General features: G+C 72.8%; 52 protein-coding genes (1 of these 52 cut by a window edge). 24 read left to right on the top strand and 28 right to left on the bottom strand.

All coding sequences use genetic code 11. The features are described from left to right. Positions 1-228: the 3' end of a CDP-alcohol phosphatidyltransferase family protein gene (locus ACGF4C_RS17085; protein ID WP_393567023.1), read on the top strand. It extends 567 nt beyond the left edge of the window; 228 of the gene's 795 nt are visible here — the last part of the coding sequence; its start codon lies beyond the left edge, outside the window; the stop codon is at positions 226-228. Here the strand turns inward: ACGF4C_RS17085 and ACGF4C_RS17080 are convergent. Beyond that, entirely contained in the window at positions 164-430 is a 267-nt protein-coding gene (locus ACGF4C_RS17080) for a hypothetical protein (RefSeq protein WP_393567021.1), read from the bottom strand. The two genes, ACGF4C_RS17085 and ACGF4C_RS17080, sit on opposite strands and share 65 nt — an antisense overlap. Positions 431-848: 418 nt before the next feature. Here ACGF4C_RS17080 and ACGF4C_RS17075 point away from each other — a divergent pair, with 418 nt between their 5' ends. Beyond that, entirely contained in the window at positions 849-1,223 is a 375-nt protein-coding gene (locus ACGF4C_RS17075) for a VOC family protein (RefSeq protein ID WP_393567019.1), read from the top strand. 48 nt (positions 1,224-1,271) lie between these two features. On the opposite strand, the gene ACGF4C_RS17070 is transcribed toward ACGF4C_RS17075, so the two are convergent. After that, positions 1,272-3,578, bottom strand: coding sequence for an ATP-binding cassette domain-containing protein (locus tag ACGF4C_RS17070; protein WP_393567243.1), 2,307 nt, complete (start codon positions 3,576-3,578; stop codon positions 1,272-1,274). Positions 3,579-3,660: 82 nt separating this feature from the next. On the opposite strand from ACGF4C_RS17070, the gene ACGF4C_RS17065 reads away from it, so the two are divergent. The 3 genes from ACGF4C_RS17065 to ACGF4C_RS17055 all read left to right on the top strand — a co-directional run bounded on the left by ACGF4C_RS17065 (position 3,661) and on the right by ACGF4C_RS17055 (position 7,074). Continuing rightward, positions 3,661-4,461: a TetR/AcrR family transcriptional regulator gene (locus ACGF4C_RS17065; RefSeq protein WP_393567018.1), complete on the top strand. Its 801-nt coding sequence runs from the start codon at positions 3,661-3,663 to the stop codon at positions 4,459-4,461. 458 nt (positions 4,462-4,919) lie between these two features. After that, a complete protein-coding gene (locus tag ACGF4C_RS17060) occupies positions 4,920-5,981 on the top strand; it encodes a nitrous oxide reductase family maturation protein NosD (RefSeq protein ID WP_393567017.1) in 1,062 nt (353 codons plus the stop codon). A 64-nt stretch (positions 5,982-6,045) separates the two neighbouring features. Further along, on the top strand, positions 6,046-7,074 hold the full coding sequence (locus ACGF4C_RS17055) for a methyltransferase (RefSeq protein ID WP_393567015.1): 1,029 nt from the start codon (positions 6,046-6,048) through the stop codon (positions 7,072-7,074). A gap of 290 nt (positions 7,075-7,364) precedes the next feature. Here the strand turns inward: ACGF4C_RS17055 and ACGF4C_RS17050 are convergent, their stop codons facing one another. The 7 genes from ACGF4C_RS17050 to ACGF4C_RS17020 all read right to left on the bottom strand — a co-directional run bounded on the left by ACGF4C_RS17050 (position 7,365) and on the right by ACGF4C_RS17020 (position 12,664). Beyond that, on the bottom strand, positions 7,365-7,697 hold the full coding sequence (locus ACGF4C_RS17050; RefSeq protein ID WP_393567014.1) for a TcmI family type II polyketide cyclase: 333 nt from the start codon (positions 7,695-7,697) through the stop codon (positions 7,365-7,367). A gap of 56 nt (positions 7,698-7,753) precedes the next feature. Continuing rightward, positions 7,754-8,227 carry an SRPBCC family protein gene (locus ACGF4C_RS17045; protein WP_362142860.1) on the bottom strand — a complete coding sequence of 158 codons (474 nt, stop codon included), beginning with the start codon at positions 8,225-8,227 and terminating at the stop codon, positions 7,754-7,756. 1 nt (position 8,228) lies between these two features. Then, positions 8,229-8,516 (bottom strand): acyl carrier protein, encoded by a 288-nt coding sequence (locus ACGF4C_RS17040; protein ID WP_393567012.1) that lies wholly within the window; start codon positions 8,514-8,516, stop codon positions 8,229-8,231. Positions 8,517-8,531: 15 nt separating this feature from the next. Continuing rightward, positions 8,532-9,782 carry a ketosynthase chain-length factor gene (locus ACGF4C_RS17035; protein ID WP_393567010.1) on the bottom strand — a complete coding sequence of 417 codons (1,251 nt, stop codon included), beginning with the start codon at positions 9,780-9,782 and terminating at the stop codon, positions 8,532-8,534. Then, on the bottom strand, positions 9,779-11,047 hold the full coding sequence (locus tag ACGF4C_RS17030; protein WP_393567008.1) for a beta-ketoacyl-[acyl-carrier-protein] synthase family protein: 1,269 nt from the start codon (positions 11,045-11,047) through the stop codon (positions 9,779-9,781). Before ACGF4C_RS17030 ends, ACGF4C_RS17035 begins: the two co-directional genes overlap by 4 nt. Then, positions 11,044-11,478, bottom strand: a complete 435-nt coding sequence (locus ACGF4C_RS17025) for a cupin domain-containing protein (protein ID WP_030083353.1) — start codon at positions 11,476-11,478, stop codon at positions 11,044-11,046. The genes ACGF4C_RS17030 and ACGF4C_RS17025 overlap by 4 nt, the downstream gene beginning before the upstream one ends. Before the next feature lie 67 nt (positions 11,479-11,545). After that, positions 11,546-12,664 (bottom strand): TcmI family type II polyketide cyclase, encoded by a 1,119-nt coding sequence (locus ACGF4C_RS17020; RefSeq protein WP_393567006.1) that lies wholly within the window; start codon positions 12,662-12,664, stop codon positions 11,546-11,548. Positions 12,665-12,916: 252 nt separating this feature from the next. Between ACGF4C_RS17020 and ACGF4C_RS17015 the strand changes: the two genes are divergently transcribed. Continuing rightward, positions 12,917-14,551 (top strand): FAD-dependent oxidoreductase, encoded by a 1,635-nt coding sequence (locus tag ACGF4C_RS17015; protein ID WP_393567004.1) that lies wholly within the window; start codon positions 12,917-12,919, stop codon positions 14,549-14,551. A 468-nt stretch (positions 14,552-15,019) separates the two neighbouring features. Next, complete coding sequence (locus tag ACGF4C_RS17010; protein ID WP_393567241.1) at positions 15,020-15,508, top strand: glutathione peroxidase; 489 nt, start codon at positions 15,020-15,022, stop codon at positions 15,506-15,508. Positions 15,509-15,522: 14 nt separating this feature from the next. Here the strand turns inward: ACGF4C_RS17010 and ACGF4C_RS17005 are convergent, their stop codons facing one another. After that, positions 15,523-15,927 (bottom strand): STAS domain-containing protein, encoded by a 405-nt coding sequence (locus ACGF4C_RS17005; RefSeq protein ID WP_362142848.1) that lies wholly within the window; start codon positions 15,925-15,927, stop codon positions 15,523-15,525. Between the two features lie 251 nt (positions 15,928-16,178). Beyond that, positions 16,179-16,685, bottom strand: a complete 507-nt coding sequence (locus ACGF4C_RS17000) for a DinB family protein (RefSeq protein WP_393567002.1) — start codon at positions 16,683-16,685, stop codon at positions 16,179-16,181. A 190-nt stretch (positions 16,686-16,875) separates the two neighbouring features. Between ACGF4C_RS17000 and ACGF4C_RS16995 the strand changes: the two genes are divergently transcribed. From ACGF4C_RS16995 to lnt, 3 genes are all read left to right on the top strand, one after another. Beyond that, positions 16,876-18,837, top strand: coding sequence for an ABC transporter ATP-binding protein (locus ACGF4C_RS16995; protein WP_393567000.1), 1,962 nt, complete (start codon positions 16,876-16,878; stop codon positions 18,835-18,837). A gap of 63 nt (positions 18,838-18,900) precedes the next feature. After that, entirely contained in the window at positions 18,901-19,383 is a 483-nt protein-coding gene (locus ACGF4C_RS16990; RefSeq protein ID WP_201802602.1) for a nuclear transport factor 2 family protein, read from the top strand. 170 nt (positions 19,384-19,553) lie between these two features. Beyond that, positions 19,554-21,161: an apolipoprotein N-acyltransferase gene (lnt, locus tag ACGF4C_RS16985; RefSeq protein WP_393566998.1), complete on the top strand. Its 1,608-nt coding sequence runs from the start codon at positions 19,554-19,556 to the stop codon at positions 21,159-21,161. Here the strand turns inward: lnt and ACGF4C_RS16980 are convergent. Together ACGF4C_RS16980 and ACGF4C_RS16975 are read right to left on the bottom strand one after the other, a co-directional pair. After that, the gene (locus ACGF4C_RS16980) at positions 21,130-22,038 is read right to left on the bottom strand and encodes a Gfo/Idh/MocA family protein (protein WP_393566996.1); all 909 of its coding nucleotides are present in this window, start codon (positions 22,036-22,038) and stop codon (positions 21,130-21,132) included. The genes lnt and ACGF4C_RS16980 overlap by 32 nt on opposite strands. Further along, the gene (locus tag ACGF4C_RS16975) at positions 22,035-23,378 is read right to left on the bottom strand and encodes an FAD-dependent monooxygenase (RefSeq protein ID WP_393566995.1); all 1,344 of its coding nucleotides are present in this window, start codon (positions 23,376-23,378) and stop codon (positions 22,035-22,037) included. The genes ACGF4C_RS16980 and ACGF4C_RS16975 overlap by 4 nt, the downstream gene beginning before the upstream one ends. 194 nt (positions 23,379-23,572) lie before the next feature. Here ACGF4C_RS16975 and ACGF4C_RS16970 point away from each other — a divergent pair, with 194 nt between their 5' ends. Continuing rightward, the gene (locus tag ACGF4C_RS16970; RefSeq protein ID WP_393566994.1) at positions 23,573-24,253 is read left to right on the top strand and encodes a TetR/AcrR family transcriptional regulator; all 681 of its coding nucleotides are present in this window, start codon (positions 23,573-23,575) and stop codon (positions 24,251-24,253) included. A 143-nt stretch (positions 24,254-24,396) separates the two neighbouring features. On the opposite strand, the gene ACGF4C_RS16965 is transcribed toward ACGF4C_RS16970, so the two are convergent. The 6 genes from ACGF4C_RS16965 to ACGF4C_RS16940 all read right to left on the bottom strand — a co-directional run bounded on the left by ACGF4C_RS16965 (position 24,397) and on the right by ACGF4C_RS16940 (position 30,351). Next, entirely contained in the window at positions 24,397-24,930 is a 534-nt protein-coding gene (locus ACGF4C_RS16965; RefSeq protein ID WP_393567239.1) for a hypothetical protein, read from the bottom strand. Between the two features lie 319 nt (positions 24,931-25,249). After that, a complete protein-coding gene (locus ACGF4C_RS16960) occupies positions 25,250-25,918 on the bottom strand; it encodes a uracil-DNA glycosylase (RefSeq protein WP_393567237.1) in 669 nt (222 codons plus the stop codon). Between the two features lie 1,348 nt (positions 25,919-27,266). Continuing rightward, positions 27,267-28,037, bottom strand: a complete 771-nt coding sequence (locus ACGF4C_RS16955) for an SDR family oxidoreductase (protein WP_030416391.1) — start codon at positions 28,035-28,037, stop codon at positions 27,267-27,269. A gap of 28 nt (positions 28,038-28,065) precedes the next feature. Continuing rightward, positions 28,066-28,827, bottom strand: coding sequence for a 3-oxoacyl-ACP reductase FabG (fabG, locus tag ACGF4C_RS16950; RefSeq protein WP_362142830.1), 762 nt, complete (start codon positions 28,825-28,827; stop codon positions 28,066-28,068). Positions 28,828-29,134: 307 nt separating this feature from the next. Further along, on the bottom strand, positions 29,135-29,566 hold the full coding sequence (locus tag ACGF4C_RS16945) for a DUF3037 domain-containing protein (protein WP_051799168.1): 432 nt from the start codon (positions 29,564-29,566) through the stop codon (positions 29,135-29,137). Continuing rightward, entirely contained in the window at positions 29,527-30,351 is an 825-nt protein-coding gene (locus ACGF4C_RS16940) for a HipA family kinase (RefSeq protein ID WP_393566991.1), read from the bottom strand. The genes ACGF4C_RS16945 and ACGF4C_RS16940 overlap by 40 nt, the downstream gene beginning before the upstream one ends. 383 nt (positions 30,352-30,734) lie before the next feature. Here ACGF4C_RS16940 and ACGF4C_RS16935 point away from each other — a divergent pair, with 383 nt between their 5' ends. Further along, positions 30,735-32,756, top strand: coding sequence for a prolyl oligopeptidase family serine peptidase (locus ACGF4C_RS16935; RefSeq protein ID WP_393567235.1), 2,022 nt, complete (start codon positions 30,735-30,737; stop codon positions 32,754-32,756). 116 nt (positions 32,757-32,872) lie between these two features. Beyond that, positions 32,873-33,421, top strand: coding sequence for a Rieske (2Fe-2S) protein (locus ACGF4C_RS16930; protein ID WP_393566990.1), 549 nt, complete (start codon positions 32,873-32,875; stop codon positions 33,419-33,421). A 101-nt stretch (positions 33,422-33,522) separates the two neighbouring features. Here ACGF4C_RS16930 and ACGF4C_RS16925 read toward each other — a convergent pair whose 3' ends face one another. Beyond that, entirely contained in the window at positions 33,523-34,170 is a 648-nt protein-coding gene (locus ACGF4C_RS16925) for a cysteine hydrolase (protein WP_393566989.1), read from the bottom strand. 202 nt (positions 34,171-34,372) lie between these two features. Between ACGF4C_RS16925 and ACGF4C_RS16920 the strand changes: the two genes are divergently transcribed. The 3 genes from ACGF4C_RS16920 (at position 34,373) to ACGF4C_RS16910 (ending at position 37,962) form a co-directional block, all read left to right on the top strand. Next, positions 34,373-34,837 (top strand): pyridoxamine 5'-phosphate oxidase family protein, encoded by a 465-nt coding sequence (locus ACGF4C_RS16920; RefSeq protein ID WP_393566987.1) that lies wholly within the window; start codon positions 34,373-34,375, stop codon positions 34,835-34,837. Positions 34,838-35,015: 178 nt separating this feature from the next. Then, entirely contained in the window at positions 35,016-36,473 is a 1,458-nt protein-coding gene (locus tag ACGF4C_RS16915; protein ID WP_393566985.1) for an acyl-CoA synthetase, read from the top strand. Positions 36,474-36,552: 79 nt separating this feature from the next. Next, complete coding sequence (locus ACGF4C_RS16910) at positions 36,553-37,962, top strand: carboxyl transferase domain-containing protein (RefSeq protein ID WP_393566983.1); 1,410 nt, start codon at positions 36,553-36,555, stop codon at positions 37,960-37,962. Positions 37,963-38,121: 159 nt separating this feature from the next. Here ACGF4C_RS16910 and ACGF4C_RS16905 read toward each other — a convergent pair whose 3' ends face one another. Then, the gene (locus tag ACGF4C_RS16905) at positions 38,122-39,030 is read right to left on the bottom strand and encodes a LysR family transcriptional regulator (protein ID WP_393566981.1); all 909 of its coding nucleotides are present in this window, start codon (positions 39,028-39,030) and stop codon (positions 38,122-38,124) included. Between the two features lie 74 nt (positions 39,031-39,104). Here ACGF4C_RS16905 and ACGF4C_RS16900 point away from each other — a divergent pair, with 74 nt between their 5' ends. Then, a complete protein-coding gene (locus tag ACGF4C_RS16900; protein ID WP_393566980.1) occupies positions 39,105-40,112 on the top strand; it encodes a DMT family transporter in 1,008 nt (335 codons plus the stop codon). Positions 40,113-40,639: 527 nt separating this feature from the next. Here the strand turns inward: ACGF4C_RS16900 and ACGF4C_RS16895 are convergent. Next, positions 40,640-41,971, bottom strand: coding sequence for an aminotransferase class I/II-fold pyridoxal phosphate-dependent enzyme (locus ACGF4C_RS16895; protein ID WP_393566978.1), 1,332 nt, complete (start codon positions 41,969-41,971; stop codon positions 40,640-40,642). Positions 41,972-42,006: 35 nt separating this feature from the next. Between ACGF4C_RS16895 and ACGF4C_RS16890 the strand changes: the two genes are divergently transcribed. Both ACGF4C_RS16890 and ACGF4C_RS16885 read left to right on the top strand, forming a co-directional pair. Next, positions 42,007-42,672, top strand: a complete 666-nt coding sequence (locus ACGF4C_RS16890) for a pyridoxamine 5'-phosphate oxidase family protein (RefSeq protein WP_393566977.1) — start codon at positions 42,007-42,009, stop codon at positions 42,670-42,672. Positions 42,673-42,681: 9 nt separating this feature from the next. Then, positions 42,682-43,344 (top strand): FMN-binding negative transcriptional regulator, encoded by a 663-nt coding sequence (locus tag ACGF4C_RS16885; RefSeq protein WP_393566976.1) that lies wholly within the window; start codon positions 42,682-42,684, stop codon positions 43,342-43,344. A gap of 113 nt (positions 43,345-43,457) precedes the next feature. Here the strand turns inward: ACGF4C_RS16885 and ACGF4C_RS16880 are convergent, their stop codons facing one another. After that, entirely contained in the window at positions 43,458-43,739 is a 282-nt protein-coding gene (locus ACGF4C_RS16880) for a hypothetical protein (RefSeq protein WP_393566974.1), read from the bottom strand. Positions 43,740-43,763: 24 nt separating this feature from the next. Here ACGF4C_RS16880 and ACGF4C_RS16875 point away from each other — a divergent pair, with 24 nt between their 5' ends. After that, positions 43,764-44,144: a hypothetical protein gene (locus ACGF4C_RS16875; protein ID WP_393566972.1), complete on the top strand. Its 381-nt coding sequence runs from the start codon at positions 43,764-43,766 to the stop codon at positions 44,142-44,144. Positions 44,145-44,533: 389 nt separating this feature from the next. Here the strand turns inward: ACGF4C_RS16875 and ACGF4C_RS16870 are convergent, their stop codons facing one another. Next, the gene (locus tag ACGF4C_RS16870) at positions 44,534-45,754 is read right to left on the bottom strand and encodes a DMT family transporter (protein WP_393566971.1); all 1,221 of its coding nucleotides are present in this window, start codon (positions 45,752-45,754) and stop codon (positions 44,534-44,536) included. Positions 45,755-45,803: 49 nt separating this feature from the next. Beyond that, positions 45,804-46,334 (bottom strand): Clp protease N-terminal domain-containing protein, encoded by a 531-nt coding sequence (locus tag ACGF4C_RS16865; RefSeq protein WP_393566970.1) that lies wholly within the window; start codon positions 46,332-46,334, stop codon positions 45,804-45,806. A 334-nt stretch (positions 46,335-46,668) separates the two neighbouring features. Here ACGF4C_RS16865 and ACGF4C_RS16860 point away from each other — a divergent pair, with 334 nt between their 5' ends. Beyond that, complete coding sequence (locus tag ACGF4C_RS16860) at positions 46,669-47,097, top strand: SRPBCC family protein (protein ID WP_393566968.1); 429 nt, start codon at positions 46,669-46,671, stop codon at positions 47,095-47,097. A 106-nt stretch (positions 47,098-47,203) separates the two neighbouring features. Here the strand turns inward: ACGF4C_RS16860 and ACGF4C_RS16855 are convergent, their stop codons facing one another. Then, positions 47,204-47,830: a PadR family transcriptional regulator gene (locus ACGF4C_RS16855; protein WP_393567233.1), complete on the bottom strand. Its 627-nt coding sequence runs from the start codon at positions 47,828-47,830 to the stop codon at positions 47,204-47,206. Between the two features lie 303 nt (positions 47,831-48,133). Between ACGF4C_RS16855 and ACGF4C_RS16850 the strand changes: the two genes are divergently transcribed. After that, positions 48,134-48,955: a PhzF family phenazine biosynthesis protein gene (locus ACGF4C_RS16850; protein WP_393566967.1), complete on the top strand. Its 822-nt coding sequence runs from the start codon at positions 48,134-48,136 to the stop codon at positions 48,953-48,955. A 762-nt stretch (positions 48,956-49,717) separates the two neighbouring features. On the opposite strand, the gene ACGF4C_RS16845 is transcribed toward ACGF4C_RS16850, so the two are convergent. Further along, the gene (locus ACGF4C_RS16845; RefSeq protein ID WP_393566966.1) at positions 49,718-50,560 is read right to left on the bottom strand and encodes a CPBP family intramembrane glutamic endopeptidase; all 843 of its coding nucleotides are present in this window, start codon (positions 50,558-50,560) and stop codon (positions 49,718-49,720) included. 173 nt (positions 50,561-50,733) lie between these two features. On the opposite strand from ACGF4C_RS16845, the gene ACGF4C_RS16840 reads away from it, so the two are divergent. Then, the gene (locus ACGF4C_RS16840; RefSeq protein WP_393566965.1) at positions 50,734-52,521 is read left to right on the top strand and encodes a substrate-binding and VWA domain-containing protein; all 1,788 of its coding nucleotides are present in this window, start codon (positions 50,734-50,736) and stop codon (positions 52,519-52,521) included. 43 nt (positions 52,522-52,564) lie between these two features. Here ACGF4C_RS16840 and ACGF4C_RS16835 read toward each other — a convergent pair whose 3' ends face one another. Further along, complete coding sequence (locus tag ACGF4C_RS16835; RefSeq protein ID WP_393566963.1) at positions 52,565-54,118, bottom strand: glutamate--cysteine ligase; 1,554 nt, start codon at positions 54,116-54,118, stop codon at positions 52,565-52,567. Between the two features lie 578 nt (positions 54,119-54,696). Between ACGF4C_RS16835 and ACGF4C_RS16830 the strand changes: the two genes are divergently transcribed. After that, entirely contained in the window at positions 54,697-55,287 is a 591-nt protein-coding gene (locus tag ACGF4C_RS16830; protein ID WP_393566961.1) for a hypothetical protein, read from the top strand. Positions 55,288-55,498: the final 211 nt, after the last annotated feature.

Here is a 55,498-nt window from a genome sequence, read left to right as displayed (position 1 = left end):
GCGGCGCTGCAGGGCGTCGTGCTGGTGGTGGCCGGTGCCGGGATCGTGCCGCGGGCGGTGGCCGGCGCCGCGGTGGCCGGGGCGCTGGCGCTGCTGGTGTGGTCGTTCGGACGGGACGTCAGGTGGCTGTGGCGGGTCCGGCCGGAGCACCGGGCGGACGCCGCTACGTGCCCGCGTGCCGTCCCAGGTACACGACCAGTGCGAGGAAGAGCAGCAGCAGGTTCGTGACGAGGACGGTGAGCAGGATCCGGCGCAACAGGCCGGTGTGCGGCGGCCGGTGGGTGATCAGCACGGCGCCGGGCAGCCGGGCCAGCTGGAGGCCCGGGCGGAGCGCGGTGGTGCTGGGGCGCAGGGCGCCGCAGCGCGGGGAGGCGTGGTGACGGGCGGTCGGCCCGGGGCAGCCGCGGCCGTGTCCGCGGGGTCGGTGCAACGGCCCCCGGGCCGGCGGGCGTCCGCGGCAGGGCCGGGCGGCACCCGGGCCGGGGGGCGCCGGTATGCAGGTGCGGGAGCGGACCGCCCGCCAGGGCGGCGGTCCCTTACGCCGTGCTGCGCCGGACATCCGCGCTCACCCGGTCCCGGTGGGGTGTGACCGGGCGCCGCTCATGTCCGCGCCCCTGCCCGGCCCGCACCGCGGGTCTGGTGTGCCCGTACCGACTCGGCGAAACCGCCCACGCATGGTCCTCCGCGTTCAGGCCGCACGGCCGTCGCGTCATCTGTTGAATTGCGGATTTCTGCAACTGTAGACGACGGGGGTGCCCGACCTGAATGGGTGGGCCGGACAAAGCGGGTGCACGCCCGCCCCGCGGCCCCGGTGGACAGGCCCGTGGCCTCCGCGGACACTGACGCGCATGACCTCACTGATACGGCACGTCACCGTCGACTGCACCGATGCCCACCGGCTGGCGACCTTCTGGGCCGAGGTGCTGGGCGGTTCGCTGGCCGAGGACGACGTCCCGGGGGATCCGGAGGCCACGGTCACCACCGCGGCGGGTGCGCTGCTGTTCCTCGCGGTGCCCGAGGCCAAGGCCGGGAAGAACCGGCTGCATCTGGATCTGCAGCCGCAGGACCGCGGGCGTGACGAGGAGGTCGAGCGGCTGCTGGCGCTCGGCGCGACCCTGGTCGCCGACCACCGCCGGCCCGACGGGACGGGGTGGGCGACGATGGCCGACATCGAGGGCAACGAGTTCTGCGTGGAGCGCAGCGCGGCGGAACGCGCGGGCTGAGCCGCGGAGCAACTCCCCTGCCCGCGTGGGGCGTGCGGATTCACGGTCTCACGCGGTGGCCCGGCCCAGGTAGGTCCGCAGGTGGCGGGCCGTCAGGGTGTCTGCGGTGGCGACGAGGTCGGCGGGGGTGCCCTCGAAGACGATGCGGCCGCCGTCGTGGCCGGCGCCGGGGCCGAGGTCGACGAGCCAGTCGGCGTGGGCCATGACGGCCTGGTGGTGTTCGATGACGATGACGGTGTTGCCGTCGTCGACCAGCCGGTCGAGCAGGCCCAGCAGCCGGTCCACATCGGCCGGGTGCAGTCCGCTGGTGGGTTCGTCGAGGACGTAGACGGCGCCCTTCTCGGCCATGTGGAGGGCGAGTTTGAGGCGCTGCCGTTCGCCGCCGGAGAGGGTGGTGAGCGGCTGGCCGAGGCCGAGGTAGGGCAGGCCCACGTCGGCGAGCCGGTCGAGGACGGTGCGGGCCTGGCCGGCGGGGAAGAACTCCCGGGCCTCGGCGACCGACATCGCGAGCACCTCGCTGATGTTCTTGCCGCGCAGGGTGTAGGTGAGCACCTCGGGCGTGAACCGCCGGCCCTCGCACTCCTCGCAGACGGAGGCCACGCCGGCCATCATCGCCAGGTCGGTGTAGACCAGTCCGATGCCCTTGCAGGTGGGGCAGGCGCCTTCGGAGTTGGCGCTGAACAGTCCGGGACCGACGCCGTTGGCCCGGGCGAAGGCGGTGCGCACCGGGCCGAGCAGTCCGGTGTAGGTGGCCGGGTTGGAGCGCCGGGAGCCGCGGATCGGGGACTGGTCGGCGGTGATGACGCCGTCCCGGCCGCTCAGTGAGCCGTGGACGAGTGAGCTCTTGCCCGAGCCGGCCACGCCGGTGACGACGGTGAGCACGCCGAGCGGCAGGTCGACGCCGACGTCCTTGAGGTTGTGGGTGGTCGCGCCGGTGATGGTGAGGTGGCCGGTGGGCCGCCGGACCTGCTCGCGCAGTCCGGCGCGGTGGTCGAGATGGCGGCCGGTGAGGGTGCCGGAGGCGCGCAGGCCGCGGACGTCGCCGGTGTAGCAGAGCCGTCCGCCGGCCGGTCCGGCGCCGGGGCCGAGGTCGACGACGTGGTCGGCGACGGCGATGGTCTCGGGTTTGTGCTCGACGACGAGGACGGTGTTGCCCTTGTCGCGCAGCCGCAGCAGCAGGTCGTTCATCCGCTGGATGTCGTGCGGGTGCAGGCCGACGGTGGGCTCGTCGAAGACGTAGGTGACGTCGGTCAGGCTGGAGCCGAGGTGGCGGACCATCTTCACCCGCTGGGCCTCGCCGCCGGAGAGGGTGCCGGATTCCCGGTCCAGGCTCAGATAGCCGAGGCCGATCTCGACGAGGGATTCCAGGGTGTGGCGGAGGGTGGCGACCAGCGGGGCCACCGACGGGTCGTCGATGCCGCGGACGAATTCCACCAGGTCGCTGATCTGGAGGGCGGAGCATTCGGCGATGTTGCGGCCGGCGATGCGGGAGGCGAGGGCCGCGGAATTGAGGCGGGCGCCGCCGCAGGCAGGGCAGGCGGCGAAGGTCACCGCACGGTCGACGAAGGCCCGGATGTGCGGTTGCAGGGATTCCCGGTCCTTGGCGAGATAGGTCCGCCGGACCCGAGTCAGCAGCCCTTCATAGGTGATGTTCGAGGTGCCGCGCTTGATTTTGGTGGCGGGCTTGTGCAGGAAGTCGTCCCACTGCTCGGGGGTGAAATCCGCGAGCTTCACATCGGGGTCGAAGAATCCGGAGTGCGCGAGGGTCTGCCAGTACCACGAGCCGACGGTGAATCCGGGTGCGCTGATCGCGCCCTCGTTGAGGGAGAGCGAGGTGTCCACGAGCTGGTCGAGGTCGATGGTGGAGACCCGGCCGAGCCCCTCGCATTCGGGGCACATGCCCTCGGCGCTGTTGAAGCTGAAGGCGGTGGAGGTGCCGGCGTGCGGGGTGCCCAGGCGGCTGTAGATGATCCGCAGCATGGTGTGGGCGTCGGTGGCGGTGCCGACCGTGGAGCGCGCGTTGGCGCCCATGCGTTCCTGGTCGACGACGATCGCCGCGCTCAGATTGCGCAGCGCGTCCACGTCGGGCCGGCTGCGCGCCGGCATGAAGGACTGGACGAAGGCCGTGTAGGTCTCGTTGATCAGCCGCTGGGACTCGGCCGCGACGGTGCCGAAGACCAGGGAGGACTTCCCGGATCCGGAGACTCCGGTGAAGACCGTGAGGCGGCGCTTGGGTATGTCCAGGGAGATGTCGGCGAGATTGTTCTCCCGGGCGCCGCGCACCTCGATCACATCATGGCTGTCCGCGGCGTACGCGGTCTCCTTTTCCGGCTTTCCGACCAGCTCGGCCCCCATGTCAGCCGCCACCCCTCCTGATAGCCTTACACCGTAAAGAGTTCGCCGGGCGACGTTACTTTATGGCGTAAGGAGACGGCAAGTGGTGGTTTTCGCCGGCCAGGGCGACCCCCGTCGGTCGATGGCCCTGCTGTGGCGCGACGAGCGCCCCGGCGGGGCGCGTACGCGGCAGTGGCCGGGCCCCAAACCGGCCCTGAGCGTCGAGGTGATCGTCCGGGCGGGCATCGCGGTCGCCGACGCGGAGGGCATGGCGGCCCTGTCCATGCGCGCGGTCGGCGAGCGGCTGGGCCGCACCGCCATGGCGCTGTACACCTACGTCCCGGGCAAGAGCGAGCTGGTGGACCTGATGTACGACCAGGTGCTGGCCGAGCTCCCGCACGACTACGACGCGGCGGCGGGCTGGCGGGCCGCGGTGACGTCCTGGGCCGAGGACACCTGGGAGTTCTACCTGCGCCACCCCTGGGTGCTCCAGGTCTCCCAGGCCCGCCCGGTGCTCGGCCCCCACGAGTACCGCGCCCTGGAGACGCTGCTGGCGCTGCTGTACGCCACCGGCCTGGACTCCGCGGTGCTGCGGCCGGTGGTCGGGACGCTGGTGCACGTCGTGCGCGGCGCCGCGCGGACCGTCGCCGAGTCCCGGGTGGCCGCGGCCTCGACCGGGGTGTCCGACGAGGACTGGTGGCCGGCGCGGTCCGGGATGCTGGACGAGGTGGTGCCCGACTTCGCCGCGCGCTTCCCGCTGCTGGTCCGGCTGGAGACCGAGGGCGCGACCCCGGCCACGGACGACGCGGTGCCGTATCTGGAACGCGAGGCGCGGGCGACCTTCGAGGGCGGGCTCGCGGTCGTCCTGGACGGGATCGAGGCGGCGGTCCGGCGCGCCCGCTGAGCCGGGACCGGCCGCACCGGCCGCGCCGCCGAGGGCCGTTGGGGTGATGAAGGGGGCGTTGGGCCCCTTGCCGGGTGTCGTCGGCCGGGCCCCGCGCGTTGGTCTGCCATGACCGTCTTCCGCGTCCGACCGTGGTTCCTGCCGGCCAGCCTCACGGCGTTCCTGACCGAGGTGTGGCCGGACGGGCCGGCTGACCCCCCGTCGGACGCCGGACCCGGGGACCGTTCGGACGCGGCGTCCGATACCCGGTCAGGTGAGTGCCGGCCGGTCGATCCGCCGGCCGGCGAAGGAGGCTGCGGCGAGCCCCCGGAGAACCCCGCTGACCGGCCCTGATGCGCGGCCGGACGGACGGCACGGCAGCGGACTTGACGGCGTGTCGGACACCGGCGGGCGCGCCCCCGGCCGTCATCGGGCCACCACGAATGGCGAGCGCGGTTGATCGCCCATAGCTTCGCCTCATGGCGCTACAACAGATGACACTCCTGGGCTGCGTCGCCGCGGTGATGGCCGGCGGACTGGGCGCGGCCCCTCCCTCCGATGGCCCGGGACGGCATGTGGTCCGCCCGGGCGAGTCGATCCAGCAGGCGGTGGACGCGGCCCGGCCGGGTGACACCGTCGTCCTCAGGCCCGGGATCTACCGCGAGAGCGTGCTGATCACCACGTCACGGCTGCGCCTCGTCGGGGCCGGCAAGAAGACGGTGATCCGCCCCTCGGCGAAGCGGGCGGCGAACCGCTGCGGCGAAGAGGGCAACGGCATCTGCGTGCTCGGCTCACCACACCGTCCGCTCCGGGACGTCAGCATCCACGCGTTGACCGTCACCGGCTTCAAGCAGAACGGCATCTGGGCCTCCGGCACCGACCGGATGACCGTGCACGGGGTGACCTCCCGGAAGAACGGGGTCTGGGGCATCGCGCAGGAGAAGTCCACCCGCGGCGTGATCCGCGACAACTTCGTCACCGACAACGGCGACTCCGGCATCTTCCTGGCGAACACCGTCAAGGAGGAGGGCGGCGCGACCGACACCCGCGGGACGTCGATCACCGAGAACCGGATGTCCCGCAACCGGATCGGTGTCACCATCCGCCGGGTCAGGAACCTGACGGTCGGCCACAACACCGTCACCGGGAACTGCGCCGGGGTCTTCATCGTCGGCGACGAGTCCCGCCCCCGGGCCGGCGCGCTGACCGTACGGGACAACGACGTCTCCCGGAACAACAAGCACTGCGCCGCCACCAAGCGGCTGCCGTTCCTCCAGGGCTCGGGCATCGTGCTCACCGGCACCGAGCGGGCGCTGGTGCGGCACAACCTGGTCCGCGACAACCGCGGCAAGTCACCGCTCTCCGGGGGCGTGGTGCTCTTCCACAGCTTCGTGGGCGCGCTCAACGAGCACAACACCGTCGTCGACAACATCGTGCTGCGCAACAAGCCGGTCGACCTGGCCGACCGGGACCCCAAGGGCCGGGGCAACCGGTTCATCCGCAACGTCTGCCGGACCTCGAAGCCGGCCGGGCTGTGCTGACGGCCCACCTGGCGCACCCGGTGCCACGGGTGCACTCACCTACCACGGGAGAATAGAGGCTCCAATGACCACCGTAAGTCCCTCGCCCCAGTCGGCCATGCGGCTGCGGGAGCTCGTCTTCGGAGCCGCGTGCGCGGCGGCGGTACGGGCGGCGGCGCGGCTCGGCGTCGCCGACGCGCTCGGCGACCGGCCGGCCTCCGCCGAGGAGCTCGCCGCCGAGGTGAAGGCCGAACCGCGGCCGCTGGAAAGGCTGTTGCGCGCCCTGTCCTGCTACGGGATCTTCGCCGAGACCGACGACGGGAAGTACGTCCACACCGACATGTCCCGGATGCTGCGCGAGGACACCCCGAACAGCCTGCGCTACATCTCCCTGTGGTGCACCGAGCCGTGGACCTGGGAGGCGTGGCCGCGGCTCGACGAGGCGGTGCGCTCCGGCCGCGACGTCTTCGACGACCTGTACGGCAAGAGCTTCTTCGAGTATCTGCACCAGGACGCCACCGAGTCCGCCCAGGTCTTCGACCGGGCCATGACCACCTCCAGCAAGCAGTCGGCCGAGGACGTCGCCCGGCTGCTGGACCTGTCGAAGGCGCAGTCGGTGGCGGACATCGGCGGCGGGCAGGGCCACGTCCTCGCCAGCCTGCTGGAGAAGCACCCCGCGCTGGAGGGCACCCTGCTCGACCTGCCCACGGTCGTGGCGCATCCGGACCCCCGGCTGCGCGCGGGCGGTCCGCTCGCGCCGCGGGTGAAGGTGGTGCCCGGCGACTGCCGGGAGGACATCCCGGTCCGGGCCGACGTCTACATCATCAAGAACATCCTGGAGTGGGACGACGACTCCACCCGCCGGACGCTGCACAACGTCAAGGCGGCGGCCCGGCCCGGCGCCCGGGTGGTGGTCATCGAGAACCTCGTCGACGACAGCCCGTCGATGAAGTTCACCACCGCCATGGACCTGCTGCTCCTGCTGAACGTGGGCGGCGCCAAGCACACCAAGGACAGCATGGTCCGCCGGCTCTCGGACGCCGGGCTCCAGGTGCACGACGTCCTCGTCGTCAACCCGTACCTGCACGCCTTCGAGTGCACCGTCCCGGCGTGAGCAACGGGCCGCGGTGAACCGCCCGGGAACGGCCGGCCGCCCGGCGGGGGGGGTGGTGCCCCCCCGGGGGGCCGGGCGGGTGCCCGGGGGAGGGCCGCGGGCGGGGGGGGGGCCCCGCCCCCCCCGCGCCGCCGCCTGGGTGCCCCCGCCCCCGGCGTGCCCACGGGGCCGCGGTCCCCCCCGGGGCACCGCCGGCCCCCCGGGGGGGGTGTGGGCCCCCCGCCGGGCGGCCGTGCCGGTTCCCGGGCTACGGCCGGAGTCCGGGGGATCGCCCCGGCCCGGCCTGCGCGTCAGCCGCTGCCGTCGCGCTCCCAGCGGTAGAACTGCTGGGCCATCGCGTCCTTGGGGCTCCGCCAGGTCTCGGGGTCGTAGGCGCTGACGAAGGCGGACAGCTTGTCGCTCACCGCACGGAACTCGGGGTGCTCGGTGACCTTGGCGATCTCCGGGCCGGGCGGCCGGTCGGATTCGATGAGGTGCAGGTACACCTCACCGAACTGGAACAGGGTCCGCCGCGAGACACCGACCAGGTGCGGCAGTTCCGTACGGTCGGACGCGCGGAAGACCTCCGCGATGTCCGGTGCCGAACCGGGTTTCATGCGGGCGACGATCAGAGCGTGATGCATCGGGAAGATCCCTTCGTTGCCGCCCGAGGGCGGTCCGGACGCGGCCCGGCGGGCCGTCAGCTGACGGCGGCGGACCGCAGCTCGCGGTCCCGCTGCTCGATCTTGTCCCGGATGAGCTCCATCTGGATCCGGGAGTTGCGGTTGATGAGCTCGGTCATGCCCTTGTCGTCGACCGGGGCGTCCGGCTTCATCGCGAAGTCCTGGGTCCAGTGCATCGAGGTGCCGCCCGGGATCTCGGAGTACTTCCAGTGGATGTCCATGTGCGCGAACGGGCCGGTCTCCACCCGGCGGGCACGGACGGTGCGGTGCGCGCGGTCGACGACCCGCTCGGAGACCCAGCTCCAGACGGTGCCGTTGTCGTCCGGGTGCATCGTCAGCCGGAAGGTGGTCTTGTCGCCCTCGCGGGACAGCACCTCGACCGCGGCGTACTCGCTGAACAGCTGCGGCCAGTTCTCGATGTCGTTGGTGATGTCCCAGACGAGGTCGAGGGGCGCGGCGATGGTGATGTCGTTCTCGGTGTGGCCGGGCATGTCAGGCTCCTGTCGTAGGCACTTTGTCGGCTTCGGAGGGAACTTTGCTGGGGGTGTTGACGAGGGCGAGGAAGTCGCGCGGCGTCTTGCAGCGCTCCGCGTCGGTCGGCATCGGCCGGCCGCGCCGGTTCTCCAGTTCGCCCACGATGCCCAGAAGGCCCAGCGAGTCGAGGCCGAACTCGGCGAAGGTCGAGTCGGCCCGGTTGGCCAGGTCCTTCGGGTCGACGGTCAGGCCGGCGGCGGACTTCATCAGCGCTGCCAGCTCGTCGAGGGTCAGTTGAGCAGTCATGTGCGGTTCTCCTTCTCACGAGGGGGACGGCGAGCCCTGCCGCAGCACCATTGCCGCGTTCGAGCCCATCAGTCCCCGGCTCAGCACCAGCGCCGTCCGCAGTTCGGCGGGGCGGGCCCGGCCGGTCACGACGTCAAGGTCGTGGCACACGTCGACGACGTTGGGGGTGGGCGGCACCACACCGTGTTCCATGGCGAGCACCGCGGCCACGATGTCCAGGACGGGGGCACCGCAGTACGCCCGCCCGGTACCGGTCTTGGGCGCGGTCACCGGGACCTGGGTGGCCTGCCGGCCCAGGGCGTCCGCGAGGGCCAGCGCCTCGGCCCGGTCGGCCGAGGGGACGCCCAGGGCGTCCGCGAACACCACGTCGATCTCGTCCGGGGCGCACCGCGCGTCCTCCAGCGCACCGCGGATGGCGTGGGCGAGTCCGGCCCGGGACTCCTCCCACCGGGAGGCGCCGGTGAAGGTCGCGGCGTGTCCGGACAGTTCGGCCCGGACGGGTGCGCCACGGCCCTCGGCCGCCGTCGCCTCCTCGACGACCAGCATCGCGCCGCCTTCGGCGGGCACGAATCCGCAGGCGCCGTCGGTGAACGGGCGGTAGGCGCGGACCGGGTCGTCGAGCGTGCTCAGATCGTCGTAGCCGAGCTGGCAGACGACCGAGTAGGGGGCCAGCGGTGCCTCGGCGGCGCCCACGACGACCGCGTCGGTGCCGCGCCGCACGGTGCGGCAGGCGTGCGCCAGGGCGTCCAGGCCGCCCGCCTCGTCGCTGGCCACGACTCCGCAGGGGCCCTTGAAGCCGCCGCGGATGGAGATCTGTCCGGTGCTGGCGGCGTAGAACCAGGCGATCGACTGGTAGGGGCCGACGTACTTGGAGCCCTGGCCCCACAGCCGTTGCAGCTCGCGCTGGCCGAACTCGCCGCCGCCGGACCCGGCGGCGGTGACGACGCCGACCGCGAACGGCGAGTCGGCGTAGTCGGCGCGGCAGAGGCGGGCGTCGTCCAGCGCGAGGTTGGCCGCCGCCATGGCGAAGTGGGTGAACCGGTCGGTCTGGACGAGGTAGCGCTCCTCGATCAGGTCCGCCGGGTCGAAGCCGCGTACCTCACCGGCGACCTTGAGCGGCAGGTGCTCGCAGCCCTCCCGGGTCACCCGGTCGAGGACGCTGATGCCTTCCTTGGTCGCCTTCCAGAAGGCGTCGGTGCTCACCCCGTTGGGGGCGATGACGCCCATGCCGGTGACGACGGAGCGTCGTTCCTTCGCGGAGCTCATGCCGACCTCCCGCCCTGTCGGGTCAGTACCACCGCTGACTGGAACCCGCCGAAGCCGCTGCCGACCGAGAGCACCGAACGCAGCGGCAGTTCCCGCGCCGTTCTGGGCACGTAGTCCAGGTCGCACTCCGGGTCCGGAGTCTCGTAGTTGGCCGTCGGCGGCACGACCTGGTGGGTCAGAGCCAGCACACAGGCGACGATCTCGATGGCGCCGATCGCGCCCAGCGAGTGGCCCACCATGGATTTGATGGAGCTCATCGGTATCTTCCGGGCGTGCGCGCCCAGCGACCGCTTGACCGCCGCGGTCTCGTGCCGGTCGTTCTGCTGGGTGCCCGAACCGTGTGCGTTGACGTAGTCGACCTGGGTGGCGTCGATCCTGGCGTGGTCGAGCGCGCGGTTGATCGCCTCGGCCATCTCCAGGCCCTCCTGGGTGAGCCCGGTCATGTGGTACGCGTTGCCGAAGGTGGCGTAGCCGCGGATCTCGCAGTGCACGGTCGCACCGCGGGCCCGGGCGTGCTCCAGCTCCTCCAGGACGAGCACGGCGCCGCCCTCGCCCATGACGAATCCGTCGCGGTGGGCGTCGAACGGCCGGGAGGCGTGGGCGGGGTCGTCGTTGTTGGCGGAGGTCGCCTTGATCGCGTCGAAGCAGGCCACGGTGATCGGGGAGATCGGCGAGTCCGAGGCGCCGGCGACGCAGACGTCGACCTTGCCCTCCTCGATGGAGTGGAAGGCGTAGCCGATGGCGTCGAGGCCGGAGGTGCAGCCCGTGGAGACGGTCTGCACCGGACCGTGCGCGCCGACCTGTTCGGCCACCGCGGAGGCCAGCGAACTGGGCGAGAAGGCCCGCTCCAGGTAGCGGCCGGCCGGCCGGTGGTCGACGTCCCAGCGCTTGCCGCGGTCGCTGACGGCGACGTAGTCGTGTTCGAGGCGGGTGGTGCCGCCGACCGCGGTGCCCAGGGAGACCCCGATGCGCCAGGGGTCCTCCCGTCCGAGGTCCAGGCCGGCGTCGCGCAGCGCCTCGTCCGCGGCGACCATGGCGAACTGGACGTAGCGGTCCGAGCGGGCGACCTGCTCCGCGCTCAGGCCGTGCGCCGCGGGGTCGAAGTCGCATTCGGCGGCGATGCGCGAGCGGAATCCCTCCGGGTCGAAGAGGGTGATGCCACGGGTCGCCGTACGGCCGGCGGACAGCAGGTCCCAGAAGGCGGGCACTCCCACCCCGCCGGGCGCGACGATCCCGACTCCGGTGACCGCCACGCGGCGCGTCATGACACCGGCTCCGTGCGTTCGGGCGGGGCGGCGGGGGTGCTCTCCTCGGTGCCCTCGGTGTCGACGTGGCCCAGCTCGGGGCGGGGCGCCAGCGGGCCGAGGTGGAAGACCATCCGGGCCTCGACGTCCCCGACGTTGCGGAACCGGTGCCGCATGTACGGCGGGATCAGCAGCCCCTGGTCCGGGCGCAGCGGATGCGGCTCCCCGTCGAGGTCCACTTCGAGCGCGCCCTGGACGACGTACACGAACTCCTCGGAGTACGGGTGGTAGTGCTCGCCGATGCGCTCGCCGGGCTGTACGAGGGCCATGCCCATGAAGCCGCTCGTGGCGCCCACCGCGCTGGGCGTCAGCATGGCGCGCAGATCACCTCCGCGCCGGCGGTTGGGCTGGGTCTCGCTGAGGTCCACGATGCGTGGGCGGTGCGTGGTCATGGCTGATTCCTCCAGGGGCGTGAAGCCGGCGGTGGGTTGGGGTGGGACCTGCTCCGGGCGGGCGGTGTCAGGCGCCCGCGGACCGGCGGTCGGTGATCAGGGCCATGTCGCAGCGCGCGAGGAAGCGCGCGAGCTCACGGTCGTTGGACAGACCGCCGGCCACTTCGGTGTCGAGCAGACGGCGCAGTACGGCCGTCTTGCGCGAGCCGCGGATGCCGAGCGAGAGCAGCGGGTCCTGGTCGAGCGGGATCCGCATGTCGACGAGCCGGACGACGACGTCGTCGCGCTGGAAGACGGTGCTGCCGGCGACGGGGCAGTCCGGGTCGTCGGCGGCCAGCTCGTCCTGGCGGGCCAGCATCCTGGCCAGCGCCATGCCGCAGCCTTCCTTGGCCGGGTAGAACAGCGCATGGCGCCGTACGTCGTCGGGCCGCGCGCTGCCGGAGGCGACGTGGTGCACGGCGGGCAGGGCGGCGCGGGTGAAGAAGACCCGGGCGGAGTTCGGGTCGCTGAGGTCGCGGTCCTGCTCCAGGTAGGGGTTGATGGCCTCCTCCACGGCCCGGACCTCGGGCTGCTGGGAGACGTGGCGGAGCGCCGCCACCAGGTCGCCCTGTACCTCGACCGCGCGGACCACGCGGTTGCCGTGCATGAACAGGGAGGTGCGGCGCAGCCGGGTGGTGTCGTCGACCCGGGCCTCCGGCGAGTCGTAGCCGGCCAGGATCTCGGCGACCTTGTCCTCGCTGCCGGGCTTCACGGTGAAGGTCAGCGCGTGCCGCACCACACCGTCGCCGACGCGGGGGTTGGCCTGGAGCCGGCCCTTGGGGGGCTCGGGGGCCCGGGCGGCGATGTTGGAGGTCTCACGCAGGACGCTGAAGCGCAGCGAGCGGGTGTCGCGGACGCAGGCGTGCAGCGGCTGCACCATCTTGACGTGCTCCTCGCTGTTGACCCAGGCGAGGAAGGGCGGTGCGCTCTCCCATTCGCTGGTGATCAGCCACTGCGAGGGGTTCTCGATGGACTGGCACAGCTGGTCGGTGAGGTGCCCGGGGACGGACGCGACCTGGTTGCGCAGGTGCTCGTAGGCTTCCAGGAACTGCTGCTGGGCCCCGTCGTGGAGGTCCAGGAGCAGTACGACCCTGAGCCGGGAGCCGTCGAAGGCTGACTGGGATATTCGTTCCGACAGCGTTGTCATCGTCTACGCATCTCCTTCGGTGCCCGATGGCCCCTGTGGTGCGTCGTCAGTTCCGGTGCGATCCGGGTGACTGAGCCGGATGGTGGGCCGCCCGCCCCGGGTGTCCGGGGGGTGTCCCGGATTCGATCGTGGCCGGGACGTACGGGCGGCGCGAGATCTGTGAGCCATGCAGGTGAACCGTGATCGAACAGGTCCACGGCCGGGCATTCGTGCTCCATCTGCCCTCAATGCGCCTTGGAGCTGGAGCACGCCATGAATCCCACCCCCCGAGAACGGGTCCCGGTACTTGTCGTGGGCGGGTCCCTGGTGGGCCTGTCCGCCTCGCTGTTCCTGGGACGGCTGGGCGTACGGCACCTGTTGGTCGAGAAGCACGCCGCCACCTCCCATCACCCGCGCGGGCGCGGCAACAACGTCCGCACCATGGAGCTGTTCCGGGTGGCCGGCGCCGAGCGGCCGATCCGGGAGGCGGCCTCGACGCTGGCCGGCAACCACGGGATCCTGCAGGCCCCTTCACTGACCGGCGACGAACAGGAGTGGCTGTTCAAGGAGATCGACCCGGGCGGCGGGCTGGCCCGGATCAGCCCGGCCGGCTGGTGTCTGTGCAGCCAGAACGACCTCGAACCGGTCCTGGTGCGGTGTGCCCGCGAGCACGGCGGCGACCTGCGTTTCTCCACCGAGCTGGTCTCGTTCGAACAGGACGCGGACGGGGTGACCGCGGAGCTGAAGAGCCGGGAGACCGGCGAGCGGTACACCGTGCGCGCGGACTACCTCATCGCGGCCGACGGTCCGCGCAGCCCGGTGCGCGAGCGGCTGGGCATCGGACAGACCGGCCCGGGCGACCTGTTCCACAACGTGAGCATCACCTTCCGGGCCCCGGAGCTGGCGGAGGTGGTGGGCGACCGCCGCTTCATCGCCTGCTACCTGACCCACCCGGAGGCCGACGGCGCCCTGCTGCCGGTGGACAACGAGCGGGACTGGGTCTTCCACGCGCCCTGGCACCCCGAAGCGGGCGAGACCCTGGAGGACTTCACCGACGAGCGGTGCATCGACCACATCCGGCGGGCGACCGGTGCGCTGGACATGGCGGTGGAGATCACCGGCAAGGCCCCGTGGCACGCCGCCGAGCGGGTCGCCGAGCGGTACGGCGAGGGCCGGGTCTTCCTCGCCGGCGACTCGGCCCACGAGATGTCGCCCACCGGCGCGTTCGGGTCGAACACCGGCATCCAGGACGCCCACAACCTGGCCTGGAAGATCGCCGCCGTCCTGGACGGCGCGGCGGGCCCGGAGCTGCTGTCGACGTACGAAGCGGAGCGGCTGCCGGTGGCCCGGGAGACCAGCGCCCGCGCCTCGGCCCGGTCCGCGGAGCACAGCCACCCCGGGTACGCACCGGCGCCCGGGGCCGGCGGCGGCCGGCAGCGCGGGGTGCTCACCGTCGCGCTCGGCTACTGCTACCCGCGCGGCGCGGTCGTCGGCGCCGATCCCGAACTCCCGGTGGTGCCGGACCAGTTGCGGATGACCGGCGAGCCGGGCACCCGGGCCCCGCACATGTGGCTGACCGGCCCCGAGGGCCGCCGCTCCACCCTCGACCTGTACGAGACGGCGTTCACCCTGCTGTCCGGCTCCGACGGCGACATGTGGCGCACCGCGGCCAAGGGCGCCGTCCAGCGCTTCGGGGTGCGGCTGAACTGCTGGCTGATCGGCACCGGGCCGGACGACGACCTGGCCCCGGAGGAGGGCGCCGACTGGGCCGAGAAGCACGGCACGACGCCCGAGGGCGCGGTGCTGGTGCGGCCGGACGGCTATGTGGCGTGGCGCGCGGAGGGCCGGGTGGCCGATCCCGAGGCGGCGCTCGCGGAGGTCCTGGAGGCGCTGTTGTGCCGGTCCTGAACCGGGCAGATCCACCGGATACGCCCCTGATGGTGCGGCCGGTGGTGCTGAGGTGAGCGAAGGGGCCGGCGGGACGTCCGCCGGCCCCTTCGCGCCGGGAACGTATCTTCTGCCCGTCACCACCGCAGGGGCATCTGCGGGCCGCCCCGGCCGCGTCCCGCAACCCGGGCGCCGATTTCCGGTTGAGTCCGGGCATGGATGTCAAGAAGCCCGCCTCGCACCCTTTTCAGCGGATCTCGCTGCCGCACCGGCCCCCGTCGCTGCCGCCGCCGCCCGCCCCTCAGGCGCGCCGGCCGCCCGAGGAGGACACCCCCATCTTCGACCAGCTCCTCAAGGAGTGGCGGGCCGGCACCCTGCGCCCTACGGTTTCCTGGCCGACCGACGATCCGGGGAAGATCAGGGCGGGCGGCGCCGTTGGGAGTGACGAGGGCCGTCCCCGTCCGCGTACCCGTGAAGAGGAGCATGACCGTGAGCCTGTACGACATCCCGCTGCGCACCCTGACCGGTGAGCCCGCCTCGCTCGCCGACCACCGCGGCAAGGCGCTGCTGGTGGTCAATGTGGCGTCCAAGTGCGGGCTGACCCCGCAGTACGAAGGTCTGGAGCGGCTGCAGCAGCGCTACGCGGACCGGGGCTTCACCGTGCTGGGCTTCCCCAGCAACCAGTTCGCGGGCCAGGAGCCCGGCACCGCCGAGGAGATCGCCACGTTCTGCTCGACGACGTACGGCGTCAGCTTCCCGCTCTTCGAGAAGGGCGACGTCAACGGCGCCGCCCGGCAGCCGCTGTACGCCGAGCTCACGGCCGTCGCGGACGCCGAAGGGACCGCCGGCGACGTGCAGTGGAACTTCGAGAAGTTCCTGATCGACACCGAGGGCCGGGTCGCGGGCCGCTTCCGGCCGCGTACCGAGCCGGAGGCTCCCGAGCTGGTCGCCGCGATCGAGGCGGCCCTGCCGGCCTGAGCCCCGGGCGGGCGTCAGGCCACGGCGATGTCCGCGCCCTCGGCCGCCCCGGCACCGTCGCCGGCGGGGCCGGGGGCGTCGTCCGGCACGAGCTCGAAGTGGCCGGTCAGTCCGGTCATCCGCAGCAGCCGTCCGACGCTGCTGCCGTCGGTGACTCCGGCCAGCCGCAGCCGGCCGCCCCGCTGCCTGGTGCGGTAGCGGGCGCGGCTGAGCAGCGAGAGTCCGGCGCAGTCGATGAAGGCCACCGCGCGCAGGTCGAGCACGAGATCGGCGCCCTGCGCGCCGGTGAGGTCGTCCAACCGTCCGGAGAGCACCGACACGGCGAGGATGTCGAGCTCACCGTGGAGCTCGTAGACGGTCGCGCCGTCGGCGGCGCGACCGGGTCCCGCAATTCTCGGGTAGTACTGACGTTCGTCCATCGGCCCGGCCCACTTTCGTGCCGCGGTACCGGAAACGGCCGGGCGCCACGGCGGAGACGTACAAGAGAGGTGGGGGGCGCCCGGCGCGATCCGGGCGGGGTCGGCCCGTTTCAGGGGCGTCGTTGCGCTTGAGTTGTCTACGGCTTACCCGCCGTCCCGCCACCTCAACTCCCCGGCGTACGCCGCCTCACGAGGTTGTCTCAAAGTCGCCCCTCGGCGCACGGCGCACGGTATCCACACCCCGCACGCCGTCACCTGCCGACGGCCCCGTCGGCCTGCTCCCGCAGGATGTCGGCGTGCCCGGCATGCCGCGCGGTCTCCTCGATCATGTGCACCAGCACCCAGCGCAGCGACCGGACCGCCCCGGCCTTCCCCGCCGGGCGGGCACCGGCGCGGCCCAGGTCGTCGCAGCGCCCGGCGATCTCGTTGGACCGTCGGACGGCCGCGCGGTAGCCGGCCAGAACGTCCTGGGCGCGCTCCTCGGCGCAGACCGTCATCCCGAGGTCCGGCGGCGCGTCCCCGGTGCCCTCGAAGGCCCAGACGAACCAGTAGTGCTCCGCGGCGGTCAGATGCTTGACCAGGCCGAGCAGACTGGTTCCGGACGCGACGCCGGGAGTGCGCGCCGCCTGCTCCGTGAGGCCCTCCGCCTTGGCGGCCACGGCCTCCCGTACGTAGTCCAGGAAGGCGAGCAGGGTGGCCTTCTCGTCGGCGTCGGTGCCCGGTGGACCGGTGTCGGGGCGCGGCTGAGTCGTCGTCACCGGGGCACCCTAGCCACGGCCCCGGCCGGGCCGCCCGTCATTTTTCCCCGCACCCCCCGCGCCCCGCTGGACCCGGCGGGTGATCCTTGGGGAATCAGTTGACCTCAATATTGGTTGAGGTCCTAGGTTCCTTTCATGTCGCCGGTCACCCACGGCGATCCCGTGACGACCCGGCACACAGGAGGCCACCATGGACATGGAAGTCACCGCCTGGCACTCGCTGCACAGCACGATGACCGCGCAGCAGGGCCGGCACCGCTTCTCCCGCGGCACACTGCGCCGCATCGCGGCGTTCGCCCGCCCGCACCGGCGGCATCTGGTCTGGTTCCTGGTGCTGAGCACGGTGACCGCGATGCTCGCGGTGGCCACCCCGCTGCTCGCCGGCCGGGTGGTGGACGCGATCGTCGGCGGTGACTCGTCCGCCCTGGTGGTCGGCCTGTCCGGGCTGATCGCCCTGATCGCGGTCGCCGAGGCGGGCCTGGGACTGCTGACCCGCTGGCTGTCCGCGAGCATCGGCGAGGGACTGATCCTGGACCTGAGGACCACCGTCTACGACCACGTCCAGCGGATGCCGATCGCCTTCTTCACCCGCACCCGGACCGGCGCCCTGGTCAGCCGGCTCAACAACGACGTGATCGGCGCCCAGCGGGCGTTCAGCGACACCCTCTCCGGAGTGGTCAGCAACATCGTCACGCTGCTGCTCACCCTCGGCGTGATGCTCAGCCTCTCCTGGCAGATCACCCTGATCGCCCTGGTGCTGCTGCCGGTGTTCGTGCTGCCCGCCCGCCGGGTCGGCCGCCGGCTGGCGGCCCTGCGCCGGGAGGGCGCCGACCACAACGCGGCGATGGGCACGCAGATGACCGAACGGTTCTCCGCACCGGGCGCCACCCTCGTCAAGCTGATGGGCCGCCCGGCCCGCGAGTCCGCCGAGTTCGCCGTCCGCGCCCGCCGGGTCCGGGACATCGGCGTCCGCTCGGCCATGGTCCAGACGTACTTCGTGACCGCGCTGACCCTGGTCTCCGCCCTTGCGCTGGCCGTCGTCTACGGCCTGGGCGGCTTCCTGGCGCTGCGCGGGCAGCTGGAGGCCGGTGCGATCGTCTCGCTCGCCCTGCTGCTCACCCGCCTCTACGCCCCGCTGACCGCGCTGTCCGGCGCCCACATCGAGGTGATGAGCGCCCTGGTCAGCTTCGAGCGGGTCTTCGAGGTGCTCGACCTGAAGCCGCTGATCGCCGAGAAGCCGGACGCCCGCGAGGTCCCCGACGGGCCGGTGTCGGTGGAGTTCGACTCCGTACGCTTCGGCTACCCGTCCGCCGACAAGGTCTCGCTGGCCTCCCTGGAGGAGGTCGCCACCCTCGACACCCGCGGCGGCGAAGAGGTGCTGCACGGCATCTCCTTCCGCGCCGAACCCGGCCAGATGGTCGCCCTGGTCGGCTCCTCCGGCGCCGGCAAGTCGACCGTCGCCCAGCTGCTGCCGCGGCTGTACGACGCGGACTCCGGCGCGGTCCGGCTGTCCGGCGTGGACGTCCGCGACCTGACCGCCGCCTCGCTGCGCGGGACCCTCGGCATGGTCACCCAGGACGGCCACCTCTTCCACGACTCGATCCGCGAGAACCTGCTGCTCGCCAAGCCGGAGGCGACCGAGGACGAGCTGTGGGACGCGCTGCGCCGGGCCCGCCTGGAGGAGCTGATCGCCGGCCTTCCCGACGCCCTGGACACCGTCGTCGGCGAGCGCGGCTACCGCCTCTCCGGCGGCGAACGGCAGCGGCTGACCATCGCCCGGCTGCTGCTCGCCCACCCCCGGGTGGTGATCCTCGACGAGGCCACCGCCCACCTGGACAACACCTCCGAGGCGGCGGTCCAGGAGGCGCTCGGCGAGGCCCTGGAGGGACGTACCGCGCTGGTCATCGCCCACCGGCTGTCGACCGTACGCGCCGCCGACCTGATCCTGGTCGTCGAGGGCGGCCGGATCGTCGAACGCGGAACCCACGAGACGCTGCTGGCGGCCGACGGGCGGTACGCGGAGCTGTACCGGACGCAGTTCACCGAGGCGGCGGCCACGTCGCCCGCCGCGTCGCCGTCGGCCCCGGACGCCGGGGCCGTACCGGCCGGTTCCGGCGACGACCTGCTGGTGGACCCGGCTCTGGTGAACTGAACGCGGCATACCGAAGGCCCCCACCTCTTGGCGGGGGCCTTCCGCGTACCGAAAACTGAGGAGATGACGCAGCGCGCGGAACACTCCACCGTCATGGACCGGCTCGCCCTGGACGACCTGGTCACCGGCTACGCGGTCGCCGTGGACGACGGCGACTGGCCCGGCTACCTGGCCCTTTTCGCCCCGGACGCGCGGGTCGACTACCGCTCGGCGGGCGGCATCGAGGGCAGCGCCGAGGACGTCGCCGCCTGGCTGGCCGAGATGCTCCGGCTCTTCGAGATCCGCCAGCACCTGATCGTCAACCGCCGGATCACGCTGGCCTCGCAGGACGGCGCACCGGGCGACACCGCCGGCATCCGGGCCGACTACCTCAATCCGATGCGGCTGGCCGGCCCGGCGACCGACGACGACGGCGGGCCCACCGCCCCCAACTACACCTGCGCCGGCCGCTACGACTTCACCGCCCGCCGCACCCCGGACGGCTGGCGGCTGACCGAGGTCGTCGTACAGGAGAAATGGCGGGAGGTGCGGCAGGCGGGCGACTGACCCCGGGCGGTCCGCGACCGGGCGCGCCTCGGCCGTCCCGGCGAGCGTCCGGCTCCCCCGGGCGAGGCCCCCTTTCCTTGATCGCACCGTCCGCGCACACTGAGCGTCCGGCCGGTCCCGCGCGCCCGGCCGGACGGACGGACCGGCACCCGGCAGACCGTGGAGACCGTATGGACAGACCGCTCGGCCCCCGGACGCGATGGCTCGGCTCCGCCTGGGGCCGGGGAGCGACCGCCGCGCTCGCCGGGGCGCTGCCCGCGCTCGCCTTCCCCGCCCCGTCGTGGTGGTGGCTGGCCTACGTCGCGCTGGTGCCGTGGCTGCTGCTGGTACGGACCGCGCCGACGCCCCGGCGGGCGGCACTCGACGGCTGGCTGGGCGGGACCGGTTTCATACTGGCGGTGCACCACTGGCTGCTGCCGAGCCTGCACGTCTTCATCCTCGTCCTTGCCCTGCTGCTCGGTGCGCTCTGGGCGCCCTGGGGCCTGCTGGTACGGGCCCTGCTGGGCGGCACGCCCGGCGCCGGGAGATCGGCGGCCGCGCTGGTGCTGGTGCCGTCGGGCTGGCTGATGGTGGAACTCGTCCGGTCCTGGGAGTACTTGGGCGGCCCCTGGGGCCTGCTGGGCGCCAGCCAGTGGCAGGTCGCACCCGCCCTGCGGCTGGCGTCGATCGGCGGGGTCTGGCTGCTGAGCTTCCTGATCGTGGCGGTGAACACCGCCCTGACCGAACTGCTCGCCCGCCGCGCCACCTGGCGGCCCGCGGTCGCCGGCCTGCTCGTGTGCGCGCTGGCGGCCGGCGCCGCGTGGTTCGCGGCGCCGGGCCCCCGCCCCGCCGGCACGGTGCGGATCGCGGTCGTCCAGCCGGGCCCGGACGGCACCCCGACCCAGCGGCTGGCCCGCAGCGAGGCGCTCACCCGGTCGCTGGCCGGCCGCGGGGTGCACCTGGTCGTCTGGGGCGAGAGCAGCATGTACCAGGACCCGGCGGACCGCCCGGCGCTCGCCGCCAGGCTCGCCGCGCTGTCCCGGGAGACCGGCGCCGACCTGCTGGTCAACGCCGACTCGGTACGCGCCGGGCGACCGGGCATCTACAAGAGCGCGGTACTGGTCGGCCCGCACGGCCCGACCGGCGACCGCTACGCCAAGAGACGGCTGGTCCCGTTCGGCGAGTACATACCGTTCCGGTCCGTACTGGGCTGGGCGACCAAGGTGGGCAAGGCGGCCACCACCGACCGGATACGCGGCACCCACCAGGTGGTGATGCCCGTCGCCACGGCCGGCGGGCTGCGGATCGGGCCGCTGGTGTGCTTCGAGACCGCCTTCCCCGACCTGAGCCGCGCCCTGGCGCGCGGCGGTGCGCAGGTGATCGTCGCCCAGTCCTCGACCTCCACGTTCCAGGACAGCTGGGCTCCGCTGCAGCACGCCTCGCTGGGCGCGCTGCGGGCCGCGGAGACCTGGCGGCCGATGGTGCACGCCACCCTCACCGGCGTCAGCGCGGTGTACGGCCCCCGCGGCGAGCGGATCGGCCCCACGCTCGGCACCGACCGCAGCGCGGCCGCCGTCTACGACCTGCCGCTGGCCGCCGGCACCAGCCCGTACACCCGGTTCGGCGACTGGGTGCTGTACGGGGCGGTGGGCGCCCTGGCGCTCGCCGGTGCGTACGGCGGCGGGAAGAGGCTCACGCCACGGCGGCCCGGCGGACGGACCGCCCGGCCGCGCCGGGGCGAGGGCCGGACGGCTCCCCCGGACCGGCTCAGCGAGCGGACCGCTCCACCGCGTCGGTGATGACGCGCTCGCACAGCTCATGGGTGCGCAGCGCGTCCCGGGCGGACGGCTGCCGGCCGGCCCGTACGTCGTCCAGGAACGCCAGGACGATCTGCTCGATACCCCGCTGCCGGGCGACCGGCACCCAGTCACCGCGCCGCCGGACCGTCGGCTGCCCCTTGTGGTCGATGACCTCGGCGAGGTTGACGACCTGCCGCCGGGTGTCCTGCCCGGAGACGTCGAGGACCTCCTCCGCCGAGCCGCTGAGGCGGTTCATGGTGCCGATGGCGGTGAACCCGTCGCCGGCCAGCTGGAGCACCACGTGGTGCATCAGGCCGTCCCGGATCCTGGCCCGGACGTCGATGTGGTCCGGCTCGCCCGGCAGCAGGAACCGCAGGGTGTCGACGACGTGGATGAAGTCGTCCAGCACCAGCGTGCGCGGGTCCTCGGGCAGCCCGACCCGGTTCTTGTGCATCAGGATCAGGTCGCGGGCGTGCTCGCGGCACTGCGCGTAGGCCGGCGCGAACCGGCGGTTGAACCCGACGGTCAGGCCCACGCCCCGGTCCTCGGCCAGCGCCACGAGCCGCCGGGACTCGTCGAGTTCGTAGGAGAGCGGCTTGTCGACGTAGGTCGGCACACCGGCCTCGACGAGCCGGGTGACCAGCTCCGGGTGGGCGGCGGTGGCGGCGTGCACGAACGCCGCGTCCAGGCCGACGGCGAGCAGCGAGTCCAGATCCGCGTGGAGCTGGTCGCCGGTCAGCCGGTGGGCGGCGCCGACCCGTTGGAGGGTCGCCGCGGTGCGGGTGTGCAGATGGAGTTCGGTCCCCGGCAGGGTGCCCAGTACGGGCAGGTACGCCTTCTGCGCTATGTCGCCGAGTCCGATGCAGCCGACCTTCACTCTTGCTCCTCGCGTAGTGCCGCGGTCCTGGTGCCCCGCGCCCCGGCAGCATACGTGCCGGCCGGCGGCCGCCAGTCGGCGATGCCGTCGAGGGCGCGCAACGCGAGATCGGGGGCCAGGCGGGCGGTGGCGGCCATCAGCCCGGCGCGCAGTGCACACGCGGGCCGGGACCGCCAGGTGGTGAGCCGGCCGATCCGCTCGGAGCGGCGCACCACCTCCATGGTGCGCGGCAGCCGCTGCCGGGTGTACGCGGCCAGCGCGGCCCCCAGATCGGCGTCCGGCCCGGCCTCGTGCGCCAGCACGACGGCGTCCTCGACGGCCTGGCACCCGCCCTGCCCCAGATTGGGCGCCATCGGATGGACGGCATCCCCGAGCAGCGCGACCCGCCCGTGGTGGAAGGCGGGCGGCGGGGCCGCCGCGCTGTACACGTCGTTCCGCAGCACCTCGGCCGGGCCGACGGCGTCGAGCAGCGCCGGAACGGGCTGGTGCCAGGCCCCGAACCGCCGCAGGAGTTCGGCCCGCTCGTCGTCGACCGCCCGGCCCCCCGCGGGCACGGCCGCCGTGGCGTACGCGTAGATCCGCCCATCGGCCAGCGGCACCGTGCCCCACACGCTGCCGCGCCCCCAGGTCTCGTGCGCCACCGGGCGCACCCCGTCGGGCGCCGGCACGACGAACCGCCACGCGGTGAAGCCGGCGTAACGGGGAGCGGGGTGACCGGGGAAGACGGCACGGCGGACGGCGGAGCGGATGCCGTCGGCGGCGACCACCAGGTCTGCGGAGAGGTCGGTGGAGAGGTCGGTGGAGGTGTCGGCGTGGTTGTGCCTGGTGTTGCCCCTGGTGTTGCCCCTGGCGTTGGGCTTGTCCGTGTCGACAGTGGTGCAGGGGCGGTCGGGTGCGGAGATGCGGACCCGGGCCGGGCGGCCGCCCGGGCGGGGGTCGCCCGGGTCGACGAGGGTGGCCGTGGCGCCTGTGCGGACCGCGCCCGCGGGGAGCCGGGCGGCGAGCAGGGCGACCAGTTCGGCGCGGTGCACGATCGCGACCGGCCCACCGAAGCGCCGGACGGCCGCGGCGTTGTCCGTACGAGCCAGCCGATGTCCGCCGGGCAGCCGGAACTCGCCGGCCACCTGCCGATCGGCCCTCGCCCGCACCGCGTCGCCCACCTCGATCGTGTCCAGCGCGCGCTGGGCGTTCGGCGCCAGCGCGATGCCCGCCCCGACCGGCTCCAGCGCGGCGGCCCGCTCGACGACGGTGACCGACCACCCGCGGCGCTCCAGGGCCACCGCGGCGGTGAGCCCACCGATCCCCCCACCGATCACCAGCGCGGTGCGCTGCTGCTTCATGTCGCCTCCGATTCCGTGCCGAATCCGTTTGCGAGTCCGTCCGAGGTCCGGACGACGCCAACTGCCGACAGCCAAGCAGCCAGGCAGCCAGCCACAGACGGTCAACTACAGATGTAGTCACCACTCGACGGGAGACTACACCCGTAGTTCACGAAGGTCACTACATCCGTAGTGACCCCGCTAGGGTTCCTCTCATGACCGCTCGTGACCGTCACCACCCGGCTCCGACCGCCCCCGCCCCCTCACTCTCCTCCCCCTCCTCCCCCGCCTCCGGCCGCCCTCAGCTGATCGCGGATGCAGCCATTCACCTGCTCGCCGAGCGCGGGATGCGGGGGCTGACCCATCGGGCCGTCGACGAGGCGGCCGGTCTGCCGCTGGGCTCCACTTCGAACCTCGCGCGGACGCGGGAGGCCCTGTTGGAGACGGCGGTACGGCGGCTGGCCGAACGGGAGGCCGCGGTGCTCACCCCGGCGGAAATGCCGGCGGTCGCCGGCACTCCGGCGATCGGCACCGGTCCGGAGGCCATTGCGGACGCCCTCGCGCTCGCACTGCACCGCTACCTCTCACGGCACCGGCAGTTGCTCCTCGCCCGCTACGAACTCGCTCTGGAGGCCACCCGCAGGCCCGCGCTGCGGGAGATCTACGACCGGGCGGGACGAGCCTTCCGCGAACCGATGGTCGCGATGCTGGCGGCGGCCGGCTCCACCGCGCCCGAACGGCATGCCCTGTCGATGGTGGCCTGGTGCGACGGCGTGCTGTTCTCCTGCACCGCAGGCCAGTTCCACACCACCACCCCCACCCGCGCCGAGCTGCGCACCTCCTGCGCGGAACTCCTGACCGGCATGCTGCGCCGCCAGGACGACGCAGGACGCTAGTGGGCAACGGCGGACGCGGGCGGGGACGCCGCGGACGCTACAAGCGGCGGGCGCTGTGAGGGCACGGCGGACGGGACGGGGCACGGCGGACGGGACGGGGGACGGCGTACGCGACGGGGTACGGCTACGGGGTACAGCGGACGCTACGGGGTACGGCCGGCGGCTCCGCCGAGCTGGAGCTCCAGACGGTCGATCGCGTCCCGCAGCCCCTGGCGGTATTCGCCGTCGGCGAGGGCGTTGACCGACGCCCGGGCCCGCAGCAGCTGGGCCCGGGCGTCGGCCGGCCGGTCGAGCGCCGCATAGTCGGCCGCGATGTTGAGATGCAACGAGGGGAAGAACGCCCGCAGCGCGACGAGGGGGTGGTGACGGGTGCCGGTGCCCTCCCCCGGCACAGCGACCGCCCCGGTCTCACCTGCGGCGGGCCCGGTGCCATGGGGCCGCTCGGTGACAAAGCCCTCGGCCGCTTCCAGAGCCCGGAGGTCCCAGTCCAGCTCGTCCCGCGGGTCGTCCTGGGTGTCGGCCATGTAGTGCGCGAGGGCGCAACGGTGGAAGGCGTCGCCCTGCGGCCCGATCTCGTGCCACAGCGCGGAGAGGCGGTTACGCGCCTCTTCACGATCACCGGCCCGATGCAGCATGATCGCCTGGCCGATCCGGGTCAGCACCCCGTCCTCAGACATCGCCTCCAGCCGCTGCTCCACCACCGCGCACTCCCCGTATCCACTCACCACCGCTGACGTTTCCTCGACGCTAACCGCCACCGGAGAGCTTCGCTCGGTGTGCGCGACGCGCCGGGTGGCAGCCGTACGGGCGGAAGCTGCGGTCCACGGTCCCGGCCCGGGAGCAGCGGTACGGGCGCAGGCTACGGTCTACGGCCCCGGCCGGGTGGCAGCCGTACGCCGGTGGGCCACCGTCCGGGCCGGGGCAGCCGTACTACGACGGCTACCGCCCCGGGCCCGGGCAGCCCTACGACGGCGGGCCACCGCCCCGGCTGGTTGCTCAGCCCAGGTCCGGGATGCGCCAGTCGATCGGGGCGTGACCGTGCGCGGCAATCGCGGCGTTGATCTGGGTGAACGGGCGGGAACCGAAGAACTTCTTCGCCGACAGCGGGGAGGGGTGCGCGCCCTGCACCACCACATGCCGGTCCTCGTCGATCAGCGGCAGCTTCTTCTTGGCGTAATTCCCCCACAGCACGAAGACCGCCGGGTCGGGCCGGGACGCCACTGCGCGGATCACCGCGTCGGTGACCTTCTCCCACCCCTTGCCCTTGTGCGAATTGGCCTCCGCCTCGCGGACCGTCAGGACGGCGTTCAGCAGCAGCACGCCCTGCTGGGCCCAGGGCATCAGATAGCCGTTGTCCGGAATGGGGTGGCCCAGCTCCTCCTTCATCTCCTTGTAGATGTTCCGCAGCGACGGCGGCGTCTTGACCCCGGGCTGCACGGAGAAGCACAGCCCGTGGCCCTGACCCGCGCCGTGATACGGGTCCTGGCCGAGAATGAGCACCTTCACCTGGTCGTAGGGCGTCGCCTCCAGCGCCGCGAAAACCTGCTCGCGGGGCGGATAGACCGGGCCCTGGGCCCGCTCCTGCTCGACGAAGTCGGTGAGCTCCTTGAAATAGGGCTTCGCCAACTCCTCGCCGAGTACCCCGCGCCAGGACTCGGGCAGCATGTCGGTCACCACGTCAACAACCTCCGGTGTGTGTTGCGTTCTCACTCACAGAACCTACCGGCGACCACTGACAACACCGCCCACGGGCCATTTCCTTCCCGGGGCGCTGGGGCGGGGGCGAGGGCGGACGGGGCGGACCAGGCTCGTGTCCCCCCGTACCGAGGGCCCCTGCGGCAGGACACCGGACACAAGCCTGCGGCACGGGGGGGCGGGCCCACGCTGTCGGGCTCACGACACGGGGCGGGGCCACGGTACGGGACGAGCCCACGGCAGAGGGACGGCCCGCGGCACGGAGACGAGCACGGGGCCGGGGGGCGGGCGAAGGCCCGGGGGCTCGAGCCTTCGCCCTGCCCCGCGGGGACTCACCTCGCCTCGCTGGGCCCCACCAGGCGCCGGCGAGGCCTACCACGCTCCGCCGCTCCGCCGAAGCCGATCCCCCTCCCCCGGGTCCCAAGGCTTCACCACGCCTCACCAGAGCCTGGGTCTCCTCCGCCCTGCCGAGCCTCTCCAGACGTCCAGGCCCCGAGGCCCAGGGCCCCTCCGCAGGCCCCGAACCTCTCTCACTCCGAGATCCGAACCTTTCCCCGCCAGGCTCCGAGCTTCCCCACCGGGCCCCGGGCTTCCCCGCCGGGCCCCAGCCCCCCGCCAGGCCTCAGCTCTCCCCCGCCGGGCTCCAGCAACTTCCCCCACGGGGCTCCCGGAACTTCCCTTATCGGGCTCCAGCAGCCATGCCCCGCCAGGCTCCGGCGAGCCCCGGCTGGCCCCGGCGGGCCCTGGCGGACTCCGCCAAGCCCCGGCGGCTTCCCCCGCCCCCTCCCCCTCTCCCCCTTCGGGGGAGGGGGCGGGGGGTGGGTTCGGGGGTGGGGGATGAGGCCACGCCCGCGACGACCACCTGAGCCACCGCCCCGCCCAGCCCCGCGCAGCCCCGCGCAGCCCCGCCGCACCCCGCCGCCACCTCCACCCCAGAGCCCACCCCCCGCCACCACGTCCAGCCCCGCCCCACCCAGCTGACAGCGCGGATGCGAGAACCGCGGTCGCCCCCGAGCCCGCAGCGCTACATGGCATGTCTGCCGACGGTCCGCTGACACAAGTGGTGCCGGCCCCTTAGGGACCGGCACCACCGACTCTGCCTCTCGGAACACACACCCACGCAAGCCGGCCAACGCGCTCACCAACCGCGAGCTCACCAACGTTCGGCTCACCGACGCAGGCCCACCAACACCGGCCCACCGACACCGGCTCACCCACACCGGCTCACCGACACCGGCTCACCGACGCGAGCTCACCTTGGGGGCCTGCCACCCCGTAGGGGCCTACCGCCCCGGACTCGCGCCGCTCCGACGGCCGTTCACGCCCCTGCGTTGAGGAACAACCCGCCGTCCACGACCAGTGTCTGGCCGGTGATCCAGCCCGCCGCGTCGGACAGCAGGAAGGCCGCCGCCCCGCCGATGTCCTCGGGGACGCCGAGCCGCGCCATCGGGTAGGCGGCCGCCGCCTCCTCCTCGCGGTCCTCGTAGAGCGCGGCCGCGAACTTGGTCTTGATCACGGCCGGCGCGATGGAGTTGACCCGTACCAACGGCGCGAATTCATGGGCCAGTTGGTGCGTCAGGTTGATCATCGCGGCCTTGCTGATGCCGTACGCGCCGATGAACGGCGAGGCGCTGAGCCCGGCGATCGACGCGATGTTGACGATCGCGCCGCCGTTCTCCTTCTGCCACGCGTGCCAGGTGCGCTGCGCGAGGCCGAGCGCCGAGATGACGTTGGTCTCGAACACCTTGCGGGCGACCCCGAGGTCGAGGTCGGCGATGGGCCCGAACACCGGGTTCGTACCGGCGTTGTTGACGAGGTAGTCGACCCGGCCGAAGGTCTCCATCGCGCGCTCGACGGCGACGGCCTGATGGGCCTCGTCGTGCGCCTTGCCCGCGACGCCGAGCACCCGTTCCGCGCCCAGCTTCTCGACGGCCTCCTTGAGGGCGTCCTCGTTGCGCCCGGTGATGACGACCCGGTCACCGCGGGCGACCAGCGCCTCCGCGATGCCGTAGCCGATCCCGCGGCTGGCGCCGGTCACCAGCGCCACCTTGCCGGAGGGCTCCGGGAGCCCGTTTGCCTGCTCGGTCATGTCCTGTACTCCTGTGGTCGGTGGGCGGTCAGTTGAGCGGGCCGCCGGCGACGTACAGGACCTGGCCGGAAACGAACCCCGCCGCTTCGCCGGTGAAGAAGGCGATCGCGTTGGCGATGTCCTCGGGCCGGCCGACGCGCTGGACCGGGATCTGGGTGGCGGCCGCGGCCTGGAAGTCCTCGAAGCCCATGCCCACGCGCTCGGCGGTGGCGGCGGTCATGTCGGTGACGATGAAGCCGGGGGCGACGGCGTTGGCGGTCACGCCGAACTTGCCGAGCTCGATGGCGAGGGTCTTGGTGAAGCCCTGCAGACCGGCCTTGGCGGCCGAGTAGTTGACCTGCCCGCGGTTGCCCAGCGCCGAACTGGAGGAGAGGTTCACGATCCGGCCGAACTTGGCGTCCACCATGTGCTTCTGGCAGGCGCGGGACATCAGGAACGCGCCCCGGAGGTGCACGTTCATGACCGTGTCCCAGTCGGTCTCGCTCATCTTGAACAGCAGGTTGTCGCGCAGCACACCGGCGTTGTTGACGAGGACGGTCGGTGCGCCGAGCTCGGAGGCGACCCGGGTCACCGCCGCCTCGACCTGCTCGGCGTCCGAGACGTCACAGCCGATCGCGACGGCCTTCCCGCCGGCCGCGGTGATCTTCTCGACGGTGTCCTTGCAGGCCGCCTCGTCGAGGTCGAGGACGGCGACGGCACGGCCTTCGGCGGCCAGGCGTACGGCGGTGGCCGCGCCGATACCGCGGGCCGCGCCCGTGACGATGGCGACGCGCTGCTCGGTGGTGGACATGCGGGTTCTCCTCACCTCGAAACCTCGACAAGCGGTCCGCCACACCGATCCCGTGGGTGAGCAACCGCTTAGTAGCCTGAGCAGGGCTGACGCTAGAAGCCCGGCCACCCGCTGTCAACGCCCCACCACCGCGCCGTTGCCGAGCTCACCTGCACCGCCCCGGCGGAGGAGCAGAAACCGGACGGACGGACGAAAACAGAGGAAAGGGGCGCCCGGCCCGGGAGACGGGCCGGGCGCCCCTTGGGGACGCATCCGGGTACGACGGAATCCAGCCGGCCGGCCAGGCCGGGTGTGTGCGGAATCCGGCTCAGCGGACCAGCAGGTCCAGCAGCCGCTCCGCCTCGGTGGTGGGATCGGCGGTCAGCCCGGTGTGCACCGGGCCGGGCTGGACGATGGTGCTGCGCGGGGCGATCAGCCAGCGGAACCGGCGCCCCGCGTCGTCCGCCGCGGCCTGTCCGGCCCGTTCGCCGCCCGCGCAGATCCCTTCCACGGCGCCGAGCGCGGCGCGCACCCCCTCGACGTCGACCGTCGGGTCCAGCGCCAGCAGCCGGGCCTCGTCCAGATGGGTGCGGGCCTCGACGAAGCGCCGGGCACGGCAGTACACCACCACACCGGCATTGATCATCTCGCCGCGCTCCACCCGGGGCACGACCTTCAGCAGGGCGTACTCGAAAACATCGCGTCCGTTGTGCAGACCGGTCACTTCACTGCCCTCCGAGGCAACTTTCCGGCCAGCCATGCCGGCGCCTGCGAGGGCTCGTCCTTGGTGGGCTCCCCGACGGTGATCCGCTCGCTGATCGTACGGGCACGCGCCAGCAGCGTCGTCACATACGCCTGGCGCAGGACGTCCGGGGAGTCGAATCCGGGCTCGTCGACGAGCCATTCGTCCGGCACGTCCGCCGCGATCTCGGTCAGCAGTTCCTCGGTGATCTGCGGCGCGAATTCCTCGGCCGCCGCCGCGAGGTCCGGACCGAACGTCGCGAGCACATGGTCGGCGGCGTTGTACGGCCGGCTCGCGGACTTTTCGGCGGTCGGCCAGTTGTGGTGCCAGATCATCGCGGCGCCGTGGTCGATCAGCCAGAGTTCGCCGTGCCAGACCAGCAGATTGGGATTGCGCCAGGACCGGTCGACATTGTTGATCAGCGCGTCGAACCAGACCACCCGGCCCGCCTCCCGCGCACTCACCTCGAACGCGAGCGGATCGAATCCCAGCGATCCGGGGAGGTAGTCCATGCCGAGATTGAGCCCGCCGCTGGCCCTCAGCAGCTCCTGGACCTCCTGGTCGGGCTCGCTGAGGCCGATGACGGGGTCGAGCTGCATGCGGACCAGATCCGGCACCCGCAGCCCGAGCCGGCGGCCCAACTGCCCGCAGATCACCTCGGCAACGAGGGTTTTGCGTCCCTGCCCGGCACCGGTGAACTTCATGATATAAGTTCCGAGATCGTCGGCCTCGACGATTCCCGGGAGCGATCCGCCCTCACGCAAAGGCGTGACATAGCGGGTCGCCATGACTTCGGTCATCATCCCCACAGGCTACGGCAGCGTTCCGCCACTCGTTATTCCTTTTCCGCCCGGTCCGGTACCGGTGCTTCGCGCTGCGCGGATTCCGGCTAAGGCCCCGGAGAAAGCCCTCCACGGAGCGCCACGGCGGAGTGTCACGGCGGAATGCCCCGTGGAACGCCTTGGGAAATGACTTGGGACACGCCTTGTGGAACGCCCCATCAGCATCCCGGGATGAGAGTGCAGCACACCCACTGGAGGACAGCATCGTGGACGACCGTCGCACGGACGACCGCACCTTGGAACACGGCACCACCGGCCCCGCGTCCCTCACCGACCCCGCCCATCCCCTCAACTCCGCTGCATTTCCACGTCAGTTCGCCCGCACCCGCCGCTTCTCCCTCGGGGTGCCCCGGCATTTCACCGTCTCCCCGGACGGCCGCCGGGTGCTCTTCGTCCGTACGGGTTCGGGTACCGACCCCGTGGGCCGGCTGTGGCAGTACGAGGACGGCGCGGAACGGGTGCTGGCCGACCCGGCGCTCCTCGTGGGAGACACGGCCGAAGCGCTCCCCGAGGAGGAGCGGCTGCGCCGGGAGCGCGCCCGTGAGAGGTCGGCCGGGGTGGTCTCCTACGCGGCCGACGACGCCGCGCGGCTGGTGGCGTTCGCGCTGTCCGGTGCGCTGTGGGCGGTGCGGACGGACGGGGGCGCGCCGTTCCCCGTCCCGGCGGCGGGTCCGGTGGTGGACCCCCGCCCTTCGCCCGACGGGCGGTCCATCGCCTATGTGAGCGGCCGCTCCCTCCACGTCGTCACCCTGGCCGGGGAGGACCGGCAGCTGGCCCGTGCGGAGGGCCCTGAGGTCTCCTACGGGCTCGCCGAATACGTGGCGGCCGAATCCATGGGCCGGCTGCGCGGCTACTGGTGGGCCCCGGACGGTCGCCGCCTCCTGGTGGCGCGGGTCGACACCAGCCGGGTGGCACGGCGTTACCTCGCCGACCCCGCGGATCCGGCCAGGCCGCCGCGGACGATCCGGTACCCGTCCGCCGGCACCGCCAACGCGGACGTCACGGTGCAGCTCGTCGCGCTGGACGGCGGGCGCGTGGAGGTCACCTGGGACCGCACGGCGTACGAGTACCTCACCGAGGCCGGCTGGGACGCGCACGGCCCGTTCCTGGCCGTGCAGAGCCGTGATCAGCGCACGGTCCGGCTGCTCGCGGTCGATCCGGTGACCGGGGCCACCGAGGTGCGGCACGAGCGGACCGATCCGGCCTGGGTGGAGCTCATACCGGGCACTCCCGCCCGTACCGCCTCGGGCGCGCTGGTGGTCCCCGAGGACGACGGCGACACCCGCTATCTGGCCGTCGGTGGCCGCCGGGTCACCCCGGAGGGGCTGCAACTCCACGCCGTATTGGCGGTCGAGGGCGAACGGGTGCTCTTCACGGCGAGCGAGGACCCGCTGGAGACCCATGTGTGGAGCCATGAGCCCGGCATCGGCAACCGGCTGCTGAGCCGGGGGCCGGGCCGGTTCACGGCCACGGGGCGGGGCAGCGCCGTAGTTGTCGAGGGGGAGACCCCGCACGGCAACGAGGTGAGCGTGCTGCGCGAGGGCCGGCCCGCGGGGGGCATCACCTCGCTCGCCGAGACCCCGGCGGTCACCCCCCGGCCGGTCTTTCTCACCTTGGGAGAACGGGAGTTGCGCGCCGCCCTCCATCTGCCGTCGTGGTACCGGGAGGGCTCGGCCCGGCTGCCGGTGCTGCTCGACCCGTACGGCGGGCCGGGGATCCAGGTGGTGGGACGGGGCCGGGGGTGGTTCACCTGTGTGTCGCAGTGGTTCGCCGAGCAGGGATTCGCCGTGTTGGTGGCCGACGGGCGGGGCACGCCGGGCCGGGGGCCGGCCTGGGAGAAGGCGGTGCACGGCGACCAGCTCGGGCCGGCGCTGGAGGACCAGGTGGACGCGGTACGGGCGGCCGCGGCGCGGTACCCGGACCTGGACCTCTCGCGGGTGGCGATCCGCGGCTGGTCGTTCGGCGGGTTCCTGGCGGCCGCCGCGGTGCTGCACCGCCCCGATGTGTTCCACGCGGCGGTGGCCGGCGCCCCGCCCACCGACCAGCGGCTGTACGACACCCACTGGAAGGAGCGGTTCCTGGGCCACCCGGAGGAGCATCCGGACGCCTACGAGCGCTCCTCCCTGGCCGGGCACGGGCATCTCCTGACCCGTCCGCTGCTGCTCGTCCACGGGCTCGCGGACGACAACGTGGCGGCCGCGCACACCCTGCGCTTCTCGGCGGAACTGCTCGCCGCGGGCCGGCCGCACAGCGTGCTGCCGCTGCCGGGAGCCACCCACCTGCCGGCCGACGACGCGGTCAACGAGCAGCTGCTGCACTTCCAGCGGGACTTCCTGCGGGACGCGCTGTCGGCCGTCGGAGTGTGACGCGCCGACAAGAACATGCCCGGCTTTGAACGCGGCCGCCGAGGCCTCCGTATGGAGCTTGTGCAACGTCCATGGACCAGATCGCGCACCGAAGGCACCACCACCGGAGGCAGACCATGGCACGACAGGCAGCAACGGGGCGGACGGAGACGGCAGCGACGGGGTCGGGGACGGAGGAGACGGTTCCGGCACGGCCGTGCTGCGGAACGGCCCGGCGCACCGTGGTTGCGGCGGTCGGCGCGGCCGGCCTGACGGCGGCGCTCGCGGCCTGCGGCAGTGATATGGCCGGCTCGGGCGGTGACGGCTCCAAAGTGGCGGACGGCAACGGCGCCACGGGAGCGGGCGGTTCCGAGGCCGGCAGTGGCGCCGGTCCGGCCGGCAAGGAGCTCGCCAAGGCGGCGGAGATCCCCCAGGGCGGCGGCAAGATCTTCAAGGCGGAGAAGGTTGTGGTCACCCAGCCGCAGAGCGGCGAGATCAAGGCGTTCTCCGCGGTCTGCCCGCATGCGGGATGCGTCGTCAACGAGGTCTCCGGCGGCACCATCAACTGCCCGTGTCACGGCAGCAAGTTCGACATCACCGATGGCAGCGTGAAGCACGGCCCCGCCACCAAGGGCCTGGCCCCGACGAAGGTGAACGTCAAGGGCGGTAGGGTCACGCTCGCCTGAGGCACGTCAACGGCCCGCGAAGGGCCCGCCGCCGCTTGTACGACGTGCGGCGACGGCCCTTCCATCGGCCCTTCCGACGGTCCGGCCGTCGGTCCGGCCCGTCAGCGGGCGCGGCGCGGTCTCCGCCAACTGGTCAGCACGCCCTCCGTAGTGGTGACGGTGGCGACCAGGGCGAGCGTGTGGCGGATCATCGCCGGGGTGTAGTCGGCGGGCACCCCGGCGATGGCGTCCGCGGGCACCACCGCCGTGTAGCCGAGGTTGACCGCGTCGAACACCGTATTGGGGATCGCCACGTTCGCCGACACCCCGGTGACGACGAGCGTCCGGCAGCCGAGGTTGCGCAGCAGCGCGTCCACCTCGGTGCCGGCGACCGGTGAAAGGCCGTGCAGCCTGCGCACCACCAGGTCCTCCTCGCCGACCGGTACGGGATCGGCGATGCGCACCGCGGTGGACCCGGCGAACTGCTGGACGGGCAGCTTCTCCGCGGCTCTGAACAGGCGCGCGTTGCGGCTGGCGCCGCGCCCGTCGGGACGGCGCTCGGCCACCGCGTGCATCACCTGGACGCCCGCGTCATGCGCGGCCACCACCAGGCGGGCGATGTTCGCCAGCGCCCCGGAAGTGCGGGCGGCGTCGGCGAGTTCGGGCAGCGCGCCCTCCGGGCCGACCACGCCCCGCTGGCATTCGACGGTGAGCAGCACCGTCGAGGCCGGGTCGAGTTGCTCGCCGAGCCGTACGGCGTCCGAGGGCATGGCAGGTCCTCCCCGTTCCGGTGGTCCGTTCCTGACGGCGTCCGCCCCGGGCGGGCACGCTCCCCTGCCGGGGCTCTTCGAGGCGGGCGAGGATACCGGGCATTGCATCCGGCAGGAAGAGCGCCGATGATTTCTGACGCCCAGTCAGTTCGTCCCGGGCGGGCAGTTCCCGTCGGGGCAGTCGCAGCGGAGGCGATGCCGGATGACCGACACACAGCGGCACGGGCGCCGGATCATGATGACGCCGGGCGAACTCGACGCGTTCCTCGCGGAGCAGCGCACCTGTCGGGTCGCGACGGTCGGCGGGGACGGCGCGCCGCACGTGGGAGCGCTGTGGTTCGCCTGGGACGGTGCCGCACTGTGGCTCTATTCGATCACCCGCAGCAGGCGGTGGGCCCAGGTCCGCAAGGACCCGCGGATCGCGGTGGTGGTCGACGACGGGCACGCGTACGGCGAACTGCGCGGCGTGGAGCTGTCGGGCCGCGCGGAGTGCGTCGGGGAGGCCCCGCGAACCGGTGAGCGCTGTGCCGAACTGGACGCTCCGGAGCGGCTGTTCGCCGGGAAGTACTTCGGGACGACCACGATGCCCCACGACGGCCGGCACGCCTGGCTGCGGCTGACGCCGGATTCCGTGGTGTCGTGGGACTTCCGCAAGATCCCGGGCTGAGCGCCGGCCACGGCGAGGCAGCAGGGCGGAGTCACCGGCGGTGATCGCCGGATCTCGGCGCGTTGTCAGTGGCGTCTGCGAGAGTGGTCCCGTCAGCCCGTTCCGCGCCTGCGCAGGGTGCGGAGGCGGGACGGCCCGGTCGGGCGCGGCCGGGTGCCGACGAGACGAAGGAGATCCGGTGAACGTGCTCTTCCCCGCACTGCGCGAGGGTTCGCCCGCCCCCGCGCTGCGCTTCGGCGACCGCGTGCTGAGCCATCGACAGCTGGCGTCGGTGGCGGGCGCGCTGGCCGAGCGGATCGCCGGTGAGACCCGCATCGCGGTCTGGGCGACGCCGACGCTCGAAACCTCCGTGGGGGTGGTGGCCGCGCTGCTCGCCGGTGTGGCGGCCATACCGGTGAATCCGAAGATCGGTGAGAGCGAGCTGGCGCACATCGTCGGCGACAGCACCCCCTCCCTGGTGCTGGCCGGGGCGGACGACGCGCTCCCGGGCCCGCTCGCCGCACTCCCCCGTATCGACGTCGACGCCACCGAGCCGCCCGAGGAGCCGGGGCCCGCGCTGCCGCAGGAACCGACCGACGAGACACCGGCGCTGATCGTCTACACCTCCGGGACGACCGGCCCGCCCAAGGGCGTGGTGCTCCCCCGCCGCGCCCTCGCCCACACCCTCGACGCCCTCCAGGACGCCTGGCAGTGGACCGCCGACGACGTCCTGGTGCACGCCCTGCCGCTGTTCCACGTGCACGGCCTGATCCTCGGCGTCCTCGGACCGCTGCGCCGCGGCGGCAGCGTCCACCACCTGGGGCGCTTCAGCACGGACGCGGTCGCCCGGGAGCTGTCCGGGGAGGGCACGATGCTCTTCGGCGTCCCGACGATGTACCACCGCCTGGCCGTGGAGGCGGGCCGTGATCCGGTCCTGGCGAAGGCGCTGTCGCGGGCCCGGCTGCTGGTCTCCGGTTCGGCGGCGCTGCCGCTGACCGATCACGAGCGGATCGCGTCGGCCTCCGGGCGGCGGGTGATCGAGCGGTACGGCATGACCGAAACGCTGATGAACACCAGCGTGCGGGCCGACGGCCCGGAGGCCACCGGCACGGTCGGGGTGCCGCTGCCGGGGGTGTACGTCCGGCTGGTCGACGACGCCGGCCAGGCCATCGAGGGCGGGGACGGCGAGACGGTCGGGGAGATCCAGGTCCGCGGCCCGAACCTCTTCGTCGAGTACCTCAACCGCCCCGACGCCACCGCGGCCGCCTTCGACGGTGGCTGGTTCCGTACCGGCGACATGGCGGTCCGGGACGCCGCCGGCAACTACCGCATCGTCGGCCGCCGGGCCACCGATCTGATCAAGAGCGGTGGCTACAAAATCGGCGCGGGCGAGATCGAGAACGCACTGCTGGCGCACCCCGGCGTCGCCGAGGCGGCCGTCACCGGCGCCCCCGACGAGGACCTCGGCGAGCGGATCGTCGCCTGGGTCGTGGCCGAGCGCGGCCCGGAGGCCGGCCCTCCGCCGTCCGCCGAGGAGCTCGCCGACCATGTCGCCCACCAGCTCGCGCCGCACAAACGGCCGCGCACCGTGCACTTCCTGGACGCCCTGCCGCGCAACGACATGGGCAAGATCCTGAAGCGAGAGCTCCATGCATGACGGTGGGGGCGGCGAGAGCGGCGGGGGCGCCCCGGGCGGCGCGGGTGCGGGCGCAGCAGGAGCGGGTACGGGCGGCGGCGTGACAAAGCCGTGCGCGCGCCTGACGGCTCGTCAGGCGCTGGCGGCGGTCGCGGACACGTACACCGAGTTGCCGGCGCCATCGGCGACGGCGTCACCGGGCCCGGACGGGCCGCTCGGCTGGCCCGGTTACGACGCCGCCCGGGCCCGCGCACGTACGGCGACCGGCGAGGACGAGTCGGTGGTCACGGCCGTGGCCGACCTCGCCGGGACCCGGGCGGTCGTGCTCTCCTTCGAGTTCCGCTATCTCGGCGGCTCGCTGGGCGAGCGCACCGGCGACCGTCTGGAGGCGGCATACACCGAGGCCCGGGAGCGGCGGCTGCCGGTCGTCTCGCTGATCGCGACCGGCGGCAGCCGGATGCAGGAGGGCATGCGCGCCCTGAGCCAACTGCAGCGGGTGGCCCGGCAGTCGGCGCTGCACCACGCCGCCGGACTGGCGCAGCTCGCCGTGGTCCGCGATCCCACCACCGGCGGCGGCTGGGCCACGCTCGGGGCGGCCGCCGATGTGATCCTCGCGCTGCCCGGGGCACAGATCGGTTTCGCCGGCTCGCGGGTGCGCCCCCGGGACGCCGACCCGTCCGCGTACTCCGCCGAGGGGCAGTTCGCCGCCGGGCAGGTGGACGCGGTCGTCCCACCCGACCGGTTGCGGGGCACACTGCGGCGGTGGCTGCGGCTGCTCGCTCCCGCCGGCCGCCCGGCCGGCGCCGATGCCACGCCCGCGCCCCCGCCGGCCGCGCTCGGCGCTTCCGGGCTGCCGGAGACCGGCTGGGATGCGGTGGTGCGCGCCCGTGCATCCGAGCGGCCGCGCGCCGAGGCGTATCTGCGGGCGTATTTCGACGACCGGGAGGAGCTCAGCGGCGACCGCTGCGGTGGCACCGACCCCGGCATACGGTGCGGCTTCGGCCGTCGTGAGGGCCGGACCATCGCCTTCGTGGCCCAGTGCGGCACGGCCACCCGCCCGGCCGGCTTCCGCACCGCGGCCCGGCTGGTCCGGCTCGCCGACCGGCTCGGCATACCCGTGCTCACGCTGGTGGACACCCCTGGCGCCGCGAACGACGCGGTGGCCGAGCGAGCCGGTGCCGGAGCGGCGATCGCCGACGCCTTCGCGGCGCTGGCCACCGCGGAGGTGCCGGTGACGTCCCTACTGATCGGCGAGGGCGGTTCGGGCGGCGCGCTGGCCCTCGCCGCCCCGGGCCAGCTCTGGGCCACGCCCGACAGCTACTTCTCGGTGATCGCCCCGGAACTGGCCGCCGCCATCCTCAAACGCGACGAAGGACAGGTGCACGACACCGCCGAACAACTCCGCATCCGCCCCCAGGACTTGCTGGACCTGGGCGTCATCCGCGGGATCGTGCCGACGGCCGGGAACGGGGAGATGGACCGGGACGGGGGACGGACCGGGGCGGGGTGACCGACCGGGGGGCGGGGCGACGGACCGGGCGGGGTGACGGACCAGGGCGGGGCGACCGACCGGGCGGGGTGACCGACCGGGCGGAGTGACCGACCGGGAAGGGTTACGGATCGGGACGGCTGAGGCCGCCGAAAACCCCGTTCAGCGCCGGAGGCCCGTTCAGTCGGCCTCGACCTGCTCGGCGGCCGTCCGCAGCGCATCCACCGCGGCGCGGATCGAGGGCCTGCGGTCCGCGTCCGCGCGCCAGATGGCGTACACATGCCGGCGCATCGTATGGCGTACGGGCACCACGCTCACCCCCTCGGGCACCGGTCCCCGGCCCAGGCGGGGCGCCACCGCGACGCCGAGCCCGGCCGCGATCAGGGCGAGCTGGGTGCCGTGCTCCTCCGCCATATGGGCGATGCGTGGTTCGATGCCCTTGCTGCGCAGCGTGAACATCAGCCATTCGTTGCAGAACTCCCCCTGCGGCCAGGAGATCCACTCGTCCTCAGCGAACTCCTCCAGCTCCACGGAGCTCCGCCGGGCCAGCGGATGCGTGGCCGGCATCGCCACATCGGCGGGGTCGTCCAGCAGCGGTGACTTCGCCAGCCCGTCGGGGAGGGACAGCGGGCGGTTGTACCAGTCCAGGACCACGGCCAAATCGATGTCGCCGCGCACCACCCCGCGCACCGACTCGTCCGGCTCCATCTCGGTCAGATGCGCGCGCAGCTGAGGATGCCCTGCGCGCATCCCCGCGAGCGCGGCGGGGAAGAGGCCGCGCGCCGCGGTGGGAAAGGCGCCCATCCGCAGCTCGCCGACCGCCTGGCCGCGGTGCGCCTCCAGCTCGGCCTGGGCGAGTTCGACCTGGGAGAGGATGCGCACCGCGTGGTCGGCGAGCAGCCGTCCGGCGTCGGTCAGCCGCACCCCGCGCCCGTTCTTCGCCAGCAGCTGCTGCCCGGTTTCCCGTTCCAGCTTGGCGATCTGCTGGGAGACGGCAGAGGTGGTCACATGCAGCCCGTCGGCGGCCGCGCTGACCGATCCATGGCGGGCGACCGCGCTCAGCGTCCGTAGGCGATCAAGGTTCAACATATAAGCAATGCTACGCGATACCTGCCACAAAAACTCGCTTGTGCTACTAAGTTGCATCCGCCATCTTGGGTGTCATGACCAGCGCCACCAGCACTTCCGTCGCCTCCGCCAGCCCCGGCACGGCCACGGACTCCACCGCCCCCACGCCCCAGCGGCCCGTCGCCGTGACCCGGCCGCGCGCCCGCGGCTGGCAGGCCCGGTTCGCGATCCTCGCGCTCATCTGGGGCTTCAGCTTCCTCTTCATCAAGGTGGGCACGCAGAGCTTCGCGCCCTTGCAGGTCACGCTCGGCCGGGTGACGTTCGGCGCGCTGGTGCTGCTGGCCATCCTCGTGATCAAGCGCGAGCGACTCCCGCGCTCCGCCCGCACCTGGGGACATCTCACGGTCGCCGCGTTCTTCCTCAACGTGCTGCCGTTCTCCCTCTTCGCCTACTCCGAGCTGACCATCCCCTCCACCCTGGCCGGCATCTGCAACGCCACCTCGCCGCTGTGGGGCATGGCACTGTCGGTCGTGGCGCTCTCCGAGGACCGCCCGACCCGGCGGCGGGTCGCCGGTCTCGGCATCGGCTTCCTGGGCGTGCTGACCGTGCTCGGCGCCTGGCAGGGCTTCGCCGGTACGGATCTGACCGGCACCGCGATGGCCCTCGGCGCCTCGCTCAGCTACCCCATCGGCTGGATCTACGTCCGCCGCACGCTGGCCGGCGCCTCGCACTCCCACCTGTCGATGTCCAGCACCCAGCTGCTGCTGGCCACCGCCCAACTCGCCGTCGTCACCCCGCTGTTCACCACCGCACCGACCGGCTACCCGATCCTCCCGCTGCTCGCGGTCTTCGCACTCGGCGCACTGGGCACCGGCTTCGCCTTCCTCCTCCAGTACGGCCTGGTCGCCGAGGTCGGCCCCACCACGGCGCAGATGGTCACCTACTTCGTCCCCGTGATCGCCACCGCCGCCGGGGTCGCCCTCCTGAACGAGCGGCTCAGCTGGAACACCCCGGTCGGCGCCCTGATCGTGCTGGCCGGCGCGGCCCTCACCCAGGCCAAGCCCCGCACGCCGACGGCCCGCCGCTCCACGTCCACCAACTGAACCACTGGCCCGTTGTCCGCCTCCGGGGGCAACGGGCCGACTTTTTACGGCAGTTCGCGCGCCATGCCCAGCTGACGGGTGAAGGAACATACTCCAGGCCCCCTGGGCCCCTGGGTGGGAAACGCGAAGCGGGGGCGTCGCGGAAGGGGTGAACGGGACGTCCGGTGTGGCCGCCCGGCTCAAGCGACCCGAGGCACGGCTGCCGGAGGAGGGGAGGGCGCGAGGATCCCCCGTCGCCCTCCAGGCGGAAGAAGATCCCCGCCGTCCTCCGGGGGGAACCGCCCACTTCGGCCGGCCGAGCCAGCCGTGGACCGCCTCCAACGATGGTCGCTGGGACCCGGAACCGTGGCCGCGGCCGCGGCCGTGGCCAACGGTAGCGCCGCCAGCCCGCCCCCTGACCCGAGGCGCGGACACCGCATCCCACACGGCGGCCTGCACAGCCAACTCCGGTTCGCTGCAGCCGAGTTCTGGACCACCGGCCTCCACCGAGCGGCTCCTCTCCCGAAGCACACTCCCTACTCCTATCGTCACTCGTATCGTCGTGGCTCACCCGCCCCCGTGGCCGCGGCGACCGCGTCGGCGAGCGGCTCGATGTCGCCGTGCGACAGCCCGGAGACGGTGATGCGGATTCCCGGTGGGGAGTGCAGCCGGAAGCGCGCACCTGGGGCGACCGCCCAGCCGGAATGCAGCAGCCGGGCCACCGCTCCGGTCTCGTCCGGGACCGGCACCCAGACGTTCATCCCGCTCCGTCCTCGCGCGGGCACCCCGCGCTCGGCCAGCGCCCGTATCAGCGGGTCCCGGCGCCGGCCGTACGCGTCGGCCACGGCCGTCGGATCGACCGCGGACGTCTGCCACAACTGCACGACCGTGTCCTGGAGGAGATGGCTGACCCAGCCTGGGCCCAGTGCCTGCCGACCGCGCACGCGGTCGACGGTCACCGCGTCGCCGGTGAGCACCGCCAGGCGCAGATCGGGCCCATAGGCCTTGGCCGTCGAACGGACCAGCGCCCAGTGGTCGGTGACACCGGAGAGCGGATGGAGCGGGAGGTCGACGATGCCGTGGCCGTGGTCGTCCTCGATGAGGAGGACGCCGGGGTGATCGGCGAGGAGCGCGCGGAGCTCAGCGGCGCGGGCGGCCGTCACTGCGGCGCCGGTGGGGTTCTGCGCCCGGTCCGTGATGACGACCGCACGGGCGCCGTCCTCCAGCGCCTGCGCCAGCCGGGCGGGCAGCGGCCCTTCGTCGTCCACGCCCACCGGCGCGGGACGCAGTCCGAGCGCCGGCACGAGATCCAGCAGGCTGCCCCACCCGGGATCTTCCACGGCCACGCGGTCGCCGGGCCTCAGATGGGCGGCGAGCACCCGTTCAATGGCGTCGAGTGAGCCACTGGTGATGGTGATCGGGCCCTCCGCCACGCCGTCGTCGGCAAAGGCCGAACGGGCCAGCGCGGCCAGCTCCTCGTCGACGGCCGGGGTGCCGTAGAGCACCGGCCGCCGGGAACTGCGCGCCGCGGCGGCGGCCAGCGCCCGTTCGAGCGGGGGCAGCAGGGACGGGTCGGGGTTGCCGTCGGAGGTGTCGCGGACCCCCGGGGGAACCTCCACCCGCAACGCCTCGCGGGGCGTACTCGCGGGACGCGGGCGCACCCGGCTGCCGCGGCGACCCGCGGTTTCGATCACTCCCCGGTCGCGGAGCGTGCGGTACGCGGCCGCGACCGTATTCGGATTGACCTCTAGATAGACGGCCAACTCCCTGAGCGGGGGCAGGACTTCGCCTGGTTGGAGCTCGCCCGCACCGATGGCTCGCTCGACGCTGGCGGCAATGTCCGATGCGCGCCGCCCTTCGATCCGATACTCTCCTAGCACAAACTCGATTATGCACTAGTGCAATGGAGCTGGCAATGGCCTCTGCCGAGTCGTACGCGCCGAGCGATCTCACGACCCCGACCCGCGCCCGCGAGCGCGCCGCCTATGACCACGAGACGGTGCACGCCATCCTCGACGAGGGCTACGTCTGCCACCTGGGCTTCGTCCGCGACGGTTCCCCGGTCGTCCTGCCGACGCTCTACGGCCGGGTCGGTGACCGCCTCTACCTGCACGGTTCGACCGGCTCCCGGCCCCTGCGGATGGCCGGCGGGACCACGGACCCGGGCCTTGAGGTCTGCGTCACCGTCACTCATGTCGACGGCCTGGTGCTGGCCAGGTCCGCCTTCCACCACTCCATCAACTACCGCTCGGTCGTGGTGCACGGCACCGCGTACCAGGTCACCGACGCCGAGGAGAAGACGGCCGCCCTGGACGCGCTGGTCGACCACGTCCTGCCCGGACGCGCCGCGGACTCCCGCCCCGGCAACGCCAAGGAGCTGGCCGCCACCGCCGTGATCCGCCTGGACCTGCGCGATGTCTCCGCCAAGATCCGTACCGGCGGCCCCAGCGATGAGCCGGAGGACCTCGCGCTGCCGTATTGGAGCGGCGTCCTTCCCGTGGCTCCGGTGTACGGCGCACCCATACCGTCCGACGACCTGGCACCCGGCATCGCGGAGCCGGCGTACCTCACCGCCCGCTGAGGAGCACCCGTGCTGATACACCCCTGGGACGCCCCGACCGATGACGCCGAGTGGCAACGCTGGCTCGCCGCACACGACTTCGGCCAGCTGGCCGCCAACGGACGGCCCGGTGAACCGCCGCTGGTGCAGCCCCTGCACTTCGCCTACGACTTGGACCGCGGCGAGGCGGTGACGCATCTGGCCCGCCCGAATCCCCTCTGGGAGGCGCTGGCGGACCGTCCGCAGGTGCTGCTGAGCGTGGTGGACGACTACACCTTCATCCCCGGCCCCTGGCAGGCCGAGGAGGGCAAGCCGCCCGAGCACGGCGTCCCCACGAGCTTCTACGCCGCGGTCCAGCTGAGCTGCACGGCTCATGTCGTGGACGATCCGGAGGCGAAGGCGGCGCTGCTGCAACGGCAGATGGGTCACTTCCAGCCTGAGGGCGGCTCGGCCCCGGTCACCGCCGGTGAGGCACCGTACGGACGGCTGCTCTCCGGCATCCGCGGCCTGCGCCTCGAAGTGCACGACATCCGCGCCAAGTTCAAATACGGAGGCAAGCGAAGCGAGACCGTCCAGCACCGCATCTCGGGACGCCTCGCCGAACGGAACGGCCCCGGCGACGCAGCCGCCCGCGCCCACCAGCAGCGCCGCCTGGCAGCGGCCGGTGCGGTCCCGAGGACGCCCGCTCCCTGACCCGGATGTCCTGCAGAGGAAGGGAGCCCGGCCGATGCCGCCGGCCGGGCTCCTCCGCGGCGTACGCAGCGGTGCCATCACCTCGCCCCCTTGCCCGGCCCGTTGCCGTCGACTCAGCCGGGCGCCGCCGCCGTGGCCGGCGGGGTCGTCGCCACGGCACTGCGCGCCTCCGTCACGGCCAGCACGGCAACCGCCGTCGGCAGCACGCCCATCCCGAACGCGATCGCGATCGGCGTGGCGAGCCGCTCATAGAGGAAGAGCACCGCAATGGCGGCCGCGGCGTACACCGGCTCGATCAGCGCATTCACCGAGGCGATCGTCGCGCGTAAGGCGGCCGGCACCACGAAGGACGGCACATAGCCGAGCATGGTCGGCACCGCCGTCACGTACCCCATCAGCCAGAGGCTGCGCACCAGGTCGTGCGCCTGGGCCCAGAGCCCCCACCACCACGAGCGGCAGCAGACAGACCGCACCCAACCACGAAGGCGCCGATCGCCGAGGCGTACGGATCGCTGCCGCCGCCCCTGCCCAGCCCGCCGGGCGACCAGCGTCATCGCGGCGCAGCGGCCTCGAACAGCAGGACGTCGGCGATACCGGCGGGACGCACGGACGGCCGCGCCGCCTCCGCCGAGGAGCGGGACGGTCAGCCCCGCCAGCGCCCCGATGACTACCGGCGCACCGCCCGCGGCGAGCCGCTCCCCCACCGTCACGCACGCCTCGACGGCGATGAGAACCGGCCCCGCCCCATGGTGACGTTGGTGCCGACGGCCGACCCGGTCGTCTGCACGGCGGCGAAGTAGGCGCCCCGGAAGACGGCCAGTGCCATGCCAGTTACGAGCGTGCGAGAACGCCGCGCTCGCGCCGGGCTCGTACGGGGTCGGAGCGGCGGGGCCGTCGAGCCGGCGTCAGCCGGCGTCCCGGCGGCGCCCCATGCGGTGGCGGCGAACGTCACGTGCAGCAGCCCCCGGCCCATGGGCAGGGCGGCGGAGGAGGAGGGGGTGGCACGCAGGGACGGTGCTCCGAGAAGGGCCGGTCGGCGCGGTGCGCCGAGGAAAGGCCGCGTGTCCCGTCTGCAGGCAGCGACGGTCAGCTCGGTAGTGGACCCGAGCCTGGATGTCCTCGGAGGCCGCCGCCCGCCTTACGCGCCAGGCAAGGAGAGCAGAGCACAGTGACCTGCATGGTCCATGCGCTATGCGGCGGGCGATCCCGGCGGCACTCCGTCCCCGGCACCCGCCGGCGCGCCCGCCCCGGCTGCGGCCGCGCCACTGCCGTACGAGGTGGCGTCGCCACGAGCTTCCGCGGTCTCCCCCATCGCCGTGGTCTCCCTCAGCGCCGTAGCCTCCGCCGGGCCGGTGGCCTCCCCTGGGGCCGCTCCCGCCACGACCAACGACTCGGTCGTCTGCGGCTTGGCCAACTGCGCAATGAAGGCGCCGATCAGGACGACGACCCCGCCCAGGATCTGCGGAGCGGAGAGGTGTTCACCGAGCAGCACCCAGGCCAGTACGGTCGCGATGACCGCCTCCAGACAGGCGACGACCCCGGCCACCTGGGGCGAGAGCCGGCGGATCGACACCACTCCGGTCAGATAGGCCGCCACCGTTGCGACCAGCACGATCCAGGCGAGCAGCAGGGCGGCGGGCACCTGGGTGCCGTTCATGTCCGCGCCGCCGCCGAGGACCGCCCAGTCGAGTTCCCAGGGGCGCGCGATCGCGGTGAGGACGACGGCGCCGATCAGCAGACCGTAGGCGATCACCCCGAGCGGGTCCGCCGTGTCCTCACCATCGCTACCGTGGTCGGAGAGCACGAAGTAGCCCACCTGACAGCAGGCCGCCCCCAGCGCGAGCGCCAGGCCGAGGGCGTCAAAGCTCAGCCCGGACCAGATCTCGACGACACAGGCGAGGCCGCCGACGGCGAGCACCACACCGAGCGCCGCGGCACGGGTGACCGGCCGCTTCTGTACGAACCGGACCCAGCCGAGGACCAGCGCCGGCGCCAGGTATTCGATCAGCAGGGCCACGCCTACGGGGATGCGGGAGAGCGCGGCGAAGTAACACGCCTGCACACCGGCGACGGCGAGCAGCCCGAAGCCGACGAGCAGAGCCGGACGGCGGCGCGGCAGATCGCGGTGGCGCCAGGCCACCGGCAGCATGACCAGCGCCGCGCCGGCGACCCGGAGCCACGTGACATGCAGCGGTTCGAGACCGGCCGTGATCAGGGGTTTGGCGGCCACGCCGGAGCCGCCGAAGGCGAGCGCCGACAGCAGGGCGATGCCGACGCCGGCACCACGGCCCCGCGGCGCGCCGACCCGGCTCCCGTCGAGCGCGGACGATCGCTGGTCCGGCCAGGACCCCGCAGTTCCCTGACCCGGGCCGGCCGCTCGACCTGCCGGGCTCCCTGATGACGCGTGCATCGGGTCATCATGACAGCCGCCGTCAGCAGCGCAACCCCCGAGACCCCTGTCAGTCCTGGCCGGCGCGATCCCCGTCCAGACGGGCGGCGAGCCGGGCGGTGTCGACGGAGGCCCGGCGCAACACCTCGACGGCTCGCGATTCGGGATCGTCGACGAGAGCGGCGAGCAGATCGAGGCAGCCGGCGCGGGTGTCGTAGCGGGCGTGTGCACGGTCGAGGGCGCCGTCCATGGCGGCGGCCGCGGCCGGTGACCATCCGGGGACACCGCCTTCGGTGACCACCGGAACGGCGCCCGAGTCCTCGACCGTGCCGAGCCACTGGAGTCCGTAGCCGATGCTGCGCTGGACGAGGTAGCCGAGCAGCCGTGCCACCTGCGGTCCGCCGTCGAAGGCCGCGCGCACGGCGGGGTCCGACTCCAGGAGACCGTGCAGCAGATGCGCGGTGTCGACCTGCCGGTCACCATCCCGGGTGGCCCGCCTGCGGGCCGCGGAGACCACCGACGCGAGTTCGACGGTGAGCCTGCTGTCGAGGTCCTCCCGGACGGAGTCGTCGGCTCCGCTATACGCAGTACGGTTTTGCACAACCCCACCCCACCACCCCCTGAACGCCCGGGCATCCCCGCCGGGAAGCATTTGCGCATCCCACGCTGGTTGGGGATACCGCTCCGGCATCTCCTCCTCAGGGAGGAGATAAGACGGAGAGAATATGCAGATTCCGTGGAGGTCGGACATCCGGGAATGAGACCTTCCCCCTCCCGCGAGCTCCTCGACGGCAGTACGGGCGGCCACCCAGTAGGGGCTGCCACCACCAGAACTGACGAGCCATCAGAATCAAGCGTCGCCGGTATTGAACCTTCTCCCCCGCCCGGCTACGTTCCGCGGCACCAGCCAGGACCGCCACCGGAGGGGTGATCGCATGGCCGAAGTCACCGCACAGGCCCGCATCGAGGCACCGACCGAGACGGTCTGGAACCGGCTCACCGACTTCGATGCCTACGGGCAGTGGAACGCCACCCACACCTCCTTCCCGAAGGGCGGCCCGGAGACACTGGAAGTGGGCGCGGCCTACGAGGAGAACATGAAACTGATGGGCTTCCCCGCCGAGGTCACCTGGACCGTACGAGCACTGGAGCCTGGCCGGTTGCTCGACATCGCGGGCAAGGGCCCCATGGGCGTCAATCTCGGAATGCGTTACGCCCTCACACCGGACGGCGAGGCGACCACCGTTCAGATCGACGGATCGTTCACGGGCGCGGCGGTCTCCCTGATGGCAGGCAAACTGAAGGATTCGGCGAGCGCCGCACTGAACGAGTCACTGCGCAAGCTCGCCGGCCTGCTCGCCTGAGCCCCGGCACCTGGCGCCCGACCCGCGGCGCCCGGCACTCGGACCGACGTCACCCCATTCAACGAGACCCCCGACGCCAGCCCTCTCCTACAGGGAGCCAGCGGCATCAGTCCTCTTCGGCGAGGATCAGATACAGCTCCTTACGGGCCTTGTTGACCACCGCCATGGCCTTCTCCCGCTGCTCGGGACTGCCGGTGGCCCACACCTGCCGGAACGCCTCGACCAGGCCGCCACCCGCCTTGCGTATCTCATTCATCGCCTCCCAGTCGACACCGCGGCCGGCGTCCTCCCAGGGGGCGTCAGAGCCACTGTCGGCCTCGGCGCGTCCGGCCTCGGTCAGCGAGAACAGCTTCTTGCCGCCCTCACTGGCGCTGGCGATCAGCCCCTCGTCCTCGAGGAGTTGCAGGGTCGGGTAGACCGAGCCGGGGCTGGGCTTCCACGCCCCGCCGCTGCGCTCGGCGATCTCCTGGATCATTTCGTAGCCGTGCATCGGGCGGTCCTTGAGCAGCGCCAGTATAGACGCGCGCACATCCCCGCGCCGGGCCCGCCCGCGCGGGCCGCCACGCCCCCGGCCGCCACCGAAGGGCGGGCCTCCGAACGGCGGGCCGAAGGGGCCGAAGGCGGAGCGCCGCCGCTCCCAGCCACCCCCGAAGTCACTCCGACCGCCGTGGCGTCCGGGCCCGTGGTGCTCGTGCCGGTACTCGTGTCCGTGATCGTGTCCTTGGGAACGCATGGTGACGTCCTCCATTTCTATCGTTGATCTGTCGCGATGCTTCAACGATATATCGGGACTGTTCGCCGAAGCAAGACCCGAGCTACATCCGATTCGACGAGGCAGGTCCGGGCACGTCAGCGCATCCGTCGCCGCCGCGTCGCTATGCCTCCACGCCTGACGCCTGCACGCCTGCACACCTCACGATGCGCGGGATCCGGCTGGCGTCCACCGGTCCACTCGGCGCCCGAGCACCCCCTTCCGATCCAATTTCCCGGGATTGGCCTTGGCCCGTGGCTCGGTGGCCCCTCTACGCTCGCGCTCATGAGGATTCGCATCGTGGACGCCTTCAGTGAGCGTCCGTTCGCCGGCAACCCCGCGGGAGTCCTGCTCCTCGACTCCGACGCCTTTCCCGAAACGGACTGGCTGCAGCAGGTCGCAAGAGAGGTCAACCTCTCCGAAACCGCCTTCGCACACCCACTGCCGGAGGGCGGCGACGCCGACTGGGCATTGCGCTGGCTCACCCCGGCCGCCGAGGTGAACATGTGCGGGCACGCCACTTTGGCCACCGCGCACGTTCTGCACAGCACCGGGACCGCCGCCGGTACGGTCCGCTTCCGTACCCGCAGCGGGGTGCTGACCACAACGGCCGGCGACGACGGCGCGATCACCATGGACTTCCCGACCGCGCCGCTCAGCCCGGTCGAGGTGCCGCCCGTCGTCGCGGCCGCGCTGGGCGTCGACATCCTCTCGGCCCACGACACGGGCCCGAACGTCGGTGATCTGCTGGTCGAGCTGGCCGACGAGACGTCCGTGCGGGCCTTGACCCCGGACTTCAAGGCGCTGGCCGGGCACGGCGGCCGCGGGGTGATCGCCACCGCCCGCGCCGAAGACCCCGCCGGTGGCTACGACTTCTTCTCGCGATGCTTCTTCCCTGCGGTCGGCATCGACGAGGACCCGGTAACGGGCAGCGCGCACACCGCGCTCGCCCCGTTCTGGTCGGCACGGCTGGGCCGCAACTCACTGGTCGGCCTGCAGGGTGCGGCCCGTACCGGCTACGTACGCACCGAACTGCGCGGCGACCGTACGCTGCTGACCGGTTCCGCGGTCACGGTGATCGACGGTGAACTGCTGACCAAGTCCTGACCGGCCGTCTTTGCGCTGAGCGCCTCGGCCGGGTGGCAGGGGCGCGGCGCCAGAGCAAGAGCCGGCCCGAACCGGCCGAGAACCGTCCGTCGGGCACCGGTCCGGCTCGCTCCGGCCCACTCCGGCCCGCTCCGAAGCGGCTCCTGCAGCCGGCGGGGGCCCGTCGGGGCCCGGGCCACACCCCAACCCGATCATCGGCTCCCCACACCCCACAGACGCTGTCCGGGCCCTCCCGCGTCGCCCGGGCCTCCCAGGCCGCCGCCCCTCCGCGGTCCCCCGACCGGCCGCTCCCCGCCAAGCCGGGCGCCCGCTCTCAGGCTTCGGCCCGCGCACGCGCGAAACCTCACGACTCCCCCCACCCCCGAACCCACCCCCCGCCCCCTCCCCCCCCGAAGGGGGAGAGGGGGAGGGGGCGGGGGAAGCATCGGCAGGCGTTCAGCGAGCGAAGGTCGACGGCGTACGGGCTACCGGCTACCGGCTACCGGCTACCGGCTACCGGCTACCGGCTACCGGCTACCGGCTACCGGCTACCGGCTACCAACAGCGGTCGACGCCCGACGGGTTACGGACAGCGAGCGACGTCGATGACCTCCGGGTTACGGAGACGAGCAGCGGTCCGCCAACACAGGGACGGCCAACGACTACCAACTGCACACACGACTGCAGAGACCGACTACAGGCACCACCCAGCCAAGCCCCAACAAACCCACCCCTCATCCCTCATCCCTCACCCCTCACCCCTCACCCCTCACCCCTCACCCCTCACCCCGTAGGCAACCACCCCACCCGCCCCGCCAATACCGCGTAGCCCACGAACGCGACCGTGTCGATGAGGGCGTGGGCAGCCACCAGGGGGCCGACGCGGTGCCAGCGGCGGTAGAGGAGGACGAAGATGGCGCCCATCACCATGTTGCCGAGGAAGCCGCCGATGCCCTGGTACAGGTGGTACGAGCCGCGCAGCAGGGAGCTGGCCACCAGGGCGGCCATCGGGGTCCAGCCCAACTGGCCCAGTCTGCGCAGCAGATAGCCGACGACGATGACCTCCTCCAGTACGGCGTTCTGCACCGCGGAGGCGATCAGTACCGGGATCTTCCACCACACATCGGGCAGTGCCTCGGGGACCACCGTCAGGTTGACACCGGCCGCCCGCGCGCCCAGATAGAGCAGCAGGCCGCTGCCGCCGATGGCGGCCGCCAGGCCCGTTCCCCGGCCGAGGTCGAAGCCGGGCCGCCGCCGGTCGAAGCCGATCGCGCGGAGTCCGCCGGCCCGTTCGCGCATCAGGAGGTGCGCGACCAGCGCCACGGGCACCAAGGCGGTGGCGATCCCGAACAGCTGCCAGGCGAGATCCAGCCACGGCCGCCCGGGCGCATGGGAGGCGTTGAGGGTCGCCGCCTGGTGTTTGAGGCCCCCGGGTTTGGTCAGCGACCCGATGAAGCTGATCAGCGACGAGAGCGCGCTCGCGCCCACGGACAGGGCCAGGACGATCAGCGTCTCACTGCGCAGGACGCTCCGGGAGGGCGGCTGAGACGCGCCTGGTCCCGCCCCTCCGCCGGAGCCCTCCCCCGGAACGTCCGCACCGGACCCGGGACTTGTATCCGACTGCACGCTTCCTCCACTTCCGCATTACCACCTCTTCGCCACCACCGCCCCGCTAGGGTCTCGACAGCAGGTACGAAGATCGCGCGCGACAGGCCGGGGACGGGCGCCATCCACGTGGCGCATTCCCTCCTCCCCCATCGATTCCCGATCGAGCTCCGAGAAGGAGAGGCGCTACCGCAATGGGACGACACAGCTTGCCCGACGGCCCCACAGCGAAGTCCACGGGGGCCCGCCCCGGACCCCGGCGCCGCACCATCGTCCTGTCCACCGGCCTCGTCCTGGCGGTCGCCGCCGGTTCCGTAGTGGCGCTGCGCAGCGGCCTGCTGCCCTTCGGTGGGCGGTGCGACGGCCCGTCGGTGCGGATCACTGTCGCCGCCTCGCCCGATATTGCGCCGGCCGTCGAGGCGGTGGCCGATACGGCCCGCGAGAAGGCGACACGTACCGACGGCAGGTGTCTCGACGTCCGGGTCGTCGCGCGGCCCTCCCACGAGCTCGCCGACTCGTTCGGACAGCGGCCCGCGGACCCGGAGTTCCAGGTATGGATACCGGATTCGAGCCTGTGGGTGGACCGCGTCGAGGCGGAGAGCGGCACTCCGCTGACGGCCGCCGGCGCCATCGCCTCGTCACCCCTGGCGCTGGGTGCCGTCCCCAAGGCGGCCAAGTCCCTGGGCTGGCCTAACAAGCGCTACACCTGGGCCGGTCTCACCCGGAGCGCGACCTCGGGCGGTGATCTGCGCCTAGGTGTCGCCGATCCCACCCGCAGCGCCACCGGGCTGCTGGCCCTGTCCCGTATCAGCGCCGCCAACACGGAGGACGCCGGGGACGGGGACGAGGCGGCCACCCGTACGGCGGCCACCGCCAAGCTCCTCTATCAGCGGGTCGCGGACGGCGACGGTCAGGTCATGGCCACGTTGCCGCGCGACGACTCCGGTGCCGAGCAGGGAAATCCGCGCCGTAACCAGGCGCTGATGCTGTCCGAACAGGCCGCGTTCGCCCACAACGAGAGCTCGCACGGCGGCCCGGACCTCGATCTCTTCTACCCGGAGGACGGCACGGCCCGGCTCGACTACCCGTACGCGCTGGTCGACGAGGACGAGATGAGCCCCGAGCAGTCGCGGGCCGCCAGCCGCTTCATGACCCTGCTGGGCGAGCCCGACGGGCAGCGCGCGTTGCACGAGCACGGCTTCCGGACCGGGGACGGCAGGGCGGACGCCGAGGTGCTGGCGGCGGCCGGCGGGCGCGATCCGCAGCCGTACAACGCCGCACCGGCCGAGCCGCCGACGGCCAAGCAGCTCCAGGCCCTGCTGGGTATGTGGACGATCACGGTGCAGAGTGCCCGGATCTCCACCGTGGTGGACGCCTCCGCGTCGATGGGCAACGCAGTGCCGGGGCGGGGCGGCCAGACCCGGATGGACCTCGCCCGGAATTCGCTCCTCCAGGCGCTGGCCACGTTCACGCCCGAGGACGAGATCGGGCTGTGGAAGTTCGCCACCCACCTGGACGGCGAGAAGGACTATCAGGAGCTGTCCCCGACCGGTCGCCTCGGCGACCCGGAGGGCGGCGACGGCACCCACCGTGACGCGCTCGCCGCCGCGTTCGGCTCGCTGGCCCCGGTGCCGCACGGCGCCACCGGCCTGTACGACACCGTCCTCGCCGCCTACGAGGAGGCCCGCCGGACGTACACGAGCGGGAAGTTCAACGCGGTGGTGCTCATCACCGACGGCGTCAATGACGACGCGAGCAGCATCGGGCTCGATGACCTGATCACCAAACTGGGCAAGCTGTCGGATCCGGGACGTCCGGTGCCGCTGATCGCCGTCGCGATCGGTCCGGAGGCCGACGCATCGGCGTTGGACCGGATCGTGGCGCCCACGGGTGGCTCGGCCCACCGGGTGGACGATCCGTCGCAGATCCACCAGGTGATCCTCAAGGCCGTCATGGCGGCGGGCAGCAACGCCCCGCGCTGAACCCGCGCCGCAAACCTCCCCTGGCCTCGGCCCCTGGTGGCGGCTACGCCCCCTCGGTCGCCGCCTGGCGGGGACCCGGCACCGCGGTGCGGGCGCCGAGCGGCCAGGCGACCGGCCAGGTGTGCACCGGCTGCCCGGTGTGCATCAGCTCGCTGTAGCGCCGGGTCATCGCGGCGAGTGCGGCGTCCCGGTCCAGACCCTGCCGGCGGGCGTGGTGGTAGGCCGCGGCCTGCCAGGAGGCGCCGTTGACCCGCCGTCGGCAGCGCTCCTCGATGATGGCCAGATAGTGGTCACGGTCGGCCGGCTCCACCCCCCAGGCGTCCAGTCCGCGGGCCGCCAGCGGCAGCAGTTCCTGGCGTACCAGCCGTACGGCCGGGATGTCGGCGAGGGCGGTGGTCCGGCCGGGGCGGGGCCATTGCAGGGTCGCGTCGATGCCGTACCGGCAGGCGGCGTCGAAGTTTCCGGCCGCGGCCTCGAACGGGAGGCGGGTCCAGATGGGGCGCGGTTCCTCGGCCAGGGCGCGCACCAGGCCGTAGTAGAACGCGGTGTTGGCGATGGTGTCGGCGACGGTGGGGCCGGCCGGCAGCACCCGGTTCTCGACCCTGAGGTGGGCGACGCCGTCGGCGACCGCGTAGACGGGGCGGTTCCAGCGGTAGATGGTGCCGTTGTGCAGCACCAGTTCGGCCAGGTCGGGCACGCCGCCCTCGGCCAGGACCCGCAGCGGTTCCTGCGGGCCGCACACCGGGAGCAGTGGCGGGAAGTAGCGCAGGTTCTCCTCGAAGAGGTCGTATGCGGACTCGACCCAGCGTTCGCCGAACCAGGTGCGCGGGCGTACGCCCTGTGCCTGTAGTTCCGGTGCGCGGGTGTCGGTGGCCTGCTGGAAGACCGGCGGCCGCGACTCCCGCCACAGTTCACGGCCGAAGAGGAACGGCGAGTTGGCGCCGACCGCGATCTGGGCGGCGGCAATGGCCTGGGCCGCGTTCCATACGCCGGCGAAGCGGCCCGGTGTCACCTGGAGGTGCAGCTGGACGGAGGTGCAGGCGGCCTCCGGCGCGATCGAGGGGGAACGCGCCACCAGGTGCTCGACGCCCTGGATGTCCAGGACGAAGTCCTCGCCGCGGGCCGCCCGCATCTGGTCGTTGAGCATGACGTAGCGGTCGTTCTCGGAGAGGCTGGCGACGGTCAGGTCGGTGGCGTCCAGGGTCGGCAGAATGCCGATCATCACGATCCCGGCGGCGACTTCGCGGGCCTTTCTTTCGGCGTAACACAGCCCCGTGCGGAGTTCCTCGGCGAGCTGGTCCAGGACGCGTCCTGAGAGCCGGTGCGGAAGGATATTGACTTCCAGATTGCACTGGGCGAGTTCGGTCTGGAAATCCTGGCTGGCGATCCGTTCGAGAACCTGGGAGTTCAGCATGCGGGGCCGCCCGTCGGCTCCGGCGAGATTGAGCTCGATCTCCAGGCCCATGAGATTCCGGGGCCGGTCGAACCGCTTCTCCACCAGGAGCCTGTGCAATCCTTCGAGACAGTCGTGTAGCTTTCTTCGATAACGCTCCCGGTCCGCCAGGTCGATCCCGTCCGCGGCGACCTTCTCCCCCATCGAAAGGGTCCCTCCTCCAGTGAACGGCCCGCGGCCACGGGCCGCTTGGGGGCGAACCCGGGCACACCGGGGCTCGCGCTACGGTCGATGATGCCCCGGCAATCTGATCGATAACGCCTCCGGGGCGGCCTGGTGCCGATAGGCTCGAAGTGGTGCGCCGTCCGGCATCTTCCACGGGCATATCTCAGCGGCGATCGCCGTCCGCATTTCGCTCGTGAGATTCACCGACGAGATCCGGCCTACCGCATCGGCGAGGTAATACGAGGTGGCACGACAAAGGCTCCGTACAAATTGGAGTAAATCACCTCGCGGACCGGTCCGGATTCCGCCTTGCCGGAAATCCGCAAGGCCGGTAGCCGAAACACTTTCAGAACATACGTCGTATAAACTCCGCTTACGAGGCAGAGACTTGGCGCCCCGTGTCGCGGTGTTCCCACCCGTGCCGTGGTTCGACGACGGGCCCTGATTCCCCACGCCGGGCCGCAGCCCCGGCCGGCCACGCTCTGACCCCGCACGCAAACAGCGCCGTTTGCACCTGCCGCGCTCCACCGTGTCTCCGAAGTGAGAGGCGACCCACCATGCCGCTGCACGTTGCCCCTGCCCCTGCGCCCGCCCTGCGCAGCATCCTGACCGCCCTCGGCTCGCCCACCGCCGTCCGCGAGGCCCCCGTCCCCGCCCTGCGCGCCCATCAGGGCCCGCTCAGCCCCGACCACCCCCTGCCGCTGCATGTCTGGGACGACGTCAGCCGGGCCGACGACACGCCGCACACCCGGCTGGCCGGCTGGCAGTTCCTGGTCCGCGGCGGCGAGCGGGCCGTGGCGACCGCCGAGGCGGTGCTCACCGCGGACGGCTGGACCTTCGGGCGCTTCTGCGGCGGGCCCTACGTCGCCTCGACCGAACGGGCGCTGGCGCAGTCCGAGGCGCTCACCACGCCCTACCAGCCCCGGCTGCTGTCCGTACCGGAGCTGTACATGCTCACCCTGTGGCTGCACCACGACCTCTCCTCCGACGGGGCCGAGGGGCTGCCGGCCGCCGGTGACCTGCTGGTGCCGCTGGCGCCCGCCCCGCCCGGCATCGCCGCCCATCGTCCGCACCACGTCGCCGACCTGCTCCCCCGGCTCACCCTGCGTCTGGCCTCCGCGCCCCTGGAGCTGCGCGAACCGGCCTGAGCCGCAAGCCGGCGGCGTCCCTCCGGGTACCCGCGCACCGGCGCACCACGCCCCTCACGAGCGTGCCCCGTGGCCCATTCCGGCCGCGGGGCGCGCTGCCGTGCTCACCCGCGCGGCCTAGATGAATGAGTCCTATGTTCATGCTGGCCGCGACCATGGCGAAGGGCGCCCGTTGGCTCGTGTGTGACGACAAACCTGGACGCCCTTCTGG

The organism is Streptomyces sp. NPDC048197, assembly GCF_043202395.1.
Lineage (GTDB): Bacteria > Actinomycetota > Actinomycetes > Streptomycetales > Streptomycetaceae > Streptomyces > Streptomyces siderophoricus.
Note: the sequence above shows the minus strand (reverse complement) of the source record. Positions and strands in the feature narration are given on the sequence as shown.

Bases quoted from the DNA above. Each gene is read 5' to 3' on its own strand.
- ACGF4C_RS16930 (WP_393566990.1), top strand. From the start codon at position 32,873: ATGGCACGACAGGCAGCAACGGGGCGGACGGAGACGGCAGCGACGGGG.
- ACGF4C_RS16940 (WP_393566991.1), bottom strand. From the start codon at position 30,351: ATGATGACCGAAGTCATGGCGACCCGCTATGTCACGCCTTTGCGTGAG.
- ACGF4C_RS17035 (WP_393567010.1), bottom strand. From the start codon at position 9,782: ATGAGCTCCGCGAAGGAACGACGCTCCGTCGTCACCGGCATGGGCGTC.
- ACGF4C_RS17040 (WP_393567012.1), bottom strand. From the start codon at position 8,516: ATGACTGCTCAACTGACCCTCGACGAGCTGGCAGCGCTGATGAAGTCC.
- ACGF4C_RS17070 (WP_393567243.1), bottom strand. From the start codon at position 3,578: ATGGGGGCCGAGCTGGTCGGAAAGCCGGAAAAGGAGACCGCGTACGCC.
- ACGF4C_RS17020 (WP_393567006.1), bottom strand. From the start codon at position 12,664: ATGACAACGCTGTCGGAACGAATATCCCAGTCAGCCTTCGACGGCTCC.
- ACGF4C_RS16960 (WP_393567237.1), bottom strand. From the start codon at position 25,918: ATGCTGCCCGAGTCCTGGCGCGGGGTACTCGGCGAGGAGTTGGCGAAG.
- ACGF4C_RS16955 (WP_030416391.1), bottom strand. From the start codon at position 28,037: ATGACCGAGCAGGCAAACGGGCTCCCGGAGCCCTCCGGCAAGGTGGCG.
- fabG (WP_362142830.1), bottom strand. From the start codon at position 28,827: ATGTCCACCACCGAGCAGCGCGTCGCCATCGTCACGGGCGCGGCCCGC.
- ACGF4C_RS16850 (WP_393566967.1), top strand. From the start codon at position 48,134: ATGAGGATTCGCATCGTGGACGCCTTCAGTGAGCGTCCGTTCGCCGGC.
- lnt (WP_393566998.1), top strand. From the start codon at position 19,554: ATGGACAGACCGCTCGGCCCCCGGACGCGATGGCTCGGCTCCGCCTGG.
- ACGF4C_RS16905 (WP_393566981.1), bottom strand. From the start codon at position 39,030: ATGTTGAACCTTGATCGCCTACGGACGCTGAGCGCGGTCGCCCGCCAT.
- ACGF4C_RS17025 (WP_030083353.1), bottom strand. From the start codon at position 11,478: ATGACCACGCACCGCCCACGCATCGTGGACCTCAGCGAGACCCAGCCC.
- ACGF4C_RS17055 (WP_393567015.1), top strand. From the start codon at position 6,046: ATGACCACCGTAAGTCCCTCGCCCCAGTCGGCCATGCGGCTGCGGGAG.
- ACGF4C_RS16925 (WP_393566989.1), bottom strand. From the start codon at position 34,170: ATGCCCTCGGACGCCGTACGGCTCGGCGAGCAACTCGACCCGGCCTCG.
- ACGF4C_RS16830 (WP_393566961.1), top strand. From the start codon at position 54,697: ATGCCGCTGCACGTTGCCCCTGCCCCTGCGCCCGCCCTGCGCAGCATC.
- ACGF4C_RS16995 (WP_393567000.1), top strand. From the start codon at position 16,876: ATGGACATGGAAGTCACCGCCTGGCACTCGCTGCACAGCACGATGACC.
- ACGF4C_RS17050 (WP_393567014.1), bottom strand. From the start codon at position 7,697: ATGCATCACGCTCTGATCGTCGCCCGCATGAAACCCGGTTCGGCACCG.
- ACGF4C_RS16990 (WP_201802602.1), top strand. From the start codon at position 18,901: ATGACGCAGCGCGCGGAACACTCCACCGTCATGGACCGGCTCGCCCTG.
- ACGF4C_RS17030 (WP_393567008.1), bottom strand. From the start codon at position 11,047: ATGACGCGCCGCGTGGCGGTCACCGGAGTCGGGATCGTCGCGCCCGGC.
- ACGF4C_RS16860 (WP_393566968.1), top strand. From the start codon at position 46,669: ATGGCCGAAGTCACCGCACAGGCCCGCATCGAGGCACCGACCGAGACG.
- ACGF4C_RS17015 (WP_393567004.1), top strand. From the start codon at position 12,917: ATGAATCCCACCCCCCGAGAACGGGTCCCGGTACTTGTCGTGGGCGGG.
- ACGF4C_RS16965 (WP_393567239.1), bottom strand. From the start codon at position 24,930: ATGTCTGAGGACGGGGTGCTGACCCGGATCGGCCAGGCGATCATGCTG.
- ACGF4C_RS16945 (WP_051799168.1), bottom strand. From the start codon at position 29,566: ATGGCTGGCCGGAAAGTTGCCTCGGAGGGCAGTGAAGTGACCGGTCTG.
- ACGF4C_RS17005 (WP_362142848.1), bottom strand. From the start codon at position 15,927: ATGGACGAACGTCAGTACTACCCGAGAATTGCGGGACCCGGTCGCGCC.
- ACGF4C_RS16855 (WP_393567233.1), bottom strand. From the start codon at position 47,830: ATGCGTTCCCAAGGACACGATCACGGACACGAGTACCGGCACGAGCAC.
- ACGF4C_RS16920 (WP_393566987.1), top strand. From the start codon at position 34,373: ATGACCGACACACAGCGGCACGGGCGCCGGATCATGATGACGCCGGGC.
- ACGF4C_RS17075 (WP_393567019.1), top strand. From the start codon at position 849: ATGACCTCACTGATACGGCACGTCACCGTCGACTGCACCGATGCCCAC.
- ACGF4C_RS16970 (WP_393566994.1), top strand. From the start codon at position 23,573: ATGACCGCTCGTGACCGTCACCACCCGGCTCCGACCGCCCCCGCCCCC.
- ACGF4C_RS16835 (WP_393566963.1), bottom strand. From the start codon at position 54,118: ATGGGGGAGAAGGTCGCCGCGGACGGGATCGACCTGGCGGACCGGGAG.
- ACGF4C_RS16975 (WP_393566995.1), bottom strand. From the start codon at position 23,378: ATGAAGCAGCAGCGCACCGCGCTGGTGATCGGTGGGGGGATCGGTGGG.
- ACGF4C_RS16870 (WP_393566971.1), bottom strand. From the start codon at position 45,754: ATGCACGCGTCATCAGGGAGCCCGGCAGGTCGAGCGGCCGGCCCGGGT.
- ACGF4C_RS16880 (WP_393566974.1), bottom strand. From the start codon at position 43,739: ATGGGGTACGTGACGGCGGTGCCGACCATGCTCGGCTATGTGCCGTCC.
- ACGF4C_RS17045 (WP_362142860.1), bottom strand. From the start codon at position 8,227: ATGCCCGGCCACACCGAGAACGACATCACCATCGCCGCGCCCCTCGAC.
- ACGF4C_RS16840 (WP_393566965.1), top strand. From the start codon at position 50,734: ATGGGACGACACAGCTTGCCCGACGGCCCCACAGCGAAGTCCACGGGG.
- ACGF4C_RS16890 (WP_393566977.1), top strand. From the start codon at position 42,007: ATGGCCTCTGCCGAGTCGTACGCGCCGAGCGATCTCACGACCCCGACC.
- ACGF4C_RS16900 (WP_393566980.1), top strand. From the start codon at position 39,105: ATGACCAGCGCCACCAGCACTTCCGTCGCCTCCGCCAGCCCCGGCACG.
- ACGF4C_RS17060 (WP_393567017.1), top strand. From the start codon at position 4,920: ATGGCGCTACAACAGATGACACTCCTGGGCTGCGTCGCCGCGGTGATG.